Annotated in this window: 55 protein-coding genes (1 of these 55 only partly in view); 33 read left to right on the top strand and 22 right to left on the bottom strand. The window is 38.5% G+C overall.

The features are described 5' to 3' along the window. Positions 1 to 253: 253 nt before the first annotated feature. Both pntA and pntB read left to right on the top strand, forming a co-directional pair. Positions 254 to 1,786 (top strand): Re/Si-specific NAD(P)(+) transhydrogenase subunit alpha, encoded by a 1,533-nt coding sequence (pntA, locus tag M1E96_RS10505; RefSeq protein WP_070928608.1) that lies wholly within the window; start codon positions 254 to 256, stop codon positions 1,784 to 1,786. A gap of 13 nt (positions 1,787 to 1,799) precedes the next feature. Further along, positions 1,800 to 3,188, top strand: coding sequence for a Re/Si-specific NAD(P)(+) transhydrogenase subunit beta (gene pntB / locus M1E96_RS10500; RefSeq protein ID WP_272579890.1), 1,389 nt, complete (start codon positions 1,800 to 1,802; stop codon positions 3,186 to 3,188). 63 nt (positions 3,189 to 3,251) lie between these two features. Here the strand turns inward: pntB and uspE are convergent, their stop codons facing one another. Both uspE and M1E96_RS10490 read right to left on the bottom strand, forming a co-directional pair. Further along, entirely contained in the window at positions 3,252 to 4,193 is a 942-nt protein-coding gene (uspE, locus tag M1E96_RS10495) for a universal stress protein UspE (protein WP_070928606.1), read from the bottom strand. A 132-nt stretch (positions 4,194 to 4,325) separates the two neighbouring features. Then, positions 4,326 to 5,084 (bottom strand): FNR family transcription factor, encoded by a 759-nt coding sequence (locus tag M1E96_RS10490; protein ID WP_070928604.1) that lies wholly within the window; start codon positions 5,082 to 5,084, stop codon positions 4,326 to 4,328. A 339-nt stretch (positions 5,085 to 5,423) separates the two neighbouring features. Between M1E96_RS10490 and M1E96_RS10485 the strand changes: the two genes are divergently transcribed. The 5 genes from M1E96_RS10485 to M1E96_RS10465 all read left to right on the top strand — a co-directional run bounded on the left by M1E96_RS10485 (position 5,424) and on the right by M1E96_RS10465 (position 11,134). After that, positions 5,424 to 6,434, top strand: a complete 1,011-nt coding sequence (locus M1E96_RS10485) for an NAD(P)H-quinone oxidoreductase (RefSeq protein WP_319065972.1) — start codon at positions 5,424 to 5,426, stop codon at positions 6,432 to 6,434. A 394-nt stretch (positions 6,435 to 6,828) separates the two neighbouring features. Next, the gene (locus M1E96_RS10480; protein ID WP_272579800.1) at positions 6,829 to 8,769 is read left to right on the top strand and encodes a pyridoxal-dependent decarboxylase; all 1,941 of its coding nucleotides are present in this window, start codon (positions 6,829 to 6,831) and stop codon (positions 8,767 to 8,769) included. A gap of 83 nt (positions 8,770 to 8,852) precedes the next feature. Next, complete coding sequence (gene tyrP / locus M1E96_RS10475; protein ID WP_272579891.1) at positions 8,853 to 10,001, top strand: tyrosine transporter TyrP; 1,149 nt, start codon at positions 8,853 to 8,855, stop codon at positions 9,999 to 10,001. A 382-nt stretch (positions 10,002 to 10,383) separates the two neighbouring features. Beyond that, positions 10,384 to 10,944: a PadR family transcriptional regulator gene (locus M1E96_RS10470; RefSeq protein ID WP_070928596.1), complete on the top strand. Its 561-nt coding sequence runs from the start codon at positions 10,384 to 10,386 to the stop codon at positions 10,942 to 10,944. Further along, a complete protein-coding gene (locus M1E96_RS10465; RefSeq protein WP_272579801.1) occupies positions 10,928 to 11,134 on the top strand; it encodes a DEAD/DEAH box helicase in 207 nt (68 codons plus the stop codon). The genes M1E96_RS10470 and M1E96_RS10465 overlap by 17 nt, the downstream gene beginning before the upstream one ends. A gap of 276 nt (positions 11,135 to 11,410) precedes the next feature. Here the strand turns inward: M1E96_RS10465 and M1E96_RS10460 are convergent, their stop codons facing one another. After that, positions 11,411 to 12,340, bottom strand: a complete 930-nt coding sequence (locus M1E96_RS10460) for a DUF1266 domain-containing protein (protein WP_272579802.1) — start codon at positions 12,338 to 12,340, stop codon at positions 11,411 to 11,413. Positions 12,341 to 12,572: 232 nt separating this feature from the next. Then, positions 12,573 to 14,309 carry an ABC-F family ATP-binding cassette domain-containing protein gene (locus tag M1E96_RS10455; RefSeq protein WP_272579803.1) on the bottom strand — a complete coding sequence of 579 codons (1,737 nt, stop codon included), beginning with the start codon at positions 14,307 to 14,309 and terminating at the stop codon, positions 12,573 to 12,575. A gap of 394 nt (positions 14,310 to 14,703) precedes the next feature. On the opposite strand from M1E96_RS10455, the gene M1E96_RS10450 reads away from it, so the two are divergent. From M1E96_RS10450 to alr, 7 genes are all read left to right on the top strand, one after another. Beyond that, positions 14,704 to 15,180 (top strand): GNAT family N-acetyltransferase, encoded by a 477-nt coding sequence (locus M1E96_RS10450; protein ID WP_070928587.1) that lies wholly within the window; start codon positions 14,704 to 14,706, stop codon positions 15,178 to 15,180. Positions 15,181 to 15,562: 382 nt separating this feature from the next. Beyond that, positions 15,563 to 16,633, top strand: coding sequence for an HlyD family secretion protein (locus tag M1E96_RS10445; protein ID WP_272579804.1), 1,071 nt, complete (start codon positions 15,563 to 15,565; stop codon positions 16,631 to 16,633). Beyond that, on the top strand, positions 16,630 to 19,389 hold the full coding sequence (gene rbbA / locus M1E96_RS10440; protein ID WP_337979360.1) for a ribosome-associated ATPase/putative transporter RbbA: 2,760 nt from the start codon (positions 16,630 to 16,632) through the stop codon (positions 19,387 to 19,389). The genes M1E96_RS10445 and rbbA overlap by 4 nt, the downstream gene beginning before the upstream one ends. A gap of 6 nt (positions 19,390 to 19,395) precedes the next feature. Then, positions 19,396 to 20,520, top strand: a complete 1,125-nt coding sequence (locus M1E96_RS10435) for an ABC transporter permease (RefSeq protein ID WP_369427520.1) — start codon at positions 19,396 to 19,398, stop codon at positions 20,518 to 20,520. Between the two features lie 182 nt (positions 20,521 to 20,702). Further along, positions 20,703 to 21,266 (top strand): alkyl hydroperoxide reductase subunit C, encoded by a 564-nt coding sequence (gene ahpC, locus M1E96_RS10430; RefSeq protein ID WP_369426991.1) that lies wholly within the window; start codon positions 20,703 to 20,705, stop codon positions 21,264 to 21,266. Positions 21,267 to 21,356: 90 nt separating this feature from the next. Beyond that, positions 21,357 to 22,931 (top strand): alkyl hydroperoxide reductase subunit F, encoded by a 1,575-nt coding sequence (ahpF, locus tag M1E96_RS10425; protein WP_369426990.1) that lies wholly within the window; start codon positions 21,357 to 21,359, stop codon positions 22,929 to 22,931. Between the two features lie 471 nt (positions 22,932 to 23,402). Further along, on the top strand, positions 23,403 to 24,632 hold the full coding sequence (gene alr / locus M1E96_RS10420) for an alanine racemase (RefSeq protein WP_349485345.1): 1,230 nt from the start codon (positions 23,403 to 23,405) through the stop codon (positions 24,630 to 24,632). Positions 24,633 to 24,839: 207 nt separating this feature from the next. On the opposite strand, the gene M1E96_RS10415 is transcribed toward alr, so the two are convergent. Both M1E96_RS10415 and M1E96_RS10410 read right to left on the bottom strand, forming a co-directional pair. Then, positions 24,840 to 25,421 (bottom strand): YebB family permuted papain-like enzyme, encoded by a 582-nt coding sequence (locus M1E96_RS10415; RefSeq protein ID WP_070928642.1) that lies wholly within the window; start codon positions 25,419 to 25,421, stop codon positions 24,840 to 24,842. Between the two features lie 131 nt (positions 25,422 to 25,552). Further along, positions 25,553 to 27,040, bottom strand: a complete 1,488-nt coding sequence (locus M1E96_RS10410) for a PLP-dependent aminotransferase family protein (RefSeq protein WP_070928644.1) — start codon at positions 27,038 to 27,040, stop codon at positions 25,553 to 25,555. A gap of 106 nt (positions 27,041 to 27,146) precedes the next feature. On the opposite strand from M1E96_RS10410, the gene M1E96_RS10405 reads away from it, so the two are divergent. The 3 genes from M1E96_RS10405 to M1E96_RS10395 all read left to right on the top strand — a co-directional run bounded on the left by M1E96_RS10405 (position 27,147) and on the right by M1E96_RS10395 (position 28,883). After that, positions 27,147 to 27,605 carry a GNAT family N-acetyltransferase gene (locus tag M1E96_RS10405; RefSeq protein ID WP_070928646.1) on the top strand — a complete coding sequence of 153 codons (459 nt, stop codon included), beginning with the start codon at positions 27,147 to 27,149 and terminating at the stop codon, positions 27,603 to 27,605. 413 nt (positions 27,606 to 28,018) lie between these two features. After that, positions 28,019 to 28,243 carry a hypothetical protein gene (locus M1E96_RS10400; RefSeq protein WP_369426989.1) on the top strand — a complete coding sequence of 75 codons (225 nt, stop codon included), beginning with the start codon at positions 28,019 to 28,021 and terminating at the stop codon, positions 28,241 to 28,243. 58 nt (positions 28,244 to 28,301) lie between these two features. Further along, the gene (locus tag M1E96_RS10395; protein ID WP_369426988.1) at positions 28,302 to 28,883 is read left to right on the top strand and encodes a helix-turn-helix transcriptional regulator; all 582 of its coding nucleotides are present in this window, start codon (positions 28,302 to 28,304) and stop codon (positions 28,881 to 28,883) included. Positions 28,884 to 29,023: 140 nt separating this feature from the next. On the opposite strand, the gene M1E96_RS10390 is transcribed toward M1E96_RS10395, so the two are convergent. Next, positions 29,024 to 29,572, bottom strand: a complete 549-nt coding sequence (locus tag M1E96_RS10390) for an NADAR family protein (protein WP_272579810.1) — start codon at positions 29,570 to 29,572, stop codon at positions 29,024 to 29,026. Between the two features lie 251 nt (positions 29,573 to 29,823). On the opposite strand from M1E96_RS10390, the gene M1E96_RS10385 reads away from it, so the two are divergent. Next, positions 29,824 to 30,732, top strand: a complete 909-nt coding sequence (locus tag M1E96_RS10385; protein WP_272579811.1) for an AEC family transporter — start codon at positions 29,824 to 29,826, stop codon at positions 30,730 to 30,732. Positions 30,733 to 31,274: 542 nt separating this feature from the next. Next, positions 31,275 to 32,741, top strand: coding sequence for an AMP nucleosidase (locus tag M1E96_RS10380; protein WP_272579812.1), 1,467 nt, complete (start codon positions 31,275 to 31,277; stop codon positions 32,739 to 32,741). Between the two features lie 435 nt (positions 32,742 to 33,176). On the opposite strand, the gene hiuH is transcribed toward M1E96_RS10380, so the two are convergent. Then, on the bottom strand, positions 33,177 to 33,590 hold the full coding sequence (hiuH, locus tag M1E96_RS10375) for a hydroxyisourate hydrolase (protein ID WP_070928659.1): 414 nt from the start codon (positions 33,588 to 33,590) through the stop codon (positions 33,177 to 33,179). Positions 33,591 to 33,799: 209 nt separating this feature from the next. On the opposite strand from hiuH, the gene M1E96_RS10370 reads away from it, so the two are divergent. The 5 genes from M1E96_RS10370 (at position 33,800) to M1E96_RS10350 (ending at position 37,552) form a co-directional block, all read left to right on the top strand. After that, the gene (locus M1E96_RS10370) at positions 33,800 to 34,336 is read left to right on the top strand and encodes a GNAT family N-acetyltransferase (protein WP_070928661.1); all 537 of its coding nucleotides are present in this window, start codon (positions 33,800 to 33,802) and stop codon (positions 34,334 to 34,336) included. Between the two features lie 25 nt (positions 34,337 to 34,361). Next, on the top strand, positions 34,362 to 34,778 hold the full coding sequence (locus M1E96_RS10365; protein WP_369426987.1) for a helix-turn-helix domain-containing protein: 417 nt from the start codon (positions 34,362 to 34,364) through the stop codon (positions 34,776 to 34,778). A 116-nt stretch (positions 34,779 to 34,894) separates the two neighbouring features. Further along, positions 34,895 to 35,854: an acetyl-CoA carboxylase carboxyl transferase subunit alpha gene (accA, locus tag M1E96_RS10360; protein WP_319065987.1), complete on the top strand. Its 960-nt coding sequence runs from the start codon at positions 34,895 to 34,897 to the stop codon at positions 35,852 to 35,854. Positions 35,855 to 35,936: 82 nt separating this feature from the next. Beyond that, positions 35,937 to 36,635, top strand: coding sequence for a phosphohydrolase (locus M1E96_RS10355; RefSeq protein WP_369426986.1), 699 nt, complete (start codon positions 35,937 to 35,939; stop codon positions 36,633 to 36,635). Between the two features lie 26 nt (positions 36,636 to 36,661). Further along, on the top strand, positions 36,662 to 37,552 hold the full coding sequence (locus M1E96_RS10350) for a LysR family transcriptional regulator (RefSeq protein WP_070928667.1): 891 nt from the start codon (positions 36,662 to 36,664) through the stop codon (positions 37,550 to 37,552). 14 nt (positions 37,553 to 37,566) lie between these two features. Here the strand turns inward: M1E96_RS10350 and M1E96_RS10345 are convergent, their stop codons facing one another. The 4 genes from M1E96_RS10345 to M1E96_RS10330 all read right to left on the bottom strand — a co-directional run bounded on the left by M1E96_RS10345 (position 37,567) and on the right by M1E96_RS10330 (position 40,312). Then, positions 37,567 to 38,037, bottom strand: coding sequence for a DUF1456 family protein (locus M1E96_RS10345; RefSeq protein ID WP_272579892.1), 471 nt, complete (start codon positions 38,035 to 38,037; stop codon positions 37,567 to 37,569). Between the two features lie 276 nt (positions 38,038 to 38,313). Next, positions 38,314 to 38,628: an AzlD domain-containing protein gene (locus tag M1E96_RS10340; protein ID WP_070928671.1), complete on the bottom strand. Its 315-nt coding sequence runs from the start codon at positions 38,626 to 38,628 to the stop codon at positions 38,314 to 38,316. Continuing rightward, positions 38,625 to 39,326 carry an AzlC family ABC transporter permease gene (locus tag M1E96_RS10335; protein ID WP_140180120.1) on the bottom strand — a complete coding sequence of 234 codons (702 nt, stop codon included), beginning with the start codon at positions 39,324 to 39,326 and terminating at the stop codon, positions 38,625 to 38,627. Before M1E96_RS10335 ends, M1E96_RS10340 begins: the two co-directional genes overlap by 4 nt. 146 nt (positions 39,327 to 39,472) lie before the next feature. Further along, positions 39,473 to 40,312, bottom strand: coding sequence for an AraC family transcriptional regulator (locus tag M1E96_RS10330; RefSeq protein ID WP_070928675.1), 840 nt, complete (start codon positions 40,310 to 40,312; stop codon positions 39,473 to 39,475). Positions 40,313 to 40,825: 513 nt separating this feature from the next. Between M1E96_RS10330 and leuE the strand changes: the two genes are divergently transcribed. After that, on the top strand, positions 40,826 to 41,467 hold the full coding sequence (leuE, locus tag M1E96_RS10325; RefSeq protein WP_140180116.1) for a leucine efflux protein LeuE: 642 nt from the start codon (positions 40,826 to 40,828) through the stop codon (positions 41,465 to 41,467). A gap of 179 nt (positions 41,468 to 41,646) precedes the next feature. Here leuE and M1E96_RS10320 read toward each other — a convergent pair whose 3' ends face one another. The 3 genes from M1E96_RS10320 to M1E96_RS10310 form a co-directional block, all read right to left on the bottom strand. Beyond that, a complete protein-coding gene (locus tag M1E96_RS10320; protein ID WP_272579816.1) occupies positions 41,647 to 42,108 on the bottom strand; it encodes a GNAT family N-acetyltransferase in 462 nt (153 codons plus the stop codon). A gap of 7 nt (positions 42,109 to 42,115) precedes the next feature. Next, positions 42,116 to 42,745 (bottom strand): GrpB family protein, encoded by a 630-nt coding sequence (locus M1E96_RS10315; RefSeq protein WP_272579817.1) that lies wholly within the window; start codon positions 42,743 to 42,745, stop codon positions 42,116 to 42,118. 140 nt (positions 42,746 to 42,885) lie between these two features. Next, positions 42,886 to 43,758, bottom strand: coding sequence for a DMT family transporter (locus M1E96_RS10310; protein WP_272579818.1), 873 nt, complete (start codon positions 43,756 to 43,758; stop codon positions 42,886 to 42,888). A 99-nt stretch (positions 43,759 to 43,857) separates the two neighbouring features. On the opposite strand from M1E96_RS10310, the gene M1E96_RS10305 reads away from it, so the two are divergent. The 3 genes from M1E96_RS10305 (at position 43,858) to M1E96_RS10295 (ending at position 46,130) form a co-directional block, all read left to right on the top strand. After that, positions 43,858 to 45,195 carry a PLP-dependent aminotransferase family protein gene (locus M1E96_RS10305; protein WP_272579819.1) on the top strand — a complete coding sequence of 446 codons (1,338 nt, stop codon included), beginning with the start codon at positions 43,858 to 43,860 and terminating at the stop codon, positions 45,193 to 45,195. Between the two features lie 70 nt (positions 45,196 to 45,265). Further along, the gene (locus M1E96_RS10300) at positions 45,266 to 45,658 is read left to right on the top strand and encodes a cytidine deaminase (RefSeq protein WP_081335959.1); all 393 of its coding nucleotides are present in this window, start codon (positions 45,266 to 45,268) and stop codon (positions 45,656 to 45,658) included. A 4-nt stretch (positions 45,659 to 45,662) separates the two neighbouring features. Next, complete coding sequence (locus M1E96_RS10295; RefSeq protein WP_070928687.1) at positions 45,663 to 46,130, top strand: NUDIX hydrolase; 468 nt, start codon at positions 45,663 to 45,665, stop codon at positions 46,128 to 46,130. Positions 46,131 to 46,132: 2 nt separating this feature from the next. Here M1E96_RS10295 and M1E96_RS10290 read toward each other — a convergent pair whose 3' ends face one another. Then, positions 46,133 to 46,747: a LysE family translocator gene (locus M1E96_RS10290; RefSeq protein ID WP_272579820.1), complete on the bottom strand. Its 615-nt coding sequence runs from the start codon at positions 46,745 to 46,747 to the stop codon at positions 46,133 to 46,135. A gap of 149 nt (positions 46,748 to 46,896) precedes the next feature. Between M1E96_RS10290 and M1E96_RS10285 the strand changes: the two genes are divergently transcribed. Continuing rightward, on the top strand, positions 46,897 to 47,781 hold the full coding sequence (locus tag M1E96_RS10285) for a LysR substrate-binding domain-containing protein (RefSeq protein ID WP_175442536.1): 885 nt from the start codon (positions 46,897 to 46,899) through the stop codon (positions 47,779 to 47,781). A gap of 135 nt (positions 47,782 to 47,916) precedes the next feature. Next, on the top strand, positions 47,917 to 49,017 hold the full coding sequence (gene ddlA / locus M1E96_RS10280; protein ID WP_070928692.1) for a D-alanine--D-alanine ligase: 1,101 nt from the start codon (positions 47,917 to 47,919) through the stop codon (positions 49,015 to 49,017). A gap of 53 nt (positions 49,018 to 49,070) precedes the next feature. Here the strand turns inward: ddlA and M1E96_RS10275 are convergent, their stop codons facing one another. From M1E96_RS10275 to M1E96_RS10250, 6 genes are all read right to left on the bottom strand, one after another. Continuing rightward, positions 49,071 to 50,132: a S9 family peptidase gene (locus M1E96_RS10275; RefSeq protein WP_272579821.1), complete on the bottom strand. Its 1,062-nt coding sequence runs from the start codon at positions 50,130 to 50,132 to the stop codon at positions 49,071 to 49,073. Between the two features lie 34 nt (positions 50,133 to 50,166). Beyond that, a complete protein-coding gene (locus M1E96_RS10270; protein ID WP_140180097.1) occupies positions 50,167 to 50,715 on the bottom strand; it encodes a shikimate kinase in 549 nt (182 codons plus the stop codon). 421 nt (positions 50,716 to 51,136) lie between these two features. Then, positions 51,137 to 51,910, bottom strand: a complete 774-nt coding sequence (locus tag M1E96_RS10265) for a GNAT family N-acetyltransferase (RefSeq protein ID WP_070927935.1) — start codon at positions 51,908 to 51,910, stop codon at positions 51,137 to 51,139. Positions 51,911 to 51,913: 3 nt separating this feature from the next. Beyond that, the gene (locus M1E96_RS10260; RefSeq protein ID WP_272579823.1) at positions 51,914 to 53,014 is read right to left on the bottom strand and encodes an FAD-binding oxidoreductase; all 1,101 of its coding nucleotides are present in this window, start codon (positions 53,012 to 53,014) and stop codon (positions 51,914 to 51,916) included. Positions 53,015 to 53,167: 153 nt separating this feature from the next. Continuing rightward, positions 53,168 to 54,331 carry an MFS transporter gene (locus M1E96_RS10255; protein WP_272579893.1) on the bottom strand — a complete coding sequence of 388 codons (1,164 nt, stop codon included), beginning with the start codon at positions 54,329 to 54,331 and terminating at the stop codon, positions 53,168 to 53,170. Between the two features lie 161 nt (positions 54,332 to 54,492). Next, positions 54,493 to 55,290, bottom strand: a complete 798-nt coding sequence (locus M1E96_RS10250; protein ID WP_272579824.1) for an inositol monophosphatase family protein — start codon at positions 55,288 to 55,290, stop codon at positions 54,493 to 54,495. 92 nt (positions 55,291 to 55,382) lie between these two features. On the opposite strand from M1E96_RS10250, the gene M1E96_RS10245 reads away from it, so the two are divergent. The 3 genes from M1E96_RS10245 to M1E96_RS10235 form a co-directional block, all read left to right on the top strand. Further along, on the top strand, positions 55,383 to 56,153 hold the full coding sequence (locus tag M1E96_RS10245; RefSeq protein WP_272579825.1) for a DeoR/GlpR family DNA-binding transcription regulator: 771 nt from the start codon (positions 55,383 to 55,385) through the stop codon (positions 56,151 to 56,153). Positions 56,154 to 56,540: 387 nt separating this feature from the next. Beyond that, positions 56,541 to 57,464, top strand: coding sequence for a S9 family peptidase (locus M1E96_RS10240; protein ID WP_318705724.1), 924 nt, complete (start codon positions 56,541 to 56,543; stop codon positions 57,462 to 57,464). 187 nt (positions 57,465 to 57,651) lie between these two features. Continuing rightward, on the top strand, positions 57,652 to 57,671 hold the beginning of the coding sequence (locus M1E96_RS10235; RefSeq protein ID WP_369426985.1) for a dihydrofolate reductase family protein. Its footprint extends 517 nt past the window's final position; only the first 20 of its 537 coding nucleotides appear in the window; it begins with the start codon at positions 57,652 to 57,654; its stop codon lies off the right edge, out of view.

The following is a 57,671-nucleotide window of genomic DNA, read 5'->3' as shown; positions in this document are numbered from 1 at the left end:
TTGACTAGTCATTATTACCAGTTTTTTTAAGCTATCCAGTGTTTTATTGACCTAAAACTAAGATTTTCACTGCGAATTCCATTTACTGTCTAAGAATCGAGATCAATTATGGATCAAGAAGCTTATTTTCAGTAGGTTATTAGGACATGATAAGAGTGTTTTGACTAAAAATAAGACTTTTCCATCTAATATGGTTAATTTTTAGTAAACCTGAATAAAGACAAAATTACTTTAGCTTTGAAAAGGGAACATTATGCGTATTGGTATACCAAGAGAACGACTTGCCAATGAAGCTCGTGTTGCTGCTACACCATCAACAGTGGCTCAGTTACTTAAACTCGGTTTCACTGTTTGTGTAGAAAAGGATGCGGGACATTTAGCTAGTTTTGATGATGTAGCATATGAGCAGGCAGGGGCCGAAATTGTTGATCGTGACACTGCATTTTCGGCTGATATTGTATTTAAAGTTAATGCACCATCAGAAGATGAAACACCATTATTTAAAGAAGGTGCAACCTTAGTAAGTTTTATTTGGCCAGCGCAAAATCCTGAATTATTAGATGCTTTAAAAGCAAGAAATATCAATGTGATGGCGATGGATGCTGTACCAAGGATTTCTCGTGCTCAAGCACTGGATGCGTTAAGTTCAATGGCCAATATTGCGGGTTATCGTGCTATTGTGGAAGCGGCTCATGAGTTTGGCCGTTTCTTTACTGGTCAAATTACTGCTGCGGGTAAAGTACCGCCAGCAAAAGTGATGATTATCGGTGCTGGTGTCGCGGGGTTAGCGGCAATTGGTGCGGCAGGTAGTCTAGGAGCCATTGTTCGTGCCTTTGATACTCGTCCTGAAGTAAAAGAGCAAGTACAAAGTATGGGTGCAGAGTTCCTTGAATTAGATTTCAAAGAAGAAGCTGGTAGTGGTGACGGTTATGCAAAAGTGATGTCAGAAGCCTTTATTAAGGCCGAAATGGCATTATTTGCAGCTCAAGCAGAAGAAGTGGATATTATTGTCACAACGGCTCTGATCCCTGGTCGTCCTGCACCTAAATTGATTACCAAAGAAATGGTTGCATCAATGAAACCGGGTAGTGTCATTGTCGATTTAGCTGCACAAACAGGTGGTAACTGTGAATTGACTCAGGCCGACAAGTTAGTTGTCACTGATAATGGCGTCAAAATCATTGGTTATACTGATTTACCGAGCCGTTTACCGACTCAATCTTCTCAACTGTATGGTACCAACCTCGTGAATTTAATGAAGTTGTTATGCAAAGAGAAGGATGGTCAAATCAACATTGATTTTGATGATTTAGTCATTCGCGGTGTCACTGTGGTTAAGCAAGGTGAAATCACTTGGCCAGCACCACCCATTCAAGTATCTGCTCAGCCGCAGGCGAAGCCTCAAGCGACAGAAAAAGCGAAAGCTCCAGAGAAGAAGAAAATGTCACCTGCGGTAAAATATAGCTTGATGGCATTGGCAATCATTCTTTTTGGTTGGTTCGCCAATTCAGCGCCAAAAGAGTTTTTATCGCATTTTACTGTGTTTGCACTGGCTTGTGTTGTGGGTTACTACGTTGTTTGGAACGTTACACATGCACTACATACGCCGTTGATGTCTGTAACAAACGCGATTTCTGGCATTATTGTTGTTGGAGCTGTGTTGCAGATAGGCTCAGGGGGATGGGTTGGTTTCCTATCCTTTATTGCCATATTGATCGCCAGTATCAATATATTCGGTGGGTTCACGGTTACCCAACGTATGTTAAAAATGTTTCGTAAAGGATAAGGGGTAACTTATGTTGTCAAGTGGAGTTGTGACAGCAGCTTATATCGTTGCTGCTATCCTATTTATTTTTAGTCTTGCAGGGCTATCGCGTCATGAGAGTTCTCAACGAGGGAATACATATGGTATTGCAGGAATGGCTATTGCCTTATTGGCAACGATCCTTGGACCAGATAGTGCCAATATCGGTTGGATGATCGTGGCTATGGTGATTGGTGCCGTAATCGGTATCCGTTTAGCCAAAAAAGTTGAAATGACAGAAATGCCTGAATTAGTTGCTATTTTACATAGCTTCGTTGGTTTAGCGGCAGTACTTGTCGGTTTCAATAGCTTTATTGCCAGTGAAGGGCATCTGGAACCCGTGATGGAAAATATCCATCTCACTGAGGTTTTTCTGGGTATTTTCATTGGGGCAGTAACCTTTACGGGTTCGATTGTCGCCTATGGTAAGCTTTCTGGTAAGATCTCATCCAAACCAATGATGCTACCAAATCGCCATAAATTGAATCTAGCGGCTTTGGTTGTCTCGTTTGTTCTGTTGCTGATCTTTGTAAAGACAAATAGTGTTGGTCTACAAGTCTTTACGATGTTGATCATGACAGTGATTGCATTAGCATTTGGTTGGCACTTAGTGGCATCAATCGGTGGCGCAGACATGCCAGTTGTTGTTTCAATGTTGAACTCATATTCAGGTTGGGCAGCGGCGGCGGCAGGCTTTATGTTAAGTAATGATCTGTTGATTGTCACAGGGGCTTTAGTTGGTTCATCAGGGGCAATACTGTCTTATATTATGTGTAAGGCAATGAATCGTTCGTTCTTTAGTGTTATTGCTGGTGGGTTTGGTACAGATGGCTCATCAACGGGCAACGAAGAAGAAATGGGTGAGTACCGTGAAACAACCGCTGAAGAAGTCGCTGAATTATTGAAAAACTCCACTTCTGTTATTATCACTCCAGGTTATGGTTTGGCAGTGGCTCAAGCACAATACCCTGTGCATGATATTACCGCGAAATTACGTGAGCGCGGTATTAACGTCCGTTTCGGTATTCATCCCGTTGCAGGGCGCTTACCCGGCCATATGAACGTGCTATTGGCTGAGGCCAAAGTACCTTATGATATCGTATTAGAAATGGATGAAATTAATGATGATTTTTCTGATACAGATACAGTATTAGTGATTGGAGCTAACGATACGGTTAACCCAGCAGCGCAAGAAGATCCAAATAGCCCAATTGCAGGTATGCCTGTTTTGGAAGTGTGGAAAGCAAATAACGTGATTGTATTTAAACGTTCAATGAATACTGGGTACGCAGGTGTGCAAAATCCATTATTCTTTAAAGAAAATACACAGATGTTGTTTGGCGATGCAAAAGCCAGTGTTGATGCAATTTTGAAATCGTTGTAAATAATAAAAGCTCTGTAGTTGATTAGCTACAGAGCTTTTTAGAACGCTAAAAGTTATGTAAGACTAATCATCAATAGTGATAGGACATACAAAACCATCTGGTTTGATTGCCAATAAATCACATTTCAGTTTATCAATCACATGTTCGGCAGTATTGCCTAGAAAAGCCGCAGAAATACCTGTGCGACCTAATATTCCAAGTACTACAACCCCTGCATGTAGCTCTTCGCACATTTCAGGGATGATTTTTTCAGGTAAGCCTTCACGAACATGGGTATATTTTTCATCAATTGAAAATTTTTGGCGTAGCTCTTTCATTGCGATGAGATGCTGACCACGTAAAGCATTGTTATAGAGGCTTGGGTCAAAATCAGGTAATTCGATAGCGATATTCATCGGTGCAACAGGGTAAGCACTGACTAAATGAATTTCCTGCTCTTTGACAATACGTGTTGCTAAATCTTTAGTTTTCTCAACTAATTTGATATTAAGGTCATCATGGTAAGACTCTTCATTCGATAAATTGACGGCAACCACAACAGAGCCATGATCCGGCCAAACTTTATCTTTCACCATCCAAACAGGGCAAGGGCATTTTCTTAATAAATGCCAATCTAGAGGTGTAAAAATAATCGATTCAAAGTTGTCTGTTTGGTGAGCCATTTTTAATAACAGATCATGTTCACCGCTAATAACTTCCTGAATAATTGCTTCATAAGGTTTATTGTGCCAAATAACTTTAATTTCTATCTCAATACCTGCTTCGAGATAGAAATGAGCTTGTTGCTTGATCCACGCAGCTTTTTGGTTAATGACCCCTTTACGCATAGCGTCCCGCTCTTCTGGGGAGAGTAAGGTCGTCATATCATAGGAAAGATCATAGATAGGTAAGAATGCTTTAATCCGTCCACCATTACGTTGCACTATATAGACAGCACGTCGTAATGCAGGTTGATCATCCTGATTTGGGTCAATTGCAACTAGGAGATTTCTATAGTTTGCCATATTAAAATCCTCATAACGGCTGGACATTCCTTAACTAAAGATAAACTAAGGTATTGAGGAAAAATAGGCAAGGATTGATAAAAAATAATAGTGAGAGGTCACAAATTGAAATTTGTGACCTGTGAAATAGCACTATGGGCAGGAGACAGTGGAAACTTTACCAGCAATATCAGTTAGTTTTTCCATATCTTCGATAGTAATGTATTTACCTTTCACACTTAACATACCGCTTTTTTGGAAACGTCCTAAAAGACGGCTAATGGTCTCAACGGTAAGGCCTAAATAGTTACCAATATCACCACGAGTCATGGTCAAACGGAACTCTCTAGGAGAGAAACCACGTTCTGCAAAACGATGAGATAAATTAAGAATAAATGCAGCTAAACGTTCTTCAGCATTTTTCTTAGACAATAAAAGGATCATTTCTTGATCACCTTTTATTTCTCCACTCATCAAACGCATAATTTGTTGACGCAGATTCGGCATTTTGCCTGACAAATCATCAAGTGTTTCAAATGGAATTTCACAAACCATTGATGTTTCAAGGGCTTGTGCGAAACTTGGGTGCTGTGTATGTATAATTGCATCAAAACCAACCAAATCACCTGCTAAATGGAAACCGGTAATTTGCTCATCACCTTCTTCAGTGATGGTATAGCTTTTGATTGTTCCTGAGCGGATGGCATACAAAGAACGTAATTCATCGCCAGCCTTGAATAATGCTTGGCCTTTTTGGATAGGTTTTTTACGTTCGATAATATTATCAAGTTGATCCAGTTCGTGTTCATTCAATGTGAAAGGAATGCATAGTTGGCTAATACTACAATCCTGACAATGAATAGCACAGCCACCAGACTGGATGCGACGAACAACTCTTTTTTCTGGGATCATATTAAATGCTCAATACAAGTTAAAATTATTGATATGAGTCAATTTTAACATAAGATAAAGCGACTGATAAGTAGAAAGATAAAACAGAATTATCTAGAAAAGAAAATCGTATAAAAACAAAAGAGTTGAGCAATTACGCACAAATATAAATAACTTTATGATATTATTAATTTAACTTAAGCGGTAATAAAACAGAAAAAACGCTAATAGGTAAAATGGATAGTCTCACTCATATTTATTTGAAATTCATATTTTGACAATCATAAAATTAACATTCCCCCTAATATTTAAACAAACTTGTAATATTAGGTTTAAATTGAAAGTTCCTAGGAGCCATAAATGGAAAATAACCAATTAAATATTCCCACTACGATGAAAGTCGTCGACGTTATTACTCCTGGTAGTGCAGATAAATTGCAAATTATTGAGCAACCTTTACCTGTTGTTACTGAAGGCTATTTACTAGTTAAAGTTGAAGCCGCTGGGGTTAATCGACCGGATGTTTTGCAACGTATGGGAGCTTATCCACCGCCTTCGGATGCATCGCCAATTTTAGGGTTAGAAATTGCGGGGGTTATTGTTGCCAAAGCCGATGATGTAGAGCAGTGGCAGATTGGAGAGCGAGTCTGTGCGCTAGTAGCTGGAGGGGGTTACGCAGAATACTGTTTGGTACATAAAGACATCGCATTACCTTTAGGTAATTTATCTTTTATTGAAGGTGCTGCGGTACCTGAAAACTTTTTTACTGTCTGGGCCAATGTATTTCAAATAGGTAAATTATCTAAAGGCGAAAGCGTTTTGATCCATGGCGGAACATCTGGGATAGGCTCTGTGGCTATTATGCTGGCGAAAGCGTTTGGTGCGACAGTAATAACTACCGTTGGTTCTGTCGAGAAGGCGGAAGTCGCTAAATCATTAGGTGCTGATTGTATCATTAATTACCGAAATGATGATTTTGTTCAAAAAACGCTTGAATATACCCATTCACGAGGCGTTGATATGGTTGTTGACATTGTGGGTGGTGATTATGTAGCTAAAAATTATCAGGTTGCTGCTAAGTTCGGCAGGATCATACAGATTGGTATGATGCAGGGAAATCCTAAAAACCTTAATTTAATGCCATTAATGTTAAAACGATTGATTCACACCGGTTCAACGATGCGTTCCCGTACTATCGCCGAGAAGGCGAGTATCGCTCAGGAATTAAAAGAGCAGGTATGGGGTATGTTGCAAAAAGGTGAATTAAAACCTTTTATTAACAAAATATATCCATTGAGTGCAGTGATTGATGCGCATTTGTATATGGAATCAGGCGATTTGTATGGAAAAATAGTGTTAACAAACAACTGATTAAATTTAATCTTACTTTTTGAAAACCATGGTAAACTCGTGTTATCATGGTTGGTTTATATGCCTCATCTATAACAATTCTTTTACATTTTCAAGCTATTTTGGCGTAAATATCTCTTTACAGCAGACAATTTTTCTAAATTTTGTTCTTGCGCACAAATCCGATTTAAATAAAGAAACGTTTATTAATATTTTAATAAATATGGATTATATCTATACCTAAGTTGGCTTTTTAACGGTTTGTCTATCAAAAATTTCTAACTGACAACAATATTATTAATATATTCTTGTCTTTTAAAGACATGTATTCCGTTATATCACTTTCCAATGATAGTAGTTACCTAAATTAAATATGACCTTTCATCATGGGTGATAATTTAAAGGTGTAGTGATAATGACAAATTTTAATAACTCAAAAATGAACGTAGATGCGTTATTCCTTGGGCCTAAATCTGAAAATGCAGTGTTTTTCAAAGAGATGATGGAATACGCAGTCACTGAACATATGCATTGGCGCTCTGGTTACCATCCTGAAGATCCTGAATATGTGACTACGGTTGACCGTTATGCCCCCGATTACCGGGATACTTTATATCGTACCGAAGGTATTTTAAATCAACTATCCTCAAAGCTAAAAACAACGTCAATTCCTTGGTTTTCACCGCGTTATATGGGGCACATGAATGCGGACACCTTGATGATTTCCAATCTCGCCTATGTTATGGCAATGATGTATAACCCAAATAATTGTGCTCAAGAATCTTCACCGACAACAACTCAATTAGAGCTAGAAGCAGGGTTAGATCTGTGTGCTATGTTTGGTTATGACGTAAATCGCTCTTGGGGGCATATTACCTCGGGGGGGACCGTTGCTAATTATGAGGGGCTATGGGTTGCTCGTAATATTAAAACGTTACCATTAGCAATGTCTAAACACCCACAGGCACAGCATTTGTTAAAAGATAAAACAGAAAGGGCATTATTAAATATGCCAACTAATGCTGTTTTAGATTTGATTGATGAATTAAAGAAAAAAGGTATCTTCGAAGAAGTTAGAGATATGACGTGCCGAGGTGAGGGGGTTGAACAAGGCAAATTAGGTAAATTGCTTGTTCCACAGTCGAAGCACTACTCATGGCTAAAAGCGATGGATATCTTGGGATTAGGGCAGCAAAATATCGTTCAACTGCCTGTTGATGATAGCTACCGCACCGATACAGCTCAAATGAGGCAAATTGTGTTTTCATTAATTGAGCAAGGTGAGCCTATTTTAGCCGTTGTCGCTGTGGTTGGAACAACGGAAACCGGTGCAATTGACAATGTAGCTGAACTGATTGCTTTACGTAAAGAATGTGAGTCGCGTTTTGGCATCTCTTTTTATATACATATTGATGCTGCTTATGCAGGTTACGCATGTGCCATGTTCAGAGATGAAAACAATCAATTTATTGAATATGAGATGTTGATCCAGCGTTATCATAATGAAGGTATTTTCCCCCCAGATATTGTTTGGCCTAAGCGGGATGTCTACCAAAGTTTTAGAGCTTTGCAGGAAGCCGATTCCATCACCGTTGATCCTCACAAAGTCGGCTTTATTCCTTATGCAGCTGGCGCTATTTGCATGAAAGATAAACGTATTGTTGATCTTATTTCTTACCATGCGGCTTATGTTTTCGAAGAAGTTGTAGAAAAAGGGCGAAAAACAGAAAAACCACAAAATGTTTTGTTAGGTTCTTCGATCATGGAAGGCTCAAAAGCGGGGGCAACTGCTGCGGCAGTATGGGCTGCTCACCGCTTAGTACCTTTAAATATACTTGGTTATGGCAAGGTGATAGCCGCTGGACTCACCACGGCAAACTGGTTGATCGAAAGCATGAATGCCTCCGCGCCACTTGAAATCGAAGAGCGTAAATTTGAAATTGTGACGATGCCAGCCCCTGATTTTCATATGGTTAATTTTATGTTCAAGGAAGTGGGGAATCGTTCCTTAGAAAAGCAAAATCAGCTTAATAAACGACTTTATGAATTATGTTCCTATGCTGCTGGCCGTTCTTATACAAACGATTTTCTCACTTCATCGACGTCGCTAACCGCTGAAGAGTATGGTGATAACCCTCAAAATTTTTGTCGACTCATGGGGTTTAGCGATCAGGAATGGGAAAAAACACACTCACTGTATGTTTTGCGTGCCGCCATTATGACTCATTGCTTGCGTGATAAGCAGCACTTTAGCGATTTTTGGCAAGAGCTAAAGGGGATTTTCGTAAGCAAATTACAGCAACTTATAGATGAAGAAAATAAAGTCACTCATTCAAAACAAAAAATAACTCTATAGGCCATTTGGTTTAGGAACTCAATATGAAGAATCGTACACTTGGTAGTGTTTTTATTGTTGCAGGTACGACAATCGGTGCAGGTATGCTTGCGATGCCTATCGCAGCGGCAGGTAACGGTTCATTAGTTAGCTTAGTGATGCTGTTCGCGCTATGGGCACTGATGTGTTATACCGCTTTGTTATTAGTTGAAGTGTATCAACATGAGTCTTATGAAACTGGTATAGGCAGTGTCGCACAGCGTTATTTAGGCTCAGGCGGTAAATTCATTACTGGTTTTAGCATGATGTTTTTGATGTATGCACTTACCGCGGCTTATGTTAGTGGAGCAGGTGAAATTATCACGTCTAATTTAAAAAGCAGTTTCGCGATTGAAATGGCTGATTGGATGGGGATTGTTATTTTCACTGTTATCGGAGGCGGTGTCGTCTGTTTTGGGACTTCTTCCGTCGATTTTATCAACCGTATATTATTCGCTGCAAAAATCGTTTTTTTAGTAATTATTTTGGCTCTAATGATGCCACATGTTGAGCAACAAAATTTATTATCAGCGCCAACAGAAAAAGTGCTTATTCTGTCTGCTATTCCTGTCTTTTTCACTTCCTTTGGCTTTCATGGTAGTGTGCCAAGTATTGTCAAATATATGGGTGGCAACGTGAAAAAATTACGGATAATTTTTATTATCGGTAGTGCTATCCCGTTGATTGCTTATATTCTGTGGCAAATAGCGACATTAGGTAGTATTGATACCACCACTTTCGTTGGCATATTGGCAGAGAATTCAGGTTTAAATGGTTTACTTGATGCTATTCGTAATGTGGTTATGTCAGGTAGAACGGAATTTATCGCTCAGATGTTTATGAGTTTAGCTTTAGCAACCTCATTTTTAGGTGTGGCATTAGGGCTATTTGATTTCCTTGCTGATTTATTTAAGCGTCAAGACAATATGTCAGGCCGTCTACAAACAGGATTACTGACTTTTATCCCTCCATTAGTGTTTGCCTTGTTTTACCCTAAAGGGTTTGTGATGGCATTAGGGTTCGCCGCTATTGCATTATCGATTCTTGCTTTATTATTACCGAGTGCAATGGCATTCAAATCACGATTAACTAACGATAAAAAATATCAAGTTAAAGGTGGGGCACCTGCGTTATTTATTGTCTTTGTATGCGGCATAATCGTTATTGGTGTTCAGTTTGGGATTGCATTTAACTTATTGCCGAATATTGGTTAGTAGTAAAATAGTTTATTAAGGTAAAAACCAATCGCAATTAGAGTGCGATTGGTTTTTTATTTCTAGAATCTAATCGTCATGGTCAAAATTTGATTACTGGTATTATGTATATATTGGAGGGCTTTTCAGCTATCAATATGAACAATTGAAATGATAGCTATAGAAAAGAAGCTTATTTTGGTAGAGTAAGCAAGTAGATAAAAAGATAGTTATCAATTGAATGTGCACTCTCGTCACCGCATTTTTCATGCATCCATATAATAATAATTCTCATTAGCATTTTATGCAAAAAAACAGATATATCTAAACTGGTATTTTTTGCAAATTAGACTATGATATCGATATATCGGTTTTAAAGCTGTATAGATAACTGAGAGTACAAATGACAGATGAACAACCGGCAGAGCAGTGTGCTTGCGATGGTAAAAGTTTAAGCAGAATGTTTAACCCGAAACAGCTGCGTATTTATATTCTGTATTTATTAGCGGATGGGTCGAATTACGGTTATGAGTTAATCAAAAAAATAGCAGCAGAAACAGCAGGGTTTTATTGTCCAAGTCCTGGGGTCATTTATCCAACCTTAACATTACTGGAAGAGTTGGGTTTTATTGTGGCTCAAAAAGAGCAAGGGAAAGGACGAAAATGCTTTTCACTGACCCCTGAAGGTAAATGTTTCTTATTGCTAAAGGCTGATATTTTAGAACAAGTCAAACATAAGCTGAACTATGCACAAGAGTTAAAAGCAGGCAATCAGCACGCCAAAGAGATAGAGCTTGCCGTAGAGAAATTTAAGTCGTTGTTGAGACATAAAATTGTTTTGCAACAACTGAGTTTAGATCAGTCAAAGCAAGTTGTTGAAATTATTAATCGCGCAGTAGAGCGTATCGAACAGGTGAACTCCGTGTTGACAAATGAAGGAAATGAACATGGCAAAAACCAATGAAATTATTCAAGCTAAAGGGCCTTCTTATATGAAAGATACTGTAAAAAAAACCTCGGAAGAGCATAAAGAAGTCGCAAAAGAAAATACGGAAGAATTTTCAAGCAAAAAAGCTACTTTTAAAGAGGTTGTGTGTCCTAAAGTACCGACTTCTTACTTTAAAAGAGCAAAGCGTCAGCGCAACGGTAAATAGCAGAGCCACTAGCCAATAAATTTATTATTCATGGCTGGGTTTTGTACATAACAAAATATCGTATCGTTATTTTGTTATGAAAGCTCTTATCCTAATAAGAGGATAAGAGGCTATGAAAATAAAATTAGTATGGTAGATGAGAGTTGCTTTGTATTTTGTATTAGGAGTTGATACCCATATCAAAGCTAGTAACTCTCAATTCTTTAGATGGAGCTGTCAAATCTCGCAGAGGCTAATTGGCTTTTTTGAAAAAAAACCATCATTGTCATTGGGTAATTAGCTATCAAGTCGGCTTGAGATTAAACGCTGTGATATAGATGCTTCAAGTTGTGATAATGAAACAGGCGTACCGTCTTCAGTTGTAAAGCCCACCCCAGCCACTGCTCGGGTAAAAGACTCTAAATCCATAGCGGGTAGATTGAGATCCCAAGTCTCTTGGGTTATCGGGTAACTGGTATCAAATAATATTTCTTGAATTTTATCTGCAAACTCTTGCTGACTTTCGGACCAATTACTATCATTAGCCGCCCATAGCCAGCGTGTTTGAAGGAAATTTCCCCAAAAATCCTCCCATCCAGTATAAATACGTTTGATCATAGACGCGCTCATCAGTGACCAATCTTGTGCTTCTTGTATCGTAATATAACCCGCGCGGCACCCATCAAGACACAATTTGCTGAAGCGGACAAAATCCCAAGCAATATATTTGACGTTACAGATATCATTGACGTTCTTATCCATCATTTCTATACGCCAAAGTTGTTCTTTTTTATTTTCTTCAGAATCGGATGAGTTTTCTACTTCTTGAATGATGTCTTGTAACTCAACTTTATTTGCATATGACACTTGGTCACGTAATAAATAATAATTATTTGTATGGCCTGATGTTATTAACCAATAAAGTTGCTGGATGAGGCTGTAGCGATCAAATACTCCCCAAGCCTGTGATAGTCCACCGTCATGTGGTCCTTTATTATAATCGTTATAGGCATGTCCATTAAAGCATGAATACGGTAGGCTTAAAATCAGCCCCCATTCATTTGGTTTTAGCGTTGGAGTGTCAATTTCAAGAGATTCGGATATATGACCGAGCTGAGGTTCTGCTTCGGAAAAAGATGTGATTGTTGATGTTTCTGATGTATATTTTTTCAAAAAATAGAAAATAATAGCAATAACTATAGCAATTATAACGCCAATACCGATCATTTTTGTCCCACTGATTTTATGTTTTACGTATAAATAGAGTTTTTATTTGAATGAACTCACTTCAATTAAAGTGATGTTGTTGTCACCGACGCAAGATGCTTAACATATCCTTTATTATCGATATATTAATTAAATTTTTAGTGGAAAGATACGCTATAAAATGAAGCATTATTAGAACTAATAGGCCCCCTGATAAATATTCTACAGGAGGCCTTTATTTTATGAGCTCAATTTAGAGGTTTAATTGTGCCTGTATTTTTTCTATTTCATCCATCCATTGTTGCTGAAGTTGTGGTTTTTGATGTGCTAATTTACGTTGCTTATCAGCTTGCAGCTTTTCTTCAAGTTGTAATAATGTTTCTAACAGTTCATCTTCATGGGAAGCCATTTCAGTGATTGTTGTTTCAGCTGGAGAGAAACGGCTAGCTTCAGTAATATTATTTGACTGAGATTGCATTTCTATCTGCTGATATATTTCATTCACATCAAGATATTCTTCTAGCCGATTATCATTGATATACCAAAAACGTTGGCAACTATTTTCGATTAACCATTTATCATGGCTAACCACCAGTAGTGCACCTTCGAATTGTGAAATTTGTTCACTTAGAGCTTCTTTCCCTTCTAAATCAAGATGGTTAGTAGGTTCATCTAACAAAATTAGCTCATATTGAGCGAGACTTAAGCCAATAAATAACAGCCTTGCACGCTCTCCACCACTTAATGTCGCCACCTTTTGTTGATGGCGGTTGTAAGCAAAACCGGCACTAATGAGGGCCATTTTACGTTGTTCATCGACTAAGGTAGCAAATGGCCTCAAAGCGTCTGACAAACTATCATCATCATTCAACTGGTGTAGTTGTTGGTCATAATAGCCTGTACTGATTGCTGGATGAAACTTAACTTGTGAGCCATAACGCATATCATGTTGAAAACGTTGCCATAACAAACGTAACAACGTCGATTTACCACAGCCATTAGCTCCAATAATCGCGATACGGTCGCCACTTTTTACTTGATGAAATCCAGTCGTAAACAGAGGATTTCCATTGGGGGTTTCAATGTGAGCGTTATCAAGCTCTAATACTCTGTCAGCCGGAATCGACTTACCGTTTAGTGCTAGTTTCCATTGATAACCTTCAGTTAGCTCTGTTTGTGCATCTTTTAGTTTATCAATGTGTTTTTCCATTTGCTTAGCTTTACGGGAAAGACCTTCGTTGTCATAAACATGCCCCCATATTGCTAAACGTTTGGCGCTTGAAGCTATACGGTCAATTTCTTTTTGTTCTGCTTGGTGGCGTTGTGCATCACTGATGTCTTTTTGATTCAGCGCTTGACGTGCCGCAGTACAAGCAAGTCGGAAGAAATGCAATGTTTTATCGCGTAGGATCCATGTGCTGTTCGTCACTTTATCAAGTAGTTCTTGATCATGTGATACTAAAACAAAGCTACCTTTCCAATTATGCAAGAAGTTACCTAGCCAAATTAATGTTGGTAGATCCAAGTGGTTGCTTGGTTCATCTAATAGCATTAAATCAGGTTGTTGAATTAAAGCACGACCTAACAGCAAACGTGTATGTTGACCGCCACTAATTTGATTCGCTTTTTGTTCCCATTGACTTTCATTGAAGCCTAAATCCGTTAATAAGATTTCTGCTCGCCAGCGTTCTGTTTGTCGTTCATGAATTGGCAACTGATGCATGATGGCATCGATCAATGACAGGCAAGCGACGTCATCAGGTAAATGTTGCTCAATATAGCTAGTCACGCATTGAGTTGCGTAAACAATACTACCGCTGCGAGGGGACAATTTGCCAGTTAATAGCTTTAATAATGTACTTTTACCGCTACCATTATGGCCAATTAAGCCAATACGATCGCCTGCTTTTAAGGTGAAATCGATATCGCTCAGTAATGATGTGGTAGATGTATCATAGTTTAATGATTTTACAGATAATAATGTGCTCATAGCTTACTCAATTTTTAGGCATAGCAATGCCAGGGTATAGTCAGAACGACAACCCAGTAAGCTGAGGAAGGTTTCCTTGAGTCACTTCGCTCAGGCAGGGTTATCGCAGTGTATCACTGTGAAAGCCTGAGCTTTGGCGATTACCAAAGAAGTGTGAATAGTCAATAAGATCACACAACATCATAATAAGCCTCCTTGTTTTTTCCTGTGTTGAACAATGTTTACATGATAACAAACTAAATAAATTATTATCAATGGCAATGTGTCATGGTGTTTAATTACTGTTGTAAATAGTTCTAATACGTTGAGTTATTTCATTAATAAAACTACTAGTCGTTATAGAGAAAAGAAATAATGAAGTAAAATCTATTCAGATACACTAAGGGAACAAAAAATGAACGTTGAAATCAAACCTGCTACATTAAAAGATGCCTCTTTGATCCTCGATATGATCATCGAACTCGCGGAATATGAAAAGGCACGCCATGAAGTTAAAGCATCAGTGACAGATATCGAAAACTCACTTTTTGGTGATAATTCAAACACTGAAGCACTAATTTGTTATGTTGACGGTAAGCCTGCTGGCTATGCTGTATTTTTCTCCAGTTATTCCACATGGTTAGGAAACAATGGAATTTACTTGGAAGATTTATATGTTTCTCCGAATTATCGTGGAGCAGGTGCGGGTAAAAAACTATTAAAATATATTGCTGAAATTGCCAGCGAAAGAAAATGCCAGCGTTTAGAGTGGAGCGTATTGGATTGGAACCAACCAGCAATTGACTTTTATAATAGTATTGGTGCTGAGCCTCAAGCTGAATGGATCCGTTATCGTATGGATGAGCAGTCTATTGCTAAATTCGTAAACTAATTTCCACCCAAAGTTAATTTTATAACAAAATAATGCTAACAATTTTTTTTGTTAGCATTATTTTTTGTGTTTAATCTATTTTTTATGCAATAAGTGCCAAGTCGGGAAATTAATGTTTTGAATATGGCAATTTGTGATATATGTGCTATTTTACTTAAGGTGAATTAAGGTAAAATGCTGTTAAATTAAATAGATAGAAATTGATTTCTTACAGATCTAAAGTGGAGTGTCGTAATAAGAGGGTTGTATAATAATATATTTTAGTCATTTTTTATTTTCTTTGTTTTATTATTTTAAGTACAACTAAATTAGTTACGCAATACTGAAATATTAAATTAAAAATTAGTTATTTTCTTTCACAAAAGAGAAAAGAAGGGATGGTATGAAAGTAAATAAACAGAAGATCGTTTTTTATGTTGTCATTATTTTGATTATTGCCTTGGGTGGTTATTATTATTGGAGCGTTAACTCCAGCAACTTACCTGCCGGTTTTGCTCAAAGCAATGGCCGTATAGAGGCAACAGAAATCGATATTGCGACTAAAATGGCAGGGCGGATTGAATCCATTACAGTAAGAGAAGGGGATTTTGTTAAAGAAGGGCAAATTCTTGCTAAAATGGATACCCGAGCATTGCAAGAGCAGCTTCATGAAGTTCAAGCGCAATTACGTCAAGCAATTAGCAACGTATCAACGGCTGAGTCAGGTTTGGTTCAGCGTCAAAGTGAAAGATTAGCCGCACAAGCCGTGGTTCGTCAGCGTGAAGCAGAACTCGATGCTGCTCAAAAACGCTTGAATCGCTCTCGCGCACTTGTAAGAACTAAAGCCGTTTCACAACAACAAGTCGATGATGATACCGCTCAAATGCAAGGCGCTAGAGCCGCATTAGAAGCGGCGAAAGCCCAAGTGGCCGCTTCACTTGCCGCGATTGATTCAGCAAAAGCGGGTGTTGTACAAGCAAAAACCCGTGTTGATGCTGCGACTGCTACAGAACGACGTATCACTGCTGATTTAGATGATAGTGTACTTAAAGCACCACGTAATGGACGTATTCAATATCGCGTTGCAGAGCCCGGAGAAGTATTAGGTGCAGGTGGTCGTGTACTAAATATGGTTGATCTCAGTGATGTTTACATGACTTTCTTTCTACCAACCGAAGATGCAGGAAAAGTCGCATTGGGTAGTGAAGTCCATATTGTATTAGATGCGGCACCGAATATTGTGATCCCTGCTAAAACGACATTTGTGGCAAGCGTTGCTCAATTCACACCAAAAACAGTAGAAACTCAAAATGAACGTTTGAAGTTAATGTTCCGTGTGCGTGCACGCATTTCACCTGAATTATTAGAACAGCATCTTGAATATGTTAAAACGGGTTTGCCGGGCAAAGCTTATGTTCGTTTAGATCCTGATGTTCAATGGCCAACCGATCTTGAGGTGAGGCTCCCACAATGACCTATAATTTGATGGATGATGTGATCGTAGATTTAAGCCATGTCAGCCAACATTATGGTGATAATTGTGCGTTGGATGACATTACGTTATCAATACCTGCAAGGAAAATGGTTGGTTTAATTGGCCCTGATGGTGTGGGTAAATCTAGTTTGATTTCTTTGATTGCAGGTGCAAGAGAGATCCAACAAGGAACGGTAATTGTGTTAGGGGGCGATATGGCAGACAAAGAGCACCGTCGTGCTGTTTGCCCGAAAATAGCCTATATGCCTCAAGGGTTAGGAAAAAACCTCTATCACACACTTTCAGTTTATGAAAACGTGGATTTTTTTGGTCGTTTATTTGGGCAATCCAAAGAAGAACGTCAATATAGAATCAATGACTTACTTGAAAGTACAGGGTTAGCGCCATTTAAAGACCGCCCAGCAGGTAAACTTTCTGGCGGGATGAAACAAAAACTTGGTTTGTGCTGTGCGTTAATTCATGACCCCGATTTATTGATACTTGACGAACCAACCACTGGTGTTGACCCCTTATCGCGTGCTCAGTTTTGGGATCTGATTGAACGAATTCGTGAGCGACAAACAAATATGAGCGTGCTCGTAGCTACCGCGTATATGGAAGAGGCGGAACGTTTTGATTGGTTAGTGGCAATGGATGATGGCAAAGTGATGGCAACAGGCCATGCCTCAGAGCTTAAGTCGCAAACTCAATGTGACGATTTAGAGGCTGCGTTTATTGCATTGCTACCAGAAGAAAAACGTAGTGGTCATAAAAAAGTGGTTATTCCACCACGAGATACTTCAGCGGATGATGTGATAGCGATTGAAGCACAAGATCTCACGATGCGTTTTGGACAATTTGTTGCTGTTGACCATGTTAATTTCAAAATACCTAAAGGGGAAATCTTTGGTTTTCTAGGTTCTAACGGTTGTGGTAAATCCACGACCATGAAAATGCTGACAGGTTTGCTACAAGCAAGCGAAGGGCAAGCATGGTTGTTTGGACAAGAAATCGATCCTAAAGATATTGAAACGCGTAAGCGCGTTGGTTACATGTCGCAAGCGTTTTCACTCTATAGTGAATTGAGTGTAGAGCAAAACTTAGTCCTACACGCTAAATTATTTCACATTCCCGAAGAACAAATTAAGCAACGTGTCGATGAAATGTGTCAGCGTTTCGAATTAGAAGATGTACGTGACACTATGCCAGATGACCTACCGCTAGGTATCCGTCAACGGTTATCGTTAGCTGTGGCTGTGATCCACAAGCCTGAAATGCTCATTCTAGATGAACCGACGTCGGGTGTTGACCCAGTTGCGAGGGATATGTTCTGGAACTTGATGGTAGACCTTTCCAGACGTGACGGCGTCACTATTTTTATCTCCACTCACTTTATGAATGAAGCGGAGCGTTGTGACCGTATTTCACTGATGCATGCAGGGAAGGTACTTGATTGTGATACACCAAATAACCTGATTAAAAAACGTGGACTGGATACACTAGAAGAAACATTTATTGTTTATCTACAAGAGGCGGTTGGAGATGCTGGGTCAACAAAAGATGATACTGTTCCCGAATTCCATGTTGACCCTGAACTCAAAAAACAAACTGATGAGGCGCTAAAAAGTCGTTTTAGCTTGCGTCGCTTGTTTAGTTATAGCATTCGAGAAGGTATGGAGCTGCGTCGTGATCCTGTACGTTCAACATTAGCATTACTGGGTACTGTGATTTTGATGTTTATCATGGGGTATGGGATCAGTATGGACGTAGAGAATTTACGTTTTTCCGTCCTTGATCGTGACCAAACAGGACTTAGCCAAGGATATACATTGAACCTTGCTGGCTCGCGTTATTTTATTGAGCAACCTCCGCTGAAAGATTATGACGAGTTAGAAACCGCTTTACGTAGCGGCAAAGTCACCGTTGCGCTTGAAATTCCGCCTAATTTTGCTCGTGATGTTGCTAAAGGGCATAACGTAAAAATCGGTGTGTGGGTTGATGGGGCAATGCCTAATAGAGCTGAAACGGTACGTGGTTATGTGCAAGCGATGCATTTAGCATGGTTAAGTACAATGGCGGCCAAACAACCAGTGGGTGTCGCTGGTATGCCAGTGATTGATATTCAAACGCGCTATCGTTACAACCCAGATGTTAAGAGCTTACCGGCGATCGTTCCAGCAGTCATTCCATTATTGTTGATGATGATCCCTGCAATGCTCAGTGCTCTTAGCGTGGTACGGGAAAAAGAGCTGGGTTCGATGATTAACCTTTATGTTACCCCGATCACCAAATTGGAGTTTTTATTGGGTAAACAGCTTCCTTATATTTTATTAGGGATGTTTAACTTTTTGATGCTGTGTGCGCTCAGTGTTTTTGTATTTGGCGTGAGTTTTAAAGGTAGCTTCTTAACTCTAACATTAGCCGCATTTTTATATATCACGATTGCAACAGGAATGGGGCTTTTGATTTCCTGTTTTATGAAAAGCCAAATTGCGGCGATTTTCGGTACTGCTATCATCACACTGATCCCAGCCACCCAATTTTCAGGCATGATTGATCCAGTATCATCATTGGAGGGTATTGGTCGTTGGGTTGGTATGGTCTATCCAACCTCGCATTTTTTGACGATCACGCGAGGAACTTTCTCTAAAGGATTAAATTTGTTTGACTTACAAGCCTCCTTTATTCCTTTATTGATAACAATTCCAATTGTGATTGGCCTCAGTGTCATTTTCCTGAAAAAACAGGAGTCTTAACTGATGATACGTAAGTTACAGAACATATTTCATTTGGGGGTTAAAGAGCTGCGCAGCTTGGGGCGTGATAAAGCGATGATGGCATTGATTGTATTTGCTTTTACTGTATCAATCTATTCATCGGCCACGGTGACGCCGGGTTCACTGCACAATGCCCCAATTGCTGTGGCCGATCAAGATAAATCACAGTTATCTAATCGTATTATTAATAGCTTTTATGCTCCTTATTTTAAGGCGCCTGCTGATATCATTCCTGAACAAATTGATGGTTTGCTTGATAGGGGAACTTACACCTTTGCATTAGATATTCCACCTAATTTTCAAAGAGATGTGCTCGCTGGGCGTCATCCTGAAATTCAGGTCAATATTGATGCAACACGTATGAGCCAAGCTTTTTTGGGCAATAGCTATATTCAAAATATTACCCTTGGTGAAGTAAATGAATTTCTTGCCAAATATCGTAGTAATACAAGTTTGCCGGTAGATCTTGAAGTTCGTATGCGCTTTAACCCAAATTTAACACAATCATGGTTTGGCTCAGTGATGGCGATTATTAACAACATCACGATGCTATCGATTGTATTAACTGGTGCTGCGCTAATCAGAGAACGGGAACATGGTACGGTTGAACACTTGATGGTGATGCCATTAACACCTTTCGAGATCATGCTTTCTAAGATTTGGTCTATGGGGTTAGTGGTATTGATTGCATCAGCGGTTTCATTGTTGTTAGTGGTCAAAACATTACTACAAGTCCCTATTGAAGGTTCAATATTGCTATTTATGTGCGGGGTGGCTTTAAGTTTATTTGCAACCACGTCAATCGGTATTTTTATGGGAACGATCGCGCGTTCAATGCCACAATTTGGTTTATTGATGATCTTAGTCCTGCTGCCTTTAAACATGCTATCGGGTGGGATGACCGCGAGGGAAAGTATGCCTCAATTGGTTCAAGATATTATGTTAACCATGCCAACAACCCATTTTGTTAGTCTTGCACAAGCTATTTTGTACCGAGGTGCTGGTTTCCAAATAGTATGGCCGCAATTTGTTGTGTTATTAATCATCGGTATGGTGTTCTTTTCATTTGCATTAATACGCTTCCGTAAAACCATTGCCACCATGGCATAACGTATCTAGGTATAAAATGACTAAAAACGCTTGCTGAAATCTATAGCAAGCGTTTTAATGTTATTCCTATCAATAATTAAACAATTATTAGGTATTACCTATCAAATTGATAGTAGCAACTGATTGGATAAAAAGTCTGTAAACCAGTAACTTAATAAGCAACCAAACAGGAGAACGTAAAAATGTCTTTAATTAATACTCAAATCAAACCATTTAAAAACCAAGCGTTTAAAGACGGCAAATTTATCGAAGTTACCGAAAAAGACGTAGCAGGAAAATGGAGCGTATTTTTCTTCTATCCAGCTGACTTTACTTTTGTTTGTCCAACCGAACTTGGTGACGTAGCAGACCACTACGCAGAATTCCAAAAAATGGGTGTTGAGATTTATTCTGTTTCAACTGATACCCACTTTACCCATAAAGCATGGCATGAGAGCTCAGAAACCATCGGTAAAATCAAATACACCATGATTGGTGACCCAACTGGTGTTCTGACTCGTAACTTTGAAAATATGCGTGAAGCAGAAGGTTTGGCTGACCGTGGTACTTTCGTTGTTGACCCACAAGGTATTATCCAAGCAATTGAAATCACTGCTGAAGGTATTGGCCGTGATGCAGCTGACCTGTTACGTAAGGTGAAAGCAGCGCAATACGTTGCTAGCCACCCAGGTGAAGTTTGCCCAGCTAAATGGAAAGAAGGTGAAGCAACACTGTCTCCATCTTTAGATTTAGTCGGTAAGATCTAATTTAAAATAAATTTCGAAAGTAAAAACGATATTCGAAAATGTTTATGTTATCGGGTGCTATGCACCCGATTTTATGACCAAGGGGATCATATGCTCGATAACAATATGCAAGCGCAATTAAAAGCTTACTTAGAAAAATTAACCAAACCAGTTGAATTAGTGGCGAATTTAGATAGTAGTAATAAATCAAATGAAATCAAACAACTGCTAAATCAAATCGCTACTTTATCAGATAAAATTACTGTTCGTGAAACGCATGATAGCAATGAAAGAACACCATCATTTTTAATCACAAACCCAGGTGTTGATAGTGGACTGCGTTTTGCTGGCTCACCATTGGGTCATGAATTTACCTCTCTTGTGTTGGCATTATTGCAAATTGGTGGTCACCCATCCAAAGAGGCACAAGAACTGTTAGATCAAGTGAAAGCTCTTGAAGGAGAGTTCCACTTTGAGACTTATTATTCACTGTCTTGTCATAATTGCCCTGATGTTGTTCAGGCACTGAACTTAATGGCAGTGTTAAACCCAAATGTTATGCATACAGCCATTGATGGCGCATTATTCCAAAAAGAAATAGATGAACGTAATGTTATGGGCGTACCAGCTGTTTTCCTTAACGGAAAAGAGTTCGGCCAAGGTCGTATGACGCTAAGTGAAATCGTTAATAAAGTGGATAGCAACGCAGATGCTCGTGCAGCAAAAGCATTAACAGAGCGTGAACCGTTTGAAGTATTAATCATCGGAAGTGGTCCTGCGGGTGCATCGGCGGCTATCTATACTGCACGTAAAGGTATTCGCACTGGTGTTATTGGTGAACGCTTTGGTGGGCAAGTCATGGATACTGTTGATATCGAAAACTATATTTCAGTGATCAAAACTGAAGGGGCGATATTTGCAGGAGCATTAAAAAATCACGTTGATGACTATAGTGTTGATGTGATTGATGGGCAATCAGTGACTAAACTGATCCCAGCAGAAAAAGCGGGTGGCTTACATCAAATTGAAACCGCATCAGGCGGCGTGATGAAATCACGTAGCATTATCATCGCAACTGGCGCTCGCTGGCGTAATATGGGGGTACCGGGTGAACAAGAGTATCGCACTAAAGGTGTAACATTCTGCCCACACTGTGATGGCCCATTATTTAAAGGCAAACGCGTTGCGGTGATTGGTGGCGGTAACTCAGGAATTGAAGCTGCGATTGACCTAGCGGGTATTGTTGAGCACGTAACCGTTCTTGAATTTGCACCTGAATTAAAAGCTGATTCTGTATTACAAGACAAAGCTCGTAGTCTGAAAAATATTGATATTATCGTCAATGCCCAAACTTTAGAAGTGAAGGGTGATGGTACCAAAATGACCAGTCTTGAATACAAAGACCGTACGGATGAAAGTGTTCATTCACTGGATGTTGCAGGTGCATTTGTTCAAATTGGCCTGCTGCCAAACACGAATTGGTTAGGTGATACTGTTGCCCGTAACCGTATGGGTGAGATTGAAGTCGACGCTCGCGGAGAAACCAGTGTGAAAGGTATTTTTGCCGCGGGTGACTGTACTACTGTCCCATATAAACAAATTATTATTTCAGCAGGTGAAGGAGCCAAAGCCGCACTTAGCGCATTTGATTACCTAATCCGCACAAGTACCAGAACCGCTGAATAGGTGTAATTTACTTTATATTCAGTGAGTTGTAGTCAAAAGGCACTCGGGGGCGAGTGCCTTTTTTTGTCAATATTACACCATTTTCTAGGAGCAAGCAGGCGGAACCATTTATTGTGTGAGGTTAGCTGAAACATGTAGCTAACAATGATTGCTCATCGCACAAACGAATCTAATGTCATTTGTGTGGTAACACGCGAAAATGTGGTGTTCTTTCATGTTATCGCTACCTTTCATTGAATACTTCAGTTCAATATCCTAGCTATTTTGCTCATTGAGTACATTTCCTCTTAACTCATTCAAATCGCGAAGAAAGATTTGTCACGGAATGCAATAACCTCTATATATATAATTCATGCGATAAATAATAAGCTAACTATCAATCGATTGAATAATGCCTATCGCATGTTTTCATCCTATTTAATCAAAAAATGATTTAAGGGTAATTTTAATTTGTTACTTAAGGTAAATGTGATGTCTTTTAAGCTGCGATATCTTGCGTTATTGCCTCTACTTGTCGTGACGGCTTGTCAGCAATCTAGCCATATCAACACCAAAACGAATACAATACCGAATGTTCAGGTACAGCCTGCGGTTGTTAACAACGCTTGGATAGAAATTTCTCGTAGTGCTCTCGAATTTAATATTCAGAAAGTTCAAAACTTGCTAGGGGATAAATCGGCTCTTTGTGCTGTCCTTAAAGGGGATGCATATGGCCACGATTTAACTTTAGTGACACCTATCATGATAGCAAACAATGTCCAATGTATTGGTGTGACAAATAATCAAGAATTACAGACTGTCAGAGAGTTAGGTTTTAAAGGGCGCTTGATGCGTGTGCGTAACGCCACTGAGCAAGAAATGGCGCAAGCAACCCAGTATGATGTTGAAGAGCTAATTGGTAATCTTGAGATGGCGGAATGGCTTAATGCAATCGCTAAGAAACAGGGTAAAACCATTGCGATACATTTAGCTTTAAACTCAGGCGGAATGTCACGTAATGGACTAGAAGTCGGTAATGCCGCAGGTTTAAATGAAGCAAAGCAAATTTCGCTATTACCACAATTGAAAATTGTTGGGATCATGTCTCATTATCCAGAAGAAGATGCTGCGCAAATCAAAGCGGATTTAGCTCGCTTTAACAAACAAGCAAAACAGGTATTAGAGGTTACCGGTTTAGACCGCAAAGATGTCACACTACATGTTGCGAATACCTTTGCAACAATTACGGTTCCTGAATCTTGGTTAGATATGGTTCGTGTAGGTGGTATTTTCTACGGAGATACGGTTGCAACGGATGAATATAAGCGTGTCATGACATTTAAATCAAATATTGCGGCTCTTAATCATTACCCTAAAGGTAATACAGTTGGCTATGATCGCACCTATACATTAAAACGTGATTCCGTGTTAGCAAATATTCCTGTGGGCTATGCTGATGGTTATCGTCGTGTATTTAGTAATGCTGGATTTGCTTTAATTGATGGGCAGCGGGTACCTGTATTAGGGAAGACCTCGATGAATACAGTGATGGTCGATGTTACCGATCTAAAACAAGTAAAACCTGGGGATGAAGTAGTCTTTTTTGGTCAACAAGGTAATGCTGAAATTACGGCAGAACAGGTAGAAGATATTAGTGGTGCATTATTTACTGAAATGTCTATCCTTTGGGGGGCAACTAACCCTCGTATATTAGTCGACTGAGATATTAAGTCGCGATCAATATACTTGTCATAATTTAAGGTGCAGCGTTGTTGAGTAAGCTCATTCGTATTAGCTACAGGGTTCTCTATGTTCCTAGCAATTTATGAGCATGTTGCTTAGCTGCACCTTGAAGTATTTAGAGTAGATAATTTACGTATCTATGGCTGTTTTTCGTTCATTTACCACGTTACGGCTTAAAGTACTTCATTAGTGAATATCATCATGACTACGATAGATTAATTCTAATTGAGGGTGGCTCCACAAACTTGCGGGTGTTACTGTTGCTCGTTCCCATGGGATTTGTCCAATAAACCACAATTTCCAAAAATTAAGTTTGGCATTGGGATTTTTACTTAACAATTCTCCGAAGGTTTCAATTTCACCAATTTTAATAGAAAGGGCGGATTGATAAATATCAAATACAAATTTTGAGCAAAATTGCCGAGATGAATTATAGTCAAACCCTGTATGGTAAAATTTATTTAATCTTGAAGGGACTTGTGCGATTAAAGCCGCTTTTTGCTGGTCACTAAGGTGTGTTGATAACCTACGGATACCATAACGGTGATCAGCTGAGCGTTGAATAAAACGGGTTAAAGTCGTCGTGGTTGAGAAGGGAACTCGACTTTCTGCAACTAAATAGTCTTGCCCATTATGGCCAATAATCAAGCCAACATGATTACTCCAACATAAAGAGGCTGAGGCGATTTGGCGAAACAAGGTCGTTCCAATACAGGTAAAGATAATATCGCCAATTTCGAGCTTGCCCAGATCGCTACTATATATCATCAATACACCTCAAAATTTATCATGAATTTGATTGATACTAGTGCATAGTTAGCTGAGTCAACAATCAGAGCTTGGATGAAAACCGTGTATATTTTGCTTTCGTTTATATTTTGTTAACTTCCAATATTAACTTATATTTTTATTGTGCTTTCCAATAATTGACTCAATGCAATGATATTTTTTGTAATTTCAGATTCAGTATGCGCGGCGTAACCAAATAAAATAGCATTGTTGTTTTGGTTATTTATGCAATAACGAGACAACGGCTGTACGCCAAATTGCAACTGATGACAGGCAGATAAAATAGATTGTAAATTGATATCCGGTTTTAACCAACATACAGCATGGATCCCTGAATCAGTTGGCGTTACTTCAAATATATGGGCTAAATATTGGTTTATTGCGTTAATTAATGTGTGTTGGCGTGAATAGCATATTTTGCGAATTTTTCGTACATGCCGTGCATAATGCCCTTCTTGAATAAATTGTGCTAACGCAGCTTGTTCTAAATACCCTGAATGACTATCACTGTAATATTTCACCATCGTAAAGGGTTCGATCAGTATTTCCGGCACAATTAAAAAACCAAGGCGAAAACCTGGGTACATCATTTTAGAAAATGTACCTGCATAGATAACACGCTGGTGGGTATCTAATCCTTGAAGTGCTTGAATAGGCTTAGAAAGATAACGGAATTCACTGTTGTAATCATCCTCAAAAATCCATGCATTATTTTGATGTGCCCACTCTAACATCGTTAATCGCCTAGCTAAGCTCAGTGTGGTCCCAAGAGGAAATTGATGTGATGGTGCGGTATAAATCAATTTAGCATCAGGGCAGTGCTCAGCGGCATAATCAATATCCATTCCATCACTGTCAGAGGGAATAGGTGATATTGTTGCTTCAGATGCCGCCAAGATTGCACGAGCACTGTCATAACCAGGATCATCTAGCCAAACGCAATCACCCCGTTGTAATAGTACTTTAGCGGCTAAATTAATCGCTTGTTGAGTTCCATTGACGATAATAACTTGCTCTTCACGGCAGTTGACACCACGTGTAGAACGGACGTAGTCAACTAAGATTTTTCTAAGGGGGAGGTAACCGTCAGGGTGATTATAATGTGTAATTTCATGTTTAGATTTTCGCCAAACACGGCCTAAAAGCCTACCCCATAAATCATGAGGAAATTGATCGACGCATCCAATGCCAATATTAAAAAATTGACGTTTATTGGTATTCGGTCGAGAGTTTTCCCATAATGTCGTTAAATGATTGAGTACAGGGCTAAGTTTTAATGCAGAATATTGTGATTTATTGTTGTTTTTGGGATTTGTTGTGAAGCGAATTAATTCATCAGGGATGGTTGTTGCTACATAAGTTCCTGAGCCTTGTTTAGTGACCAAGTAACCTTCATCAGTGAGTCGTTCAAAACCCGCAATCACTGAGTTGCGTGAAATAGACATCATTTCAGCGAAAGCTCGGCTTGATGGCAATTTAATACCAGACGTAAGTCGCCCATCAAGAATGGCATTTCGGATAGTGTGGTAAACACTTTCTTTAATGTAGCCCGCTTCTAATAATAAATGCGGAAATTGAGCTTGAGGCTTACGCTTCATAAAAATTGGATCCTAAATAAATATCAAAAGTGTATCTTATTAAGTACCAGATTGGTATGTAATATAACGCCATTGTTTTTACATGTCTCATTTTAAAGGATATATTATGAATAACAATGTGTTACCTGTTACTGTTCAGTTTGTATCACCAGATCATTATGCTCAATGGTTAGTATATTGGTTACAGTATCAAGAGTTTTATCAGGTTGATTTAAAAGAAGATATTACTTTAAAAACTTGGGAGCGCTTTTTTGATAAGAATGAGCCAATGTATTGTGCTGTAGCTCTCGAAGGAGACAAAGTACTTGGTTTTGTTAATTATCTTTACCATCGTTCAACATGGTCAAAAAATGATTTTTGCTATTTAGAAGATCTTTTTGTCTCTCCTGATGTTCGCGGACGTCAAATAGGCAAACACCTGATTGAATTTGTACAAGATCAGGCTCAAAAACAATCCTGTGGACGTTTATATTGGCATACACAGGAAACAAATTTACGTGGTCAACGTTTATATGATTGGGTTGCTGAAAAACCAGGGGTGATTGAGTATAGAATGCCGTTGTAATACGGATATTTTTCCCAACTCTTGGGACAAATATAAAGATCGCAAATAAAGCCAGATGATATGTAGCTAATATTTATATTTTTTGTAAATCGATGCTTTAAATTATTCGAAATATAGCTGGATGCATAGAGAATTGTGTAACCAGCGCAAGTTAATGACGTCAAAAATGAATCATGACGATTATATTTGTGGGCTCTTCCCATCCCTGTCGGTTATGTAACGATGGGGTTTTTGTTTGCGCCCAAGTTATCCTTTTGATTAATTTCAGACAAAGTTCAAAGTCTCTTTTTGCTAAGTTATGTTTGTCTGTTATTGAAAAATAACAAATAACAGTTAAACGCAATGAAATAATCAATACCCACGAATGTTGACGAATGTCAACGAATTGGGTAAAGTATAAATACAGGAGGATGATGAAGAGACACCCTAATAAACATATTCAAATGGCTATAGAATATGCTGTCTCAAAAGGCTCGATCTTAGTAGAAGCAGGTCAGAGCTCACATGCATTTTGTCGTTTACGTTGTGGTGACCCAAATAGGGAGCATCAAAATCATCAAATGAGTGTTTGGTCGACACCAAGTAGTCCTGAGAACCATGCTAAACAGATCAAACGGAAGGTTGATAGTTGTATTTGATCATCAGTTGGCTTAGGCGGCTGAAGCCGCCTACTTTAGTAGCGTCAATGAGGGCACAATGACTTTATATAATTTCACATTAATGCTATCAGGTGTAAATATTGACACACCTAGACTTGAAGATGCCCTGTATGAAAGTGGTTGCAGCGATGCATTAGTTTGTTTTTATGGGAAATCTGTTTATTTAGAATTTGACAGGGAATCCCAATCATTAGATAAAGCAATTGAATCAGCGATCGATAATATTGAAATGGCGGGGATTGGGGCAAAAGTTAATTCGGTTGATTCAGCATTAGTTGGTTTAAGTGACATTGCTGAATTAACTCATTTATCGCGACAAGCGATTGCAATGTTAAAAGATGGTACGCGCGGTTCTGGGGATTTTCCTAGCCCAATTCAGCGTATTAAAGGCCAATCACCGCTATGGGATTGGGCTGAAGTGGCAAACTGGCTTCTAAAGAGCGGTCGGCTAGATAGTCATACCGAATTAGTTTCTAATGCCCAGGTTTTAAGCAAGTGGAATTTAGCATTACGAGCAAGTGCTTGTTCTGAATTACAGCAAGTTGAAGCGATTACTAAAAAAATACTCAGTAATCGTAAGAAAAGAACGAATTGTTCAAATATCGAGAGTGCCACGTAATAACATTTAATCGTTATTTGCGGAGCAGTTAGACAGTAAAAATATTTAAGGGGAGCGAATTAGCTAACAAATAAACCGTTAGATGTCTCGTCTCCTCATGCTACTTTTATTGTTAACTCATAATGATGTTTAGAAAGAAATTAGTTATTTTGGGCTTTTAAACGATTACGGACCTCCATTAAAGCAAAACCCAGTAGATTTAAGCCTTTCCATGTTAGTGGATTTTCAATGTTTTCTGCATCTTCAGCAAGGCCAATCCCCCAAATTTTATCTACAGGACTAGCTTCAACAAGAATTCTTTCATTGGTATTAAGCAAAAACTGCAACAACATTTCATTTTGAGAAAACTTCGCAAAGTTAGCGTTAATAACAATATCAAATTTATGCATATCCCAATGTTCTTGTTTAAAGCCACGAACTTCTCTACCAAAGGCTTTTGCTGCTCCTGGGTTTGGTGCATTAATAATTTTTGTTAGTGTTTCTTGGTCATCAAATAACCGAGCTTTTTCTGCCATCATAAAATGTTCGGCGCTAGCAAAACGGTTACCGCTAACAATAAAAGGAGCAGGGTACCATTGGCTAAAACAGCTTTTAGTAACGGTATTTGATTTGGATTGATGTCCCCAAAAAAAGAGGTATTTAAATTTTTTGCCAGCGCGATAGTGTTTACAAAGTGTTTTAATATCCATAATAAAAATTATTCATAGTTAGGTTTATCATTAGGTTATAGAAATAATGACCAGTATACCATCAGAAATTCCCTTAATTGAGAAAGTGTATAATAGATGTAGCAATTTAAAAATGTGAGGAACTAAACACTTTCTACAAAAAACTGACCAGATGAAATATAAAGCCTTTTTTACCTAACCATTACATTTCTTTAATCTTTACAGTTAACTAGTATCATTAATGAAGTTTAGAGAGATTAAAATATAAAAATATGGAACAGGTATTATTAGTTTTATGGCCGTTGTTTGCTTTGATAGCGATGGGTTTTATATTACGTCGCGTATCATTATTTGCTGCTGACTTTTGGCCAAGTGCTGAAAAATTAAACTACTTTATTTTATTTCCAGCTTTACTAATTAACAGTTTGGCGAGTGCACCGCTTGATAACCCTAAATTGCCATATCTTGCCGCCGCAATTTTTTTTATTTTAGGGATAAGCAGCGCATTAGTTCTAGTGACTAAAATATTCTCTAAAATGCCAATACCTCGTTTTGGTGCGCATATTCAAGGTATTACCCGATTTAATACGTATTTGGGGTTAGCTATTGTCGCTGATTTATTTGGTACCGAAGGAATAGCGATTGCTGCAGTTCTTATGGCAATATTGGTACCCAGTTGTAATGTGATAGCCGTATTATCACTAACATCAGGAGCAAAAATTTCCATTAAGCAGCTCATCTTACCTATTATTAAAAATCCATTAATTATCTCGTGTGTGATAGGAATATTACTTAATCTATTACCCATCGGATTACCTTTTGGAACGGACCAATTACTTAAATTACTTGCCGCCGCGAGTTTACCATTAGGGTTAATTTGTATTGGCGCAGCACTACAAACGGCTACACTTAGAATTGAATTTAAACCATTAATGATATCAAGCCTAGTTCGGCTATTAGCGATGCCTGCACTTGCTATTTTTACGGCCAAGTTATTTTCTTTACCAACGCTTGAATCGGTATTATTGGTCATTTTTTTCGCTATACCGACAGCGCCAACAGCTTATATTTTAACACGGCAGCTAAAAGGTGATAGCCAGCTGATGGCAGGGATCATCACACTGCAAACGGTAATGGCAGTAATAACATTACCAGTGATACTCTCTTTAATGTTGGATTAAATTTTTCATTTTTTAGCTAATAATCGTTTTATTGAAGATATAAATAATCGCTAATGTAATATTATCGTGATCTTTTGCAAAAAAGATACCCTTAGACAAAGATTTCACTTGTTTTATATTTTACATTAGAGATTTAAATATGCATTTAAACATTAATTTAGCATGTATATCACGTCCATCTTTACCTAAGTTAGACATTGGAGTTCCAACTTTAACTGGGTCGACTAATGTTTCAATAGCCGACCAAATAAAGAAAACTAATAACACTTTACTTGGATATCGGGATATTGATGTACGGATTGTTCGTGGAGAGAATGGGAAAGAATATCATTTATCATCAAGTGAAGTTAAGTGGCTTGCTAGAATAACTAGCTATGAAATTAACCGATAAAAGAGTTAAGCTTAACCTTACTATTATACATATTTAACAGCGCATTAATTTGGTTTATCTTGTGGCGCTACAGGTTTTATACCTTGTTTGCGGAATGCTAAAGACATACACTGCTCTACAGTTAACTACGCCATCCAATAAGGGGTTATGTGTGTCTTTAGAAAAATGTAAAAGCTATGAAAATCTATCTATTGATGACGTTTTAGACAAACTTTCTTTATTATACGGTAATGCTATCGAGTCACTCCGCAATGCGATAGCGGCTTATATTAATAATGGGCAACTTCCCGAAGTAAATGCACGTGAAAAAGGTTTATTTGCTTACCCTGAATTATGTGTTGAATGGCGTGGTAAGGTTGATCGTTGTGAAAAAACAAGAGCATATGCTCGGTTTGTCAAGCCAGGTAACTACTGCATTACTATTACCCAACCCAATTTGTTTCGCCAATATCTTACCGAGCAATTAGCTATATTGCAGCAAGATTATGATGTTACTTTTTCTGTTCGTCCATCTAAAACAGAAGTGCCTTATCCTTTTGTCATTGACGGTTCAGATCTTGTTTTAGACCGCAGTATGAGCAGTAGTTTAGCTGCACATTTTCCTATTACTGATTTAGCTGATATCAGTGATGATATTACTGATGGTTTAGTTCAATTTAAAGGTGAAATGCCGCTTTCTCATTTTGACGCATTACGGGTTGATTTTTCTCTAGCTCGGTTAAAGCATTACACGGGTACACCGCCGGAGCATGTACAACCTTATATTTTGTTCACTAATTATAATCGTTATGTCGATGAGTTTGTTAGTTGGGCATGTGAGCAAATTAAGGATCCTGATAGTCGATACATAGCACTATCCTGTGTTGGGCATAATTATTTAACCGCAGAAAATGCGGATCCACAAATTGCCACATCTGACCTAACGTGGAAAAAATTTCAAATGCCGGCCTATCATCTATTAGCGAAAGACGGTATAGGAATAACATTAGTGAATATTGGTGTTGGGCCATCCAACGCCAAAAATATTTGTGATCATTTAGCCGTATTACGCCCACATGCATGGTTAATGATTGGTCATTGTGGTGGGTTACGTGAAAGTCAAAAAATTGGTGATTATGTGTTGGCTCATGCTTATTTGCGTGATGACCATATTTTAGATGACGTGTTGCCACCTGACATTCCAATTCCAAGTATCGCTGAAGTGCAAAGAGCGTTATACGATGCAACTAAGCAAGTCAGTAATATGCCTGGTGAATTAGTCAAACAGCGTTTACGCACTGGTACTGTTGTGACAACCGATGATCGTAACTGGGAGTTGCGTTTTTTTGCAACAGCACGTCGCTTTAGCTTAAGTCGTGCGGTAGCTGTTGATATGGAAAGTGCTACCATTGCAGCTCAAGGTTATCGTTTTAGAGTCCCATATGGAACATTATTATGTGTCTCTGATAAGCCATTACATGGCGAAATAAAATTACCAGGTCAAGCCAACAGCTTTTATGAAGGAGCTATTTCTGAGCACTTGCAGATAGGGATCCGTGCGATAGATCTTTTACGACAAGAAGGCGATAAGCTGCATTCAAGAAAATTAAGAACGTTCGATGAACCACCTTTTAGGTAGAGAAGGGTAAGCATTTATGGCCGAGCGCTTTTACAAGTTCAATGTTTTGATAATTGATTAAAAAAGAGGCACTGATTTTGTGCTAGCATACCCGTAAGATAATTTCTGCATTTTAGAAAAATGCCACCTTAATAAGGTGGCGAATCATAGATTACTTGATAACTGAGTTTAAGGAAGGTTATTCAAGTAGAATAAATATAAGTTGAAGTGAATGAGTATGCTTTGTTATCGTTAACATTTGAATAAGAAAGTTGTTTTACTGTGTAAATAATCAATTCTAAATATTTAAAGAGAGTATCTGGTAGGGCACATGTTTTATTTTTAGAGCAGCTGGTTCTGCACGTATCATTATGTGGATGACAACCCACATAACAAGCAACTAAAAGTGCTAATCGTGATGACCAGCACTCAAGTTAAATATAGCTTAATTAAAAATTAACTGCCTCTATAAGTAGAGTAGCCATATTGGCTTAAAAGTAATGGAATATGATAGTGCTCATTCACATTATTTATATGAAACTCGACGGGAATTTCAGGGAAAAAACTTTCTTTGCCTTGCTCTTTAAAATATTCGCCCGTTTTAAAAACAACTCTATAGTCACCAACAGTCGGAGTTTCTGTATTATCTGGCCAGATCGACTTAATTCTACCATCATTATCCGTTTTTTCTGAGTTTAGTCGGACCCATGTATTTGATTGTTTTTTTTCTAATGTGACTTCAACGTTAGATGCTGGTTTTCCTGTTTGTTGATTGAGTATATGAACACTTAGTATGTCACTGGCTGCAATAGAAAGAGCAGGAGCCATCATTAAAGGGGTGAGCAGTAAATATAAGGCACTTTTGTTCATTTTGATATCCTTTCATTAATCAAGAGAGAATATTTTAGCTATAAGAGTGTGGAATTTACCTTACGGGAAGGTTACATTTCTGTCATTTATTATGATATCTATATGTTTTTAGCGTATTTGTAATAAATAAAATGTTTGAGTTGTTGTTAGGCTTATGAATGAGAATGAATTAACCATAACTCGCTAAGTGATCGGGGGAAGGAAAAATAATGACAAGTTTCAGCGGTACTATTCCTCAGCTTGAAACCGAAAGGTTAATTTTATCTGGGCACCAACAAAGTGATTTTGCTGCATTAACACAATTATGGGCCACTGAAGCGATGGTTCAGCATATTGGTGGCGTACCTTCTACCGAACGTGAATCGTGGATGCGAATGTTGGCATACGGTGGTTTATGGCCAATACTTGGTTTTGGCTATTGGGCTGTAAGAGAAAAGCATACAAGGCGTTATGTTGGGGATCTCGGATTTGCAGATTTTCATCGTATAATCCAACCACCAGTAAAAGGTATTCCTGAAGCGGGTTGGGTGATCGCTCCTGAGTTTCAAGGCAAAGGATATGCGACAGAAGCCATGCAAGCCGCACTAAATTGGCTAAGCGACTTGAATCAATTTGAGCGTTCAATTTGCTTTGTTGCTTCAGAGAATACGCCATCTCTACGAGTAGCTCTAAAGTTGGGCTATATCGTACAAAAAGATGTTATTATGAATGGTACGAGTTCAGTATTACTTGAGAAAAAACTGTAAATAAAATTAGCGAGTCATTAACACGATGGTAGATGAATTAGATATTTCAGAAGTGAGTGAATTATCAGGTTTACCAGCATCCACTCTTCGTTATTATGAGGAGAGAGGGTTGATTAAACCTATTGGTCGTAAGGGACTAAAACGTGTTTATCATGCAAAAGATATCATGACTCGCTTATCATTAATTTCTTTAGGCCGCGAAGCTCAATTTACACTTGATGAAATTAACGTCATGTTGAATAAAGAGAAAGGACCAAGTATCGAACGTCGCCATTTACAAGCAAAAGCCAGTGAATTACAAAATACTATTGATAATTTAATGACATTAAAAAATGCCCTCTTGCATATTGCTAATTGTCCAGAAGAGGATCACCTACTTTGTCCAAAATTTCAGAAAATCATGTCTATAGGATTGCGAAATAATCGAAAGCTGAATAAATAGTAATTACCTTCCTATTATCCCATTTCAGATAGTAATCTATCCCATTTTCCTGCATAGAAAGCCCTGAAAATCTTAACTACACTTAAAGTCATCGCCTCATTGATTCAAAGGGTCTTATGTCTACTCATTTTTTAGCATTTGAAAAACCGATAGTCGAATTGAATGAAAGAATCGACGCTTTAGCCGCTTTTAAACAAAGTGGTCAACAGCCCGACATTGAGTTTGATGAAGAAATTAAACTGTTAGAAAAAAAATGTCTTACTCTCACTAAGAAGATTTTTTCTCAGTTGGGTGCATGGGAGATTGTTCAGTTAGCAAGACATCCAATGCGTCCGTATACATTGGACTATATTTCTTTGATTTTTACAGATTTTCAAGAACTCGCGGGTGATCGCGCATTTGCGGATGATAAGGCTTTGGTTGGTGGATTAGCACGGCTTGAAGGCCAACCAGTTATGGTGATAGGACAGCAAAAAGGGCGTACGACAAAAGAAAAAGTGTTACGTAATTTTGGTATGCCTTCCCCTGAAGGGTATCGCAAAGCACTGCGTTTAATGAAAATGGCTGAACGTTTCCATTTACCCGTAGTGACATTTATTGATTCAGCAGGTGCTTACCCAGGAATTGGCGCTGAAGAACGGGGGCAAGCAGAAGCCATTGCTCGGAATATTATGGAAATGTCTTGCTTAAAAACGCCGATTATTTGTGTGATTACTGGTGAAGGTTGTTCTGGTGGTGCACTTGGTATTGGTGTCGGTGATCGTATTAATATGTTGGAATATAGTACTTACGCTGCAATTTCACCTGAAGGTTGCGCATCCATTTTGTGGAAAGACGCACAGAAAGCTCAAATTGCAGCAGAAACTATGGGAATGACTGCAAATCGCCTTAAAGAATTGAAAATCATTGATACGGTGATCCCTGAACCATTAGGTGGTGCACACCGTGATTATGAACAAGCGGGAAAAAATTTAAAGCAGCAATTGATTACTGATTTAGTAGCATTAAAACAATTGGATATTGAAACTTTGCTGGCGGAACGTTATCAAAAAGTTATGGCTATTGGTTATTGCTGATAGCCATAACGGTTGTTTTAATACTTCAAAAGGCTGTTCATGTTATATTGATTTATCTAACAAAATCAGAGTCGAGATTTGAATGGATATTCATAAATGGGCAACCTTATTTGATAATTATTTGCAGAAAAACTGGACGATAACTGATAATAGCCAAGATATTTCCCATGTACGCAGAGTTTGGGGAACTGCGCGGCATTTGATGGAAAATGACAGTAACGTAAATCCTTTAATTGTACTTACTGCATGTTATTTTCATGATTTTGTAACTCTCCCCAAAAATCATCCACAAAGACATCAAGCATCCTCTCTGAGTGCGGATAAGACAATCAAGGTATTACAAAACTATTTTCCAAGCTTTCCTGAATATTATTATGTCCCAGTTAGACATTGTATTATTGCTCATAGTTTTAGCGCTAATATTGAGCCAATTACAATTGAAGCAAAAATTGTACAAGATGCTGATAGATTGGAAGCATTAGGCGCGATAGGTTTAGCGCGCGTGTTTGCAGTAAGTGGCCAATTAAATCGAGCGCTGTTTGATGCCAATGATCCTTTTGCGAAAAATAGGCCTTTAAATGATAATTTATGGGCACTTGACCATTTTCAGGAAAAATTACTGAAATTGCCAGAAACAATGCAAACTAAAGCTGGTAAAATTCTAGCGACGCATAACGCAAATTATCTTGTGCAATTTATGGCAAAATTAAGTGCTGAATTAAACGGTGATCCACTGCAAGTTGATCAACACATTATTGATAGGTTTGTACTCGATGTTTAATCATAAATCGTGGTGAAGGATCCTTAATGTCAGTTGACCTAAATTTATTAAAAGTATTTATATCCGTCGCCTCTCAAGGGAGCTTTGCGCGAGCAGCACAGCAATTATCAATGCCGACATCGAATGTTAGCCGTAGTATAAAACAGTTAGAACAACAGCTAAATTGTCGCTTAATTGAACGAACAACGCGCAGTATGAGGCTAACCGAACAAGGTGATATTTTATTAAAGCAGAGCCAAAGGCTTTATGAAGAACTCGATGAGACTTTAGATCAAATTAGTCACCGTGAAATATTATCGGGTGCTTTACGTCTTACTATTCCGAGTGAAGCGGGGAGCCTATTATTAGCCGAGATAATCGCTGAATTTGCATTACAGCATCCGAAATTAGCGATTCACTGTGATACACAGCTTATGCCCTTGGATGTGATAAATGATGATATCGACTTACTGTTTACCTTTCATCGTGGTGAATTGGATAATAGCAGCTATCACTCTCGGCTAATTAAAACGTGGCAAAGTGTGGTCGTCGCATCACCACAACTTATTGAGCGAACAGGGCGGCCTCAAACAATCGCAGACCTCGCCAATATGCCATGTATTTCTAGTTTAAGTGCCTTATCAGGCCAGCCATGGGTGTTTATTGATCAACAACAATGCCAGCAAAAAATTAATATTAATAGCCAATATCGAGTGAATAGCGGTATTTTAGCCAATGTTGCAGCTCTTAAAGGGGTCGGTTACGCTATTTTGGCCAAAGAGCCTTGTGAACAGGAAATTGCACAAGGATTACTTGAGGTGATTGAGTTTGATGAGCAGCCAGCTCCGATTGAATTACGAGCTATTTATGCGAGCCGTCGTTCATTATCACCGAAAATAGATGTATTTTTGCAATATCTATTGCAACGGCTCGCGTAGTTAATGTAAGTAAATTACTTGGATAAATTACGCAGTTGCATCGTCATGCCTTTCAGAAAATAGCGTAATAACTGATCGCCGCAATCACGGTAGTTTTTATGATCAGGTTTGCGGAATATGGCATTAAGTTCAGGTTTTGAAACACGAAAATCAACTTTTTGGTAGATCTCGATCATATCAGTGTCTTTTAATGCAAAAGCAACTCGTAGTTTTTTTAGGATAATATTATTGGTAATACGAGTTTCTACTTCAGGCATTGGGTTATTGTCATCTTTACCACGGCGGAAATAGATCAAACCGTTCAAGAAATGGCCAAGTAATTTGTCATTGCATTCAACATAGTCAGGATCGTCGTCTTTTTTTAACCAACCTACCATTTCAGCTTTAGTTACAGTTAAATCAGCAAGTTTAATAATTTCAACCATCTGGTTATCACTCAGATCTAGCATGTAACGGACACTACGTAACACATAATTATTCAGCATATTTAATGATCTCATCTGTATTTCAAATCAACCACCAAGGCTGAAATTTAAAAATAGTGTAATTTTGAGGTGAGGATATTAGAAGGAATAGAGGGGTATGTAAAGCTAGCGATTTTGTTGTTTTATACTCGTAATACCCAAGTTGCAGCGCTTTGCATTAAGTGGCCATTTGCGCGGGTCACATATTGGCACATGATCTTAGCGACTTATTCACTTCTTGTTTCGCTGCATCTTGAATTATTTAGAGTCTATATTAGCGATACATACCTTATGAAATCAGCCAATAAAGTAAATCAAGCTATAGAAAAAGAGCAATGTGAGTCCAACTGTCATTAACATATTTCGAATAAGTGATGCCGTGATGACACAGAAAAGGGCACCCCATAGATAGGGGTTATCAGGAAAGTCGCGTAGCTGGTGATTTTCTAAAAGGATCACCGGCGCGCAAATAGCAGTTAAAAGACAAGGAGCCGAGTAGCTTAAGGCTTGTTTAATAAACAGTGGTAACCTAACAGGTAACTGCGGGATCAAAAAAATATAACGCAGAGAAAAAACGATGATGGAAAGCGAAATAATTAATACCCAAATCATTTTTCTTCCTTAAGTAAACGAGAAACTAAAACTGATACGCACATTCCACCAACCCCAGCAATGACAATTGCACTGCTAATTGAGTAAAGTGAAAGTACCACCGCAACAATCAGTGAGAAGAGGACACCACAAATCGTACTGACTTTTTTAGTCAGGGGGACAACAATTGCTAATAATGTTGCGACAACAGAAAAATCTAAATGTAATCGGCTAAGATCAGTAATGAAATTAGCCATGACGATGCCGCAGAGGCTAGTGATTAACCACACGATATAAAAACTAAACCCCGCACCAAATAAGTAAGGGAAACTTAATGGCTGCCGCTTAGCTGCACTGATGGCAAATAATTCATCAGTTAATAAAAAACCAATACTTAGGCGTTCTGCTGTAGTAAAATTTTTTACATGGGGGCGCATGGTGAGACCGTACAGTAGATGCTGCGATGTAATGAAAAACACAGAAATAATAATGGTTAGATAGCCCGCTCCTGAATTTAATAAACCTAAAGTCACAAGCTGAGCCGCTCCCGCAAAGATCATGATCGACATAGAGATACTTTGCCAAAACGAAAGTCCAGCCTCTACAGCCATTGAACCCGCTAAAATACCCCATGGAATAACGGCTAAGTTTAATGGTGTCATATGTATTGATCCATCAATAAAAGCACGCCGCCAATGGCGACTTTGTTGTAACTGCATTGATTTAATACCCTTTTTGACCGTTTTCTTTATCATACTGGTGTTGTTATAAAGGTTATAGAATAAAATTGCTCTTTTCTCGTCAGACTTCAAGCTGCCGCGCATTTTATTAAGGTCTGGTGAGTTCGCTCATTCGTGCTAATAAGCTATTTATGGTCACTTAGCCTATTTATTTGATGTTGAATATATTGGCCTGGAGTCACACCAATAGCTTGCTTAAAATGGCGAGTGAAGTGACTTTGGTCAGAGAAACCGCATTGACTTGAAACATCAGCAGGTTTTAATCCTTGAAGAAGTAATTTTTTGGCTTTGTATAATCTTGCTTGTATTAAAAAAACGTGTGGCGTAGTGCCAGTATGTAATTTAAATTGTCTCAAAAAATGCCACTGGCTAAAGCCTGCTATTGTAGCTAATTCAGTTAATGAATGTTCTTGCTCAGCGCTATTCATCATCAAGTCACAAATATTTTGTATGCTTTGCTTGGCAGGGGTAATGTCCTGAAGTCGCAACCTACTTTTGTTGTATTTTAAAATTAACCAACTCATAGAAGAAAGTAACAAGGTTTCTTTTAACAAGGTATTGTTTGGTTGTAGCAGTAAATCGAAGAGTAGGCTAAGTTGGCTTGCTAAACCTGAGTCATGAATAACGGCATTTGGAAACCAAGGGGTAACTCCATAGTTTTCAGTGTTGAGATCTAATGTTAAACGTTCAAACATTTCAGGTGTGGGATAAATAGCTTTATAAGCCCAGCCATTTGCAACAGCAGAAGAGCCAGTGTGAATTTCATCAGCATTGATAATAATAATGTCGCCTTTTGGTGCATAATGATTTTCACCAGTACGAAAAAACTGTTGTGCGCCATCCTCCATTACACCAATACAAAAGCCTTCATGAGTATGTCGGGAAAATTTTTGATGATGGTATTGAGCTTGGATCATTTCTAGCCCATTGAGCTCTTGTAGATGAAAATAGTTGGCGCTATCCAAAGTGGGTTCCTACAAAATTCAAATAAATATACTCGTGATACTTCAAGTTGCAGCGCTGTTGATTATGCTCATTCGCACTAATCACATACATGTATATTCTCCTAGCGAGTCACTCACTTGTCGCCTAGCTGCCCCTCGAATTATTTAGAGTATCGATGCGATTAAATCCAGAATAGTTATACCGCTAATCGTTATGAGTTTCACTATCACTTTCAAATATTTTTAATTAGTTTATAAATTCAATAAAAATAAATAAATTGGAATAAAAAACTGTTTTAAGATTGAAAACAACAGGGTTCTATTTCTCACAGATAAAGTGAAATATAACTCTAACTTAAGGGTGTTTTTAGGTTTAAAATGTATATCTGTGTATTTATAACTAGTTCATATGACTGTATTTTGTATTGCATATAGTGATATCTTTTACAGTTTAATAAACCCGTGTATCATAGGTGTCATCAAGTAGATATGTTTATTTTTTGTTATAACTTTTATTAAGTTAGCGGGTTCCTTATGCTTGAAAATTTTGGTATCACAAACTTATGGACTTATTTAATTGGTGTGATTTTCATTACACTTGTTCCAGGCCCTAATTCTTTATTTGTATTAACAAGCAGTGCAAAATATGGCATCAAAAATGGCTATAAAGCGGCGTTAGGTGTGTTTTCAGGTGATGCGATACTGATTTTTTTATCATTTTTAGGGGTTGCTTCATTAGTAAAAACATCGCCTATCTTCTTTAGTGTTATTAAGTATGTTGGTGCAACTTATTTATTTTATTTAGGAGTGAAAACGCTTTACAGTGTTTTCCATAAAAAAGAGCAAGCCGCAGATGTGGATGCAATTGTCCTAGCGACAAAAGGGACGTATCAAAAAGCGGTATTTTTAAGCTTGCTCAATCCTAAAATGATTATTTTTTATGTGTCATTCTTTATCCAATTTATTGAGCCTACTTACCCGAATGCGGGGATCCCATTTTTTATACTGGGTAGTATTTTGGAAATATGTAGCATGATTTACTTGTCATTATTAATCTTTGGTGCCGTCGCTGTTACGAATATGGTTAAACATAACCAAAAACTCTCTAAGCTATCTAATAGCTGTATTGGTGCCGTGTTCTTAATGTTTGGTGCTAAACTTGCATTAGCCGCTTAAAATCTTACATATCGCTTATTCTTTGCCGGCCATTTTATGGTCGGTAAATGGCTGCGAAACGGAATAAAAGCGTGCTTTCTCCCGCTTCGTGTTATCAGCCGAAAATCAATCAATTGATTTTTCTCGTTTATGTCAAAACATTAGTCACTGTTGCCAAACATAATACGTTTGGCAACAGCCTAGCCGCGTTTCATTACAGTTACTTGCTCATTATTAGCGATAGTGTGTTGTACATCACGCCATCCCATTCGGCGATAAAGCGCTTGCATATCTGGTGTGTATAAGTACAGACATTCATCAGTATGTTGTTTAAATTTGTGATAAAGCTGCTCAATGAGCTGACTACCGATACCCTTACCACGAGCAGAGGGCACCGTAACGATTTCACCAATCCACCATTTGCTATCTTTAATGCCAATGAGCTCATTCAAAATGATACTGGCGGTAGCAAGTAATTGCTCGTTATCATCTATAAAGCAAGCAACGGTTTGTGGGCTAGGCGCTGTAATACGTGTGATTAAGCGCTGACGAATATTATCAAGATCACTCCATGATTTGAGTTCGTGCCATTCAGTATGCAGAGTATGGGTAATTTGCTCGATAAGGTGAGTATGGTGTTCATTTAACGTAATAAAGTGCATAGGTGACCTAATAATTAGTAATAAGTAATGCAGGTAAAAGGGTATCCAGTTCAGCAAATATGTGTTGATAGATTTGTTTAACTACTTCATTTTTATTCAGGTTATAGGTCACAACATCATTGGTACCCATTTTCGCCGACAGTTTAGTTTCCTCATATAAAGCGCAATCTTTTGGATGTGTGATTAACCAATCACGAAACAAGAGATGGCGTATATGTTCAGGGCAATTTTGTGGGAAGATATGTAGATTCACTCGGGGTTCAGCTAAGCGTAACATCCGATGTTGATACCATGATAGCTCTCTTACCGTCAGCTCATAACCTAAGCTTTCTAAGGCCGCTAGATAGCGACTTTCATCATTAGGTGATTGAACAATCAGATCAATATCAATAACAGGCTTTGCCGCTAATTTAGGTACTGCGGTTGAACCTACATGTTCAATACTTATAAATTGATTAGCAAGTACATTACTAATTGCTTGTTTTTGCTCAGTAAAAATTAATGGCCATTCATTATTATATTTAACAACATCAATCTGTTCAGGTTGAGGTTTTCCTTTTACCCATGGGTTTTCATTAGGATCACCATCCAGAAATGTCATTATTTGTTGCTTGAGCTGCTCGATTGATATTGTCATAGATAATTCCAATGCGATTGTAATAATCTTTTCATCTTAGCTAAACGTGGATCAAATGATCGCGCTTTAAGTGCATTAACTTGCTCTTTTAATAAAAAAATGGGCAGTTCAGTGATTGAACTTCACCATTTTGCTTGTTGTTAGTGGCTAAAACGTTTTGAACCGATAACACAAATAATAACGCCTATTGTTGAGATAACCATCAATGTGTTAATTGATTCTTTAAGTATCCATGCTGAAATCATTAATCCCATAAAAGGTTGTAGTAGTTGTAATTGGCTTACACCTGCAATACCTCCTTCCGCTAATCCGCTGTACCAAAAGAAGAAGCCAATTAGCATGCTAAATAATGCGACATAGCCAAGCCCACCCCATGCAAAAGCAGGAACAGCCTCCAAACTGTCAGGCCAAAGTAATAGGCAGAGAATAAGCATGACCGGTAATGAAATAACTAATGCCCAACAAATGACCTGCCAGCTACCTAAATGCTTTGATAACTTTGCGCCTTCGGCATAACCAAGGCCACAGACTAAAACAGCAGCGAGCATATATAAGTCACCGATTAATGTGCTGTTTCCTCCCTGAAAATAGGCAAATCCCATAACAAACAGACTACCTAATACAGAAAAGAACCAAAATGCTTTATGGGGTCTTTCACCACCACGCAACACACCAAAAATAGCGGTAGATAAAGGCAGTAGCCCTAAAAAGACCATAGAATGCGCAGAAGTTACCTGTTTTAAGGCGAGGGCGGTTAAAAATGGAAAACCAACGACGACACCTAATGCAACAACAGACAATCCAATAATTTGTTGTCTATTTGGTAATTTTTGACGAAACAGTATTAAAATCAGCACAGAGAGTAACCCTGCGATAGCGGCTCGGCTGGCAGTTAAAAAGTCAGGAGAAAAGCCAATTAAAGCTGCTTTAGTTGCGGGCAGTGAACCACTGAAAATAGCGACTCCAATAAAGCCGTTTATCCAACCGCGAGTAGTATGAGAATACGATTTCATTTTAATTACCTAATAATTTATGCCTATATTGCGACTTGTATTCAGCTAAACTAATCGAGATAATCATGACAATCAAAAAATTGTCATAGGTACAATTGCATGACACAGGCTCGGTATAAAAGCTATGTAGATGATTTAGCGAATAGGATCCATAGTGGTGAATTAGCACCCGGTACCAGATTGCCGACACATCGTGCGTTTGCTAAGCAAAATGGCATTTCATTGGTGACAGCGTCACGTGTCTATAATGAACTGATCAAACAAGGATTAGTGAGTGGTGAGACAGGAAGAGGAACATTTGTACGTGACGTAAGCTTATTGCCTACATCAAGCATTGAACATGATGTTGTCCCAACAATGTTAGATCTTAATTACATTTATCCAGTCGAAAATGAGCAAACACAAAGGTTAAGAGAAGCATTACGGCATTTGTCTTCAGGAGGAGATATAGAAGGTTTTCTTCATTATTTACCTCATGTGGGGCGTCGTCATGAAAGGGCTATTTTTGCTAACTATCTGGCTCAAAGAGGAATAAAGCAGATAGATCCTGATCAAATTGCAATTGTCGGTGGCGCCCAACATGGCCTTGCAACGATTGTGTTAGGTATTTTTAGCCCGGGTGATGTGATTGCTGTTGATGCGCTAACTTATCCAGGTTTTAAAGCATTAGCGAAGATTTATCATATTGAACTGGTTGTGGTGCCTGTAACGGCAACAGGGCCAGATATGGTTGCATTCGCAAGGCTGTGCCAACAAAGAAATATTCGTGGTTATTATGCAATGCCTACACTTCATAACCCATTGGGATGGGTGATAGATCTTCCTACACGACATGCGATTATCCAGTTAGCTAAACAGTATAGTTTTTGGTTAATTGAAGATGGCTCTTACGCTTATTTACAGCATCCTGCACCTCCCACTTTTGCTCAGTTAGCCCCTGATATCACGTTTTATGTCACTGGTTTTTCAAAAAATGTTGCAACAGGGCTACGAGTAGGCATGGTGGTTGCCCCTAAACAGCAAATCTCAGAAATAGAACGGATAATTCGTATCACCACGTGGAATACACCCGCAATTACAACAGCGATTGTGTGTCATTGGATAGAAAGTGGTGAAGTTGCAAAATTAGAGCGTAAAAAACGACGAGATACCAAGGCACGACAAAACATTGTCAGAGAAGTGTTGAACCAAATAGACTATATCGCCCATCAATATAGTTATTTTATTTGGATCCCTTTACCTGAAGGTGTTCGTGCAGAAGCGTTAGTGAGTCGGCTAAAACAAGTCAATATAGCTGTCAGCACGGCTGAGTCCTATGCAGGGGGGGCATCATATCCACAAGCTATTCGAGTTGCACTCAGTTCCATTTCCTATGAACAATTAAGAGTCGCATTAGCACAAATTCAAGCAGCGGTGTTGTATTTAGTCGATCTGTGAGAACGCACGATTGGCTTTTGCCTTATTTAACATCTGAAATAGACTCGCTTTGTAAATAAAGAGGATGAATATGAAACACTTGATTGAAATCGCTAAAAAGTATGCCAAACCCACGGTGGTGAGTCATTATATTGAAAGTGGTTATGTTGCCGCAGCGTTAGAAACAGAAAATGGTGAAGTTTATACGGGGATCAGTATTGATACTGCGTGTTCCTTAGGATTTTGCGCGGAGCATGGTGCGGTTGCAGAACTACTTAAAGCAGGTGGTTCAGTGGTTAAAGCGATGGTTGCTGTTGATTCAACCGGAAATGTCGTACCACCTTGTGGCCGATGTCGTGAATTAGTCAGTCAATTATCGAATAAAAATAAACAAACGCGAGTTGCGGTTGATAATGACACTGAAATGACTTTAGAACAGTTAATGCCATTTGATTGGAAAGCAACGCAAAATAGGGAGTCATGAAGCGATGGAACAACAAAGTAAGCATTTTACAGCGACAGCAATGATCCGTAATGATAAAGGTGAGTTTTTATTACATGAGCACCCTAAGCTAGGTTTTTGGCTGCCGCCTGGGGGGCACATTGAAGAAAATGAAGAGCCTCAAGATGCTGTGATCCGTGAAGTCTTCGAAGAAACTGGTCTCATGTGCCGTATCATTGATTGTGCGTATCCCACGGTAACCAAAGTTCGAAGGACTGATCATGTATATGCTTTGCCCGTTCCTTTGGCCATTTTGAAAGAGTTTATTATAGATGGTAAGCAGGGTAATCATTGGCATATTGATATGGTATATCTGTGTGAATTAATCACCCCAGAAAGAAAACCAGCAGATGAATTTAAATGGATCCCCTTTGAGGAGCTTGCCAAACTGAATATTCCGAATGATTTATTACAGTTGGCAAGTATGGTAAATGAAGCAAATTTGCTGAAGTAAAATTATTTACTATTCAAAAACAGTAACGAAATACCAAGTATCATCAATAATGCTCCAATCACTTTATCCATAGTTAATTGATAGTTAAGTATACGATTACGAATGGTTGGAGTAGCAAAAAATAGGGCGATCAAGCTAAACCATAACCAATGAGCAAAAGAGATAAATAGCCCATAGCTGAAATTAAGCCATTGTGAATTATTGTTTTGGATAACTTGAGTATAAACGGAAACAACAAAAAACATCGTTTTTGGATTTAATGCATTAGTCAAAAAGCCCATTCTGAATGCCGTCAGTGATGAAGGCTTCGTAAGGTTGTTTCCTTCAGTATTCATTTTTTGTGTATTCGTAAAGGATTTAAAACCAATATAGACCAAATAACCAACACCCAATAATTTTACGATAGTAAACAGTGTTGGTGACCCCATAATAATCAGTGTCACTCCAAATAGGGTATAGAAGACATGCACTTGAACGCCAACAGCAATACCTAATGCTGCAAATAAGCCTACTTTAGTCCCGTAGGCGTAGCTGTTGCGTGTCACCATCGCAAAATCAGGTCCTGGACTTATAACAGCTAAAAATGTAATAGTTGCCACTGTAATCAGTTCATTCATTTGATGCTCCTCTGATAGGCAATAAAAACTGACATAAATACTTCTCTTGTGATCGATTTATCTTTTTGATTATTTGTATTATCAATAGATTGTATTGAGTTAAAAAGCGATTTATGCTGACGTAAATCTGTCAGTTTTTGTAACCTATAATGAAACTACCTCCATTATCGTCATTGCGTTTTTTTGATGTCGCGGCACGCAGTGGCAGTTTTGTGAAAGCGGCTCAGGAATTACATGTCACTCACAGTGCTATCAGCCGACAAATACGTTTGCTAGAAGAGCATATTGGTGTAGAGCTGTTCGAACGGCGCAATCGTGCTGTATTTTTAACTTCTGCGGGTAAACGACTTTCTCAAACCACCAGCGAAATATTTTCACAGTTAGAAAAAACGCTTGTTGAATTACAGTGTTTTGATGATAGCAACGTCGTTAGCATTTCTTGCGAACCAACGATTGCGATGAAATGGCTAATTCCTCGATTAACTCAGTTTTATCAATTATTTCCAGATATTACGGTACATTTAATTGCTGCTGGTGGCGCTATTGACTTTGCTAAAGCGGGGGTTGATTTAGCACTACGGCGTAATGACTTTAAATGGAATAATGATATTTATGCGCAGAAGGTTTGCAGTGAAAAAGTGGGCGTTGTACTACAACCTAATTTAGATTGGCAAAATAAAACCAGTGATATTGCGTTATTGTATCCAGCCTCTCGCCCATCTGTTTGGCATCAGTGGCAACAACAAATGGGGAGCTTTCATCAAATAACTCGACAAGTTTCCTATGAGCACTTTTATTTATGTATTCAAGCGGCAATTTCAGGACAAGGTGTGGCAATTGCTTCATTTTTAATGGTTGAAGATGAGTTACAGTCAGGGCAATTGATTGCACCACAAGGATTCATTGAAGATGGTTCTGCTTACTATCTATTAGCACCAAAAACACCGATCAGCGGCAGTGCATTGGCAGTTTTTATCGATTGGTTAAAACAAAGCCTACAACAAAGTGCAATGTTAACTGAAAACGGTTACTGACATTTCACCTTTGTTATTAATTGTTTATTCTTTCAGCGAACCTATGTGAAAAATAAAGATTTTATCCCATAACTATTTCTTGACGTGTTATATTTTCTAGCTGGGTTTTGTTGGTTTCTTAAGGTGGAGTGAGTAATGAGTAAATTACGGGTTGGTGTGATTTTTGGCGGTAAGTCAACAGAGCATGAAGTTTCATTGCAATCAGCGAAAAATATTATAAATGGTCTTGATCGCGATAAGTTTGATGTATGTCTTATTGGTATTAATAAACAAGGGCATTGGCATGAGTATGATGAAACTAACTTTTTAGTTCATGCAAATGATCCTTCTAAAATTGCATTGAATACGCCAAAACGCAGTATTGCTATTATTCCAGGTAAAACAACGCAGCAGTTTATTTCACTTGAAGACGCTCAGCCACTCCCGCAAATTGATGTTATTTTTCCTATCGTCCATGGTAATTTAGGCGAAGATGGCTCATTGCAGGGGCTATTGCGTATGACGAATTTGCCTTTTGTCGGCCCTGGGGTTTTAGGCTCCTCAGCCTGTATGGATAAAGATATCACTAAACGCCTATTACGTGATGCAGGCTTGCAGATTGCGCCATTTATTACCTTGATGATAGCTGATCGCGCAACTGTTACCTACGATGCAACAGTAAAACAACTCGGATTACCTTTATTTATTAAACCCGCTAATCAAGGCTCTTCTGTTGGCATCAGTAAAGTGACTAACGAATCAGAGTTCAACGCAGCACTTGATTTTGCATTCTTATTTGATGTGAAAGTCTTGGTTGAAAGTGCAGTAAAAGGGCGCGAAATTGAATGCGCTGTATTGGGTAATGAACAACCGTTAGCAAGCCCATGTGGTGAAATTGTTTTGCATGATAGCTTCTATGCATATCATACAAAATACATCGATGAGAATGGTGCATCCGTTGTCGCTCCCGCTGATTTGTCGACAGAGGTAAGTGATAAAATAAGAGAGATTGCTTTACAGGCTTATCGAGCTTTAAATTGCAGTGGCATGTCACGGGTTGATGTATTTTTAACAGAAGATAATCAAGTTATCATTAATGAAATTAATACGTTACCTGGTTTTACAAATATTAGTATGTATCCAAAATTGTGGCAGCAAGGTGGTATGACTTATCAAGAGCTGATCAGCCGATTAATCGAACTTGGTATTGAAAAATATCAACAGAATGCGGCGTTAAAAACGGCTTGTGATGCCTAATTAAATTATGATTTGTCTGGCTGAACATGCTCAGCCAGACCCGCTATTGTTGGTTACTGGGAACACGCTGGTTGCCAATCTTTGGGAATAGCGATTGGCTGTTGTTTTAGCCAATCAATCACTAATGGCAGTGTATGTGGCGTATAACCTTCACGGCCTAGGTAAAGAAAATAGGCTTTTTTCCACCACGGCCATTGACTATCTAGCTGGTAGTTAAACAGTGATGCATTAAGTAGCCCATGAGTACTGTTTTTTACTAGCACAACGGTGCTATTAGGATTATTTTCCAATAGTTTTTTATAACGACAAGCATCTGTTTGTGCATCAACATTCAGGTCATCTTCCCCCCATATTGCAAGCACTCGTCCGCGCATTGTAGGGATATCTTGCGATGCATCATTCAGAAAGTTGCGATCAACAAAGTTAAATCGGTCGAGGGACAGCTCAGGTGTCGAAGCTGGGTCGTGACTACCATTAATACCAAAAATAGCATCGTAAGATTGTAGTTGTTCTGCGACTTGTTGATCAATTTGAGACTTTTCGATGTTTTCTTGAGTGAGACGAATACGATGATAAAAAGCACCTTGATCTCGCCAATTTATTGCCCCACCGACAATGACTGAAAAATCAGGTGAGCTTTGTGACGCAGCAATAGGAATAACCCATCCAGCCTGAGAAAAGCCAAAATAACCAATAGAAACTGAAGGAGAAGGGTATTTTTCACGTAATAGTGCTAAAGCGGTTTTTGCCTCATCTGCACGACCTGCCATAGTCTGATTCAGCCAGTTACCTTGGCTATTGCCAATACCTGCTTTATCCCAACTGAACACAGCGATACCGTTATCAACTAAGGTATTTATTAACGGTAAATAACCTGAATTTGAAAAACGATCTTGCGGGCCATCACCATGAATGAATATAGCAATTGCGCTAGGTTGCTCAGAGCTAGGTAGCACAAGTGTGCCAGATAATTTATTACCATCGGCTGTAAAACTAATATCAGTTGTTTGTCTGTTGTCTAAATCAAAATCATCGAATTGCCCAGTTAAGATAACAGCTGTCATGATGATTAAGAGTGAAAATAGTACATATAGTAATTTGCGTTTATGTTTCATACAAAATTGCTCAAGTAACTAGGCTGATTGTCATTTATTCACTGATGTTTTTTCGCATCCATTGCAAGAAAGTGGCCGTTTCTTTGGGGGAGGTAAGACGTATAAAACGGATATGTTGGTATTGTTCATCAACCATACTGATGATCCGCCTTGCTTTCCCACTATGATAAGTCTTTAAAACCCATAAAATGATCGAGTCTCGGCTAAAGAATGCTTTTTTCCATGATTCAACATTTCCCGTATTAGGCCAAAGTTCTTTTTGGTTAATCAGCCGCGAAAAGGTTCTCGATATAGATTGATATAATGTGCGAGAAAAAGAGTAATCCAGCCAAACAACCATATCGATATCTTGCCATTTAATTGGTTGTGTGCGGGTATAATTACCATCAAGTACCCAACCATCAGCGGCACTATCTAAGGCATGGATTAATTTTTCAGTTAATTGCTCATCGGTAGAGGGTTGCCAATTTTTTTGCCAATAAAGGGCATCCATCTCGATGTATGGAACTGAGTAAAGTGACGCTAATGCACGGCCAAGTGTGCTCTTGCCGCTGCCACTACAACCAATAATATTAATTTTCATCGTATTAACTTATGATATATGGATAATTCAACAGTATTTAGCGGTGGTATAGCTGCCACCTAAACGAATTAATCAATTATCCGCCACTGCTGTTGCGCAAAAAGTTGGGAAAAGTAATGCTATCAGTTAACTACCCAAATCTATCAAATAAAAAGTGCCCTATACCGTGGTGGCGATTATAGATAGGGCATAAGCAGCTATACCTCATGGGAAGGCGGAATGATTTGAAAAATTATCAATGCAATAAAACCACAGGGTATCTGATTGCGATAAGCAATCATATTTAACCCAACACCCTGTTTGTTTCGATAAGATCCCGATGATGGGTTATGTTACTTGCGCCATTAGTATCATAAATGAACCATTGGTTAATCAATGGCTCAGTTTAGGGTTGTTGGTTAAAAATGGCTAATTTAATAGATTATTTGCACCAGACATAATTGATATAGCGGAACATTGGTTCGAAACCAAATTTTTTGTACAAATCAAAACCTGCTTCAGAAGCATCTAAGAAACAATGCTCTACGCCTTGTTGGCGGCAAAACGCTAATGCGTATGCGATGAGCTGCGACGCATAACCATTACCTTGGTGTGAGGGTTCTGTACCGATATCGTCGAAACGCGCTAATGCACCTTCAATGGTGACAGTCATGGAAGTCGCAGGGGATCCGTTAACCAGTAGTACTAGATGGAATTGTGGAGCACCTTGTAGCAAGGCATCCTCATGATAACGAACGTACTCGCTAACCACTTGGTCGTGTTCTTCAGAGAGATAAAAGGCAGAAACTAATGGCTTGGCCCATAGCGAAAGGTCATGATTAGCAAAGACAATATCAACCTGATTCTCTGGTAGTTTAACTGAGCGTTGTTTATCTAGGGACAACGCCATAGCAGTTGTTACGCTGTCACGTTTGTAGCCTAAAGAGAGTGCTTCAGAGACAACTTCGGGTAGCATTTCCTCAGGGATCACTAAGGTATGATTTTTCTTTTGTGCGACAAAAAGGCTATGTGCTTGTTTAAACGCTTGAATCGAAGATTCAGGCTGGAGATAGATAAAGTTAAATACAGGCGAATTTAACGGTGTAAGGTAGCAAATGGTATGCTGTTCGATTTGTATGCTATGTTCACAAATCGAAGTCCAAAATGTCTTTTCGATCGATTGATAATGCCTTAAATAGTAGAGCGGTATATTCATGTCTCAGTTACCTGATGTAAAGCGTGTTAATCGATATGGGCGAAGTGCCGCCTGTTCTGTGCCATGTATTATTTCCTCTTGCGCTAGATGACAGATTAATGGCGCAAGGGTGATAGCGGCGTGCATACTTATAATATATAAACCACTGAAATCAGCAACTTTACCGACGACTGGCATCTCATCTTGTGGCATAGGTCGCATTCCAATGAAAGCATTTTCTAGACTTAATGTACTCGTAGCTATAAATGAATTTTGGATCACAGATAAGGCATTTCGTGCGATATTCATTGCACTGTGCTCCGGCTGTTCATCAATATAGTCTTCCGCACAGAGCGTATTTCCATCCAATGTTGGTCGAACTTCCATTTCTGGTGTAGAAATAATATGTTTCATCGCTGGCGTCGCGGTACTGTCATGGAAATGAGCAATAATTGAAGGAGAAGGTGCGATAGGAAGGCGGATCTGCAATGATTTGAACAGCTCAATAGCCCCAAGGCCTGCCGTCACGATAATTTGATCTGCATATAGATCGCCTAACGATGTTGTAACACCGACAATTTTATTATTATCTTTCAGTAATTGTTGTACATGGGTATGCGGTAAATAATTAACACCTTGGATTATTGCAAGCTCAAGTAATGTTTTTGTGGTGTAAACAGGGTCAACATAAGCTTCATCGGGTGCAAAGGCAGCAAGTTTAGGAAGAACACGTAAATTGGGCTCAAGAACCTGTAATTGTGCCTGAGTGAGGGCTTTAATATTGAATCCTGTTTTATGATGGGACTCGATAAATTGATGCGTTGCCTCAGTGTTAGCTTGCCAGCTAATGGCACCACACCAATTCACGTTGAGTTTGCCTTGAGTTAATTTATCAAGAGAACGCCATTCACTCAGAGCCTGCTTTCTGAATTGACTATAGCCACTAGGGCGACCATAGGAAACATTCAACCATGCAAAGGCGTGTTGAGTGACGCCATCCGCAGCGTCAGATTTATCAATGAGCGTAATTTTTCCTGTATAGTTACGAGATAAGTACCAAGCAAGAGTGCATCCAACAATACCGGCACCTATAATGATGATATTATTCTTTGTTTGTGAAGTCATAATGTACCAAAAATCATTGAATTAAATATATTAGTTTATTGAATGAGTATTTGAAATCTCAATAAATAGTAATGGCTATGATTCATTTTCTCTATACAGTTCTAATTCAAGGAGAAAAAACCTCTGTTATAACGATGGTTTTCATAAATGAGCTCAAACTCTGACCAATTTAGTCACAAAAGCAATAATAACCAATAACCCAGCTATCATCAGTAAAGCAGCGGCTAACGTGAACTGGAAAGCAACAAAGCCAATAGCGGCTGGACCTGCGAGGATCCCAAGGTAGCCCAAAGTCGAAACAGCAGGCACGGCCAATGCTTCTGGCATGGTGTTTTGTTTTCCTATTGCAGAAAACATCACAGGAACGATGTTTGAGCAACCAGCGCCAACTAATGCATAGCCTAATATCGCTATGGTTAAATAGGGTGATAACACTGCAATAATAAAACCAATACAAGCTAATAAACCGCCCCAAAAGACGACTCGGGCAGAACCAACACGCATCACAATTTTATCACCCGTTAGGCGGCCAAGAGTCATTGTGGTTGCAAAAGCAGCAAAACCTAAACCACCTAGGGATTCCTTTAGGCCATGGTGTTCAATTAAAAAGACTGCGCTCCAATCAAGAACAGTTCCTTCAGCAAGAAAAATCGCAAAGCAGACAATACCGATAACCAATACGATACCTTTAGGGAGGGCGAGTAAAGGACCGGTTGGAGCGTGGGCGTATTTTAAAAAGCCTTTAAAACTAATCAAGAGTAGTAATAGTGAGAATAATGAAATGATTGTTGCGGCAGCAATAGGAGATACCCCAAGGAGTAATATCGCGCTCATAGCACCTGCACCCGCAATCCCACCAACACTATAGAATCCATGAAAACCAGACATGATTGGTTTATCTGAGGCTTTATCAACAATGACGGCTTGTATATTCATGGCGCAGTCAGTAAGACCAATGCCGATACCAAAAAGTAATAGGCTGGCAATCAGTATACTGACATGTGAAATAGCGGGTAAGAGTGGCAAAATGAGGCAAAAACCAATGGTTGAAGTGACCATCAACCGACGGCAACCAAACTTAGCGGCAAGTGCTCCAGTCAAAGGCATTGCGACTAAAGCACCAACCCCAAAGCATAACAGCAATAAGCCCAGCATGGCATCGTTGGCGCCGGTATTGGTTTTTACAAAAGGAACTAACGCAGCCCATGAAGCGGTTGCAAAACCAGCAATAAAGAAAATAATTCGTGTAGCCACTTGCTCTTTTTTAGCTGGTGGCATTGCTGGTGATGTTTCTAATAATTCAGAAGATAGAGTCATTTTATTAATATATTTTATTGTACTCATTATATTTCAAGTTACAGCACCTTTCTTTAAGGCATAGTGGTTTATTTATTCGCATTTTCACATAATTTTCTATGTACTTAGCGACTTATTCACCGTTAGCTGCATCTCGAATTATTTAGAGTTAAGTGGTTACATTATCCATGATTAAGAATATCTAAAACTTGCTCATGTAAAATAGGACAGCCAGTTGCTAATACAGCGCCACCTTTCTCCGCCCGATTGCCATCAAGAGTTGTGACGCGCCCTCCTGCTTGTTCAATGATAGGGATCAAAGGGACGATATCATAAGGTTCTAGTGCGAAATCGAAACAAATATCAATTCGTCCTGCTGCTAGCATTGCCATGGCATAGCATTCACCGCCATAACGGGTCATTAACACTCTTTTTGTGAGCGCAGTAAAGTGAATATTTTTATGGCTATCGATAGGTTCTGGAGAGTTAGTGTGCAAAATGGCTTGGTCAAGAGGGATGTTTTTACGGGTTTGTAGCTGGAAATGTCCATGATGACTACTTGTCCAACTTCCTGAGTGATCAGCCCAAAAACGTTCACCAATATAAGGTTGGCTCATCATACCCATTGTAGCTTTGCCATCAATCGTTAGCCCAATTAAGTTTGCCCAAAGAGGTAAACCACATAAAAATGGGCGAGTGCCATCTATCGGATCTAACACCCATTGAATAGGGCTATCACCCGTTACTCCATACTCTTCACCAATAATAGAATGTTCTGGATAAATTTTTGTAATGTGTTCTCGCATTAATTTTTCAGCCAACCTGTCTGCTTGTGTGACGGGATCAAATTGGTAATCTGCTTTAGGCTTATTTTCTAAAACAGTTAATTCATGAGTTCGATAATGTTCAAGTGATGCTTTACCTGCAATATTAGCGAGTTCATGTAGGAAAAAGCTATCTATCAATGGATGTTGCGACATAAGAAGACCCTTATTGAACGGAAGGTATCAATTAATTTGACATCTTTTTGTGCTCGACTATGATGTTTTCAGTTTAACCATAGGATGATTTTATGCTCGATTATGCCGCTTTTCCAGATCAAAGACAAAAAAAAATACGTCAATTACTAAAAAATGAAGGGCGTGTGGTTTGCACTATTCTTGCCAGAGAGATGGGGGTTTCAGAACATACTATTCGCCGTGATCTAAATGAATTAGCGGAAGAAGGCGTTTGTAAACGAGTACATGGTGGTGCTGTCAGTGTACTGGAATCAGCAGGAACGTTCGAACAAAGAATAGGATTGAATCAAGCGGAAAAGACCACAATCGCGCAGAAATGTGCAAGTTTAATTAAGAACAATACGTGTGTTTTTATTGATTCAGGATCTACTAATCTTGAAATTGCCCGAAGTATTCCAGAAACGTTAGCGAGTACGGTAGTCACAAATTCACCTTTGATTGCGATAGAGTTGATGAAAAAGCCGTTGTGTGAGGTGGTTATGATTGGTGGTAAGATGAATACACAAATCGGCGCGAGTGTTAGCAATAGTTCAATGCATCAAATAAGACAGATATATTTTGACCAGTGTTTTATTGGTGGTTGTGCTTTTGATCCTCAAATTGGTGTAACCATTTTTGATTATGAAGAGGCTGAATTCAAAAAAGCACTTATTGAGCAGAGTAATCAAGTTATTATGGGGATTACCGCAGATAAATTACCGGGGGCAGCAAGATATTTGGTCGCAAGCTGCCAACAAATATCGATATTAGTGGTGAATAAACACATACCAAATGATTTACACCAACTGTTAGTGAAAACAGATATGCAAATTTTATTTGCATGATAGGGCAAGAAATAGGGTGCGGTGATAAGTTTACCGCACCGAAAATGTTGTTTTTTGTAATAGGACATTGGTTTATGATACTTAAAATTGTCGAATATTGGCTTAGCGACATTTTGAGTACTTAAGATATATTTTTAAAAGTCCCAAGTGCTGACAACAGAAATTAAATAACAAAATAATCATATGTGACTATGAGTATACTAAATTGACACACATATTTAGGGTAACTGATTTTAAAACGAGTAAAATCTTAAATTTACTCACAACACTGTTTTATTTTAACGTAATATCAATTATATGGAACAAAGCATTTTTGGCTTATATTTAAATAATATATTTTTTATATAATATATAGGTAAAAAATAACAATAATTAATGGTTAAAAATATGAAAAAATGCGCTATTTTTTTAATGTTGACAACATTTTCTTTGACTACATTTGCTAATAATACATTTGATTTACAAAAAATTAACAATAAGTCAGGGAAAGAAATTCATTATTACATTATCAAGCGTGATGTACAGCCTTCAGATGATTTATTAGTATTAATTCAAGGTTCTGATTGCCGAAGCGTTGTTAACAACGACAGTATGATAAAAAACTTTGGAGGCGCATTTCCTAAAAATGACATTCTATTAGTGGAAAAAACGGGCTTGAATAGTCAAGTTGGTAAAGATGGAAAAGAAGTTTCGGCTAAGGATTGTCCTATTGATTATATGAAAAATGACTCTCCACTGGAACGAGCTGAAAATTATTTAGCCTTGATCGAATACCTTAAAAATAACTACCACAATATTGTGATTATTGGCGGTAGTGAAGGTGCAGTGGTGACAAATTTAATCATATCAAAAACCGATAAAGTACAAGCATCGGTATCATTGAATATGGGAGGGCAGTTTTTCATTAATGATGTTATCTATAGTATTGAAAAAACAACACCTACAGCAGAAATTCCTCAATATATTGATGGTTTTAAACAATTTGCGAAAGAAGTTGTGCAAAATAAACTCGATGAAGACCAGTTTCCAAGTGAGCATGGTGGAAAATGGTGGCGTGAGATGTTAACTATTAATAATCAAAAACTAATACGATCGGTGAAAACACCGCATTTAGTGATCCAAACCATGGATGATATTAATGTTGACCCTTACAGTGTGGTGAGAATGATGGAAAAAAGTAACAATCAACACGTTTATTTTAAAACCTATCAAGGCCTCGACCATTTTTTCGTTGATAATAAAGGCCAAGGGCAAACAGAGTTAATTGTTAAAGATATCCAATTATGGTATCAAACCGTAGATAAAAAATAAGTTGCTTAAGCCCCCATTAAAGGGATGATTGCTGGAGGTAAAAATTAATGATGAGCGAGTTTTAGTCAGTTAGCGGGTCAAAGTTAATAATCGACAAAGGCTGATTAGCGCACACATGGATAACTAAAAACCAATCATATCTTTATTATAATTTTTGTTTATTATTGTCACTTGTAGAGAAATAAAAATGAAGTTTATCGCTTATAT

It is taken from the genome of Providencia sp. PROV236 (assembly GCF_033676985.1).
GTDB lineage: Bacteria > Pseudomonadota > Gammaproteobacteria > Enterobacterales > Enterobacteriaceae > Providencia > Providencia manganoxydans.
This window is presented reverse-complemented; position numbering and strand designations above follow the sequence as displayed.

Bases quoted from the DNA above. Each gene is read 5' to 3' on its own strand.
- pntA (WP_070928608.1), top strand. From the start codon at position 254: ATGCGTATTGGTATACCAAGAGAACGACTTGCCAATGAAGCTCGTGTT.
- uspE (WP_070928606.1), bottom strand. From the start codon at position 4,193: ATGGCAAACTATAGAAATCTCCTAGTTGCAATTGACCCAAATCAGGAT.
- M1E96_RS10490 (WP_070928604.1), bottom strand. From the start codon at position 5,084: ATGATCCCAGAAAAAAGAGTTGTTCGTCGCATCCAGTCTGGTGGCTGT.
- M1E96_RS10485 (WP_319065972.1), top strand. From the start codon at position 5,424: ATGGAAAATAACCAATTAAATATTCCCACTACGATGAAAGTCGTCGAC.
- M1E96_RS10480 (WP_272579800.1), top strand. From the start codon at position 6,829: ATGACAAATTTTAATAACTCAAAAATGAACGTAGATGCGTTATTCCTT.
- tyrP (WP_272579891.1), top strand. From the start codon at position 8,853: ATGCTTGCGATGCCTATCGCAGCGGCAGGTAACGGTTCATTAGTTAGC.
- M1E96_RS10470 (WP_070928596.1), top strand. From the start codon at position 10,384: ATGACAGATGAACAACCGGCAGAGCAGTGTGCTTGCGATGGTAAAAGT.
- M1E96_RS10465 (WP_272579801.1), top strand. From the start codon at position 10,928: ATGGCAAAAACCAATGAAATTATTCAAGCTAAAGGGCCTTCTTATATG.
- M1E96_RS10460 (WP_272579802.1), bottom strand. From the start codon at position 12,340: ATGATCGGTATTGGCGTTATAATTGCTATAGTTATTGCTATTATTTTC.
- M1E96_RS10455 (WP_272579803.1), bottom strand. From the start codon at position 14,309: ATGAGCACATTATTATCTGTAAAATCATTAAACTATGATACATCTACC.
- M1E96_RS10450 (WP_070928587.1), top strand. From the start codon at position 14,704: ATGAACGTTGAAATCAAACCTGCTACATTAAAAGATGCCTCTTTGATC.
- M1E96_RS10445 (WP_272579804.1), top strand. From the start codon at position 15,563: ATGAAAGTAAATAAACAGAAGATCGTTTTTTATGTTGTCATTATTTTG.
- rbbA (WP_337979360.1), top strand. From the start codon at position 16,630: ATGACCTATAATTTGATGGATGATGTGATCGTAGATTTAAGCCATGTC.
- ahpC (WP_369426991.1), top strand. From the start codon at position 20,703: ATGTCTTTAATTAATACTCAAATCAAACCATTTAAAAACCAAGCGTTT.
- ahpF (WP_369426990.1), top strand. From the start codon at position 21,357: ATGCTCGATAACAATATGCAAGCGCAATTAAAAGCTTACTTAGAAAAA.
- alr (WP_349485345.1), top strand. From the start codon at position 23,403: ATGTCTTTTAAGCTGCGATATCTTGCGTTATTGCCTCTACTTGTCGTG.
- M1E96_RS10415 (WP_070928642.1), bottom strand. From the start codon at position 25,421: ATGATATATAGTAGCGATCTGGGCAAGCTCGAAATTGGCGATATTATC.
- M1E96_RS10410 (WP_070928644.1), bottom strand. From the start codon at position 27,040: ATGAAGCGTAAGCCTCAAGCTCAATTTCCGCATTTATTATTAGAAGCG.
- M1E96_RS10405 (WP_070928646.1), top strand. From the start codon at position 27,147: ATGAATAACAATGTGTTACCTGTTACTGTTCAGTTTGTATCACCAGAT.
- M1E96_RS10400 (WP_369426989.1), top strand. From the start codon at position 28,019: ATGAAGAGACACCCTAATAAACATATTCAAATGGCTATAGAATATGCT.
- M1E96_RS10395 (WP_369426988.1), top strand. From the start codon at position 28,302: ATGACTTTATATAATTTCACATTAATGCTATCAGGTGTAAATATTGAC.
- M1E96_RS10390 (WP_272579810.1), bottom strand. From the start codon at position 29,572: ATGGATATTAAAACACTTTGTAAACACTATCGCGCTGGCAAAAAATTT.
- M1E96_RS10385 (WP_272579811.1), top strand. From the start codon at position 29,824: ATGGAACAGGTATTATTAGTTTTATGGCCGTTGTTTGCTTTGATAGCG.
- hiuH (WP_070928659.1), bottom strand. From the start codon at position 33,590: ATGAACAAAAGTGCCTTATATTTACTGCTCACCCCTTTAATGATGGCT.
- M1E96_RS10370 (WP_070928661.1), top strand. From the start codon at position 33,800: ATGACAAGTTTCAGCGGTACTATTCCTCAGCTTGAAACCGAAAGGTTA.
- M1E96_RS10365 (WP_369426987.1), top strand. From the start codon at position 34,362: ATGGTAGATGAATTAGATATTTCAGAAGTGAGTGAATTATCAGGTTTA.
- accA (WP_319065987.1), top strand. From the start codon at position 34,895: ATGTCTACTCATTTTTTAGCATTTGAAAAACCGATAGTCGAATTGAAT.
- M1E96_RS10355 (WP_369426986.1), top strand. From the start codon at position 35,937: ATGGATATTCATAAATGGGCAACCTTATTTGATAATTATTTGCAGAAA.
- M1E96_RS10350 (WP_070928667.1), top strand. From the start codon at position 36,662: ATGTCAGTTGACCTAAATTTATTAAAAGTATTTATATCCGTCGCCTCT.
- M1E96_RS10345 (WP_272579892.1), bottom strand. From the start codon at position 38,037: ATGCTGAATAATTATGTGTTACGTAGTGTCCGTTACATGCTAGATCTG.
- M1E96_RS10340 (WP_070928671.1), bottom strand. From the start codon at position 38,628: ATGATTTGGGTATTAATTATTTCGCTTTCCATCATCGTTTTTTCTCTG.
- M1E96_RS10335 (WP_140180120.1), bottom strand. From the start codon at position 39,326: ATGCAGTTACAACAAAGTCGCCATTGGCGGCGTGCTTTTATTGATGGA.
- leuE (WP_140180116.1), top strand. From the start codon at position 40,826: ATGCTTGAAAATTTTGGTATCACAAACTTATGGACTTATTTAATTGGT.
- M1E96_RS10320 (WP_272579816.1), bottom strand. From the start codon at position 42,108: ATGCACTTTATTACGTTAAATGAACACCATACTCACCTTATCGAGCAA.
- M1E96_RS10315 (WP_272579817.1), bottom strand. From the start codon at position 42,745: ATGACAATATCAATCGAGCAGCTCAAGCAACAAATAATGACATTTCTG.
- M1E96_RS10310 (WP_272579818.1), bottom strand. From the start codon at position 43,758: ATGAAATCGTATTCTCATACTACTCGCGGTTGGATAAACGGCTTTATT.
- M1E96_RS10305 (WP_272579819.1), top strand. From the start codon at position 43,858: ATGACACAGGCTCGGTATAAAAGCTATGTAGATGATTTAGCGAATAGG.
- M1E96_RS10300 (WP_081335959.1), top strand. From the start codon at position 45,266: ATGAAACACTTGATTGAAATCGCTAAAAAGTATGCCAAACCCACGGTG.
- M1E96_RS10295 (WP_070928687.1), top strand. From the start codon at position 45,663: ATGGAACAACAAAGTAAGCATTTTACAGCGACAGCAATGATCCGTAAT.
- M1E96_RS10290 (WP_272579820.1), bottom strand. From the start codon at position 46,747: ATGAATGAACTGATTACAGTGGCAACTATTACATTTTTAGCTGTTATA.
- M1E96_RS10285 (WP_175442536.1), top strand. From the start codon at position 46,897: ATGAAACTACCTCCATTATCGTCATTGCGTTTTTTTGATGTCGCGGCA.
- ddlA (WP_070928692.1), top strand. From the start codon at position 47,917: ATGAGTAAATTACGGGTTGGTGTGATTTTTGGCGGTAAGTCAACAGAG.
- M1E96_RS10275 (WP_272579821.1), bottom strand. From the start codon at position 50,132: ATGAAACATAAACGCAAATTACTATATGTACTATTTTCACTCTTAATC.
- M1E96_RS10270 (WP_140180097.1), bottom strand. From the start codon at position 50,715: ATGAAAATTAATATTATTGGTTGTAGTGGCAGCGGCAAGAGCACACTT.
- M1E96_RS10265 (WP_070927935.1), bottom strand. From the start codon at position 51,910: ATGAATATACCGCTCTACTATTTAAGGCATTATCAATCGATCGAAAAG.
- M1E96_RS10260 (WP_272579823.1), bottom strand. From the start codon at position 53,014: ATGACTTCACAAACAAAGAATAATATCATCATTATAGGTGCCGGTATT.
- M1E96_RS10255 (WP_272579893.1), bottom strand. From the start codon at position 54,331: ATGACTCTATCTTCTGAATTATTAGAAACATCACCAGCAATGCCACCA.
- M1E96_RS10250 (WP_272579824.1), bottom strand. From the start codon at position 55,290: ATGTCGCAACATCCATTGATAGATAGCTTTTTCCTACATGAACTCGCT.
- M1E96_RS10245 (WP_272579825.1), top strand. From the start codon at position 55,383: ATGCTCGATTATGCCGCTTTTCCAGATCAAAGACAAAAAAAAATACGT.
- M1E96_RS10240 (WP_318705724.1), top strand. From the start codon at position 56,541: ATGAAAAAATGCGCTATTTTTTTAATGTTGACAACATTTTCTTTGACT.